This window comes from Ruegeria sp. BG5, assembly GCF_056538425.1.
Map to the genome: position 1 here is coordinate 173,015 of NZ_JBQFTC010000003.1, position 57,671 is coordinate 230,685.

General features: G+C 58.3%; 47 protein-coding genes (2 of these 47 running past the window's edge). 33 read left to right on the forward strand and 14 right to left on the reverse strand.

Annotation, left to right across the window (positions count from 1 at the left end):
* The 14 genes from ACR0KX_RS12925 to ACR0KX_RS12990 form a co-directional block, all read left to right on the forward strand.
* A protein-coding gene (locus ACR0KX_RS12925) for an ABC transporter substrate-binding protein (RefSeq protein WP_170622177.1) crosses the window boundary here: on the forward strand, positions 1-352 show its final stretch. 1,007 nt of this gene lie to the left of the window's left edge; the window shows 352 of its 1,359 coding nt (coding positions 1,008-1,359); its start codon lies beyond the left edge, outside the window; its stop codon occupies positions 350-352.
* 55 nt (positions 353-407) lie between these two features.
* Entirely contained in the window at positions 408-1,415 is a 1,008-nt protein-coding gene (locus ACR0KX_RS12930) for a carbohydrate ABC transporter permease (RefSeq protein WP_170453810.1), read from the forward strand.
* 5 nt (positions 1,416-1,420) lie between these two features.
* Positions 1,421-2,569 carry a carbohydrate ABC transporter permease gene (locus ACR0KX_RS12935; RefSeq protein ID WP_170522762.1) on the forward strand — a complete coding sequence of 383 codons (1,149 nt, stop codon included), beginning with the start codon at positions 1,421-1,423 and terminating at the stop codon, positions 2,567-2,569.
* 9 nt (positions 2,570-2,578) lie between these two features.
* Positions 2,579-4,234 carry an alpha-glucosidase gene (locus tag ACR0KX_RS12940; protein WP_170622176.1) on the forward strand — a complete coding sequence of 552 codons (1,656 nt, stop codon included), beginning with the start codon at positions 2,579-2,581 and terminating at the stop codon, positions 4,232-4,234.
* A gap of 4 nt (positions 4,235-4,238) precedes the next feature.
* On the forward strand, positions 4,239-5,321 hold the full coding sequence (locus tag ACR0KX_RS12945; protein WP_170622175.1) for a sn-glycerol-3-phosphate ABC transporter ATP-binding protein UgpC: 1,083 nt from the start codon (positions 4,239-4,241) through the stop codon (positions 5,319-5,321).
* A gap of 81 nt (positions 5,322-5,402) precedes the next feature.
* Positions 5,403-6,149 carry a sugar phosphate isomerase/epimerase family protein gene (locus ACR0KX_RS12950; RefSeq protein WP_170453806.1) on the forward strand — a complete coding sequence of 249 codons (747 nt, stop codon included), beginning with the start codon at positions 5,403-5,405 and terminating at the stop codon, positions 6,147-6,149.
* A complete protein-coding gene (locus ACR0KX_RS12955) occupies positions 6,149-7,195 on the forward strand; it encodes a LacI family DNA-binding transcriptional regulator (protein WP_170622174.1) in 1,047 nt (348 codons plus the stop codon). The genes ACR0KX_RS12950 and ACR0KX_RS12955 overlap by 1 nt, the downstream gene beginning before the upstream one ends.
* A gap of 22 nt (positions 7,196-7,217) precedes the next feature.
* Positions 7,218-7,967, forward strand: coding sequence for a basic amino acid ABC transporter substrate-binding protein (locus tag ACR0KX_RS12960; protein WP_170453804.1), 750 nt, complete (start codon positions 7,218-7,220; stop codon positions 7,965-7,967).
* Between the two features lie 65 nt (positions 7,968-8,032).
* Positions 8,033-9,679, forward strand: coding sequence for an amino acid ABC transporter permease (locus tag ACR0KX_RS12965; RefSeq protein ID WP_170622173.1), 1,647 nt, complete (start codon positions 8,033-8,035; stop codon positions 9,677-9,679).
* The gene (locus ACR0KX_RS12970; RefSeq protein WP_480708485.1) at positions 9,676-11,640 is read left to right on the forward strand and encodes a beta-galactosidase; all 1,965 of its coding nucleotides are present in this window, start codon (positions 9,676-9,678) and stop codon (positions 11,638-11,640) included. The genes ACR0KX_RS12965 and ACR0KX_RS12970 overlap by 4 nt, the downstream gene beginning before the upstream one ends.
* Positions 11,641-11,785: 145 nt before the next feature.
* Complete coding sequence (locus ACR0KX_RS12975; protein ID WP_170523054.1) at positions 11,786-12,910, forward strand: extracellular solute-binding protein; 1,125 nt, start codon at positions 11,786-11,788, stop codon at positions 12,908-12,910.
* Positions 12,911-13,024: 114 nt separating this feature from the next.
* A complete protein-coding gene (locus ACR0KX_RS12980) occupies positions 13,025-14,137 on the forward strand; it encodes an ABC transporter ATP-binding protein (protein WP_170453800.1) in 1,113 nt (370 codons plus the stop codon).
* Between the two features lie 12 nt (positions 14,138-14,149).
* On the forward strand, positions 14,150-15,070 hold the full coding sequence (locus ACR0KX_RS12985) for an ABC transporter permease (RefSeq protein ID WP_170453799.1): 921 nt from the start codon (positions 14,150-14,152) through the stop codon (positions 15,068-15,070).
* The gene (locus tag ACR0KX_RS12990; RefSeq protein WP_170622171.1) at positions 15,067-16,329 is read left to right on the forward strand and encodes an ABC transporter permease subunit; all 1,263 of its coding nucleotides are present in this window, start codon (positions 15,067-15,069) and stop codon (positions 16,327-16,329) included. The genes ACR0KX_RS12985 and ACR0KX_RS12990 overlap by 4 nt, the downstream gene beginning before the upstream one ends.
* Positions 16,330-16,367: 38 nt before the next feature.
* Here ACR0KX_RS12990 and ACR0KX_RS12995 read toward each other — a convergent pair whose 3' ends face one another.
* The 10 genes from ACR0KX_RS12995 to ACR0KX_RS13040 all read right to left on the reverse strand — a co-directional run bounded on the left by ACR0KX_RS12995 (position 16,368) and on the right by ACR0KX_RS13040 (position 27,628).
* The gene (locus ACR0KX_RS12995) at positions 16,368-18,284 is read right to left on the reverse strand and encodes a beta-galactosidase (RefSeq protein WP_170622170.1); all 1,917 of its coding nucleotides are present in this window, start codon (positions 18,282-18,284) and stop codon (positions 16,368-16,370) included.
* Entirely contained in the window at positions 18,281-19,141 is an 861-nt protein-coding gene (locus ACR0KX_RS13000; protein WP_170622169.1) for an SMP-30/gluconolactonase/LRE family protein, read from the reverse strand. The genes ACR0KX_RS12995 and ACR0KX_RS13000 overlap by 4 nt, the downstream gene beginning before the upstream one ends.
* Entirely contained in the window at positions 19,138-19,743 is a 606-nt protein-coding gene (locus ACR0KX_RS13005) for a 2-dehydro-3-deoxy-6-phosphogalactonate aldolase (RefSeq protein ID WP_170522801.1), read from the reverse strand. The genes ACR0KX_RS13000 and ACR0KX_RS13005 overlap by 4 nt, the downstream gene beginning before the upstream one ends.
* Positions 19,740-20,633, reverse strand: a complete 894-nt coding sequence (locus ACR0KX_RS13010; protein ID WP_170622168.1) for a 2-dehydro-3-deoxygalactonokinase — start codon at positions 20,631-20,633, stop codon at positions 19,740-19,742. Before ACR0KX_RS13010 ends, ACR0KX_RS13005 begins: the two co-directional genes overlap by 4 nt.
* A 4-nt stretch (positions 20,634-20,637) precedes the next feature.
* Positions 20,638-21,405 carry an SDR family oxidoreductase gene (locus ACR0KX_RS13015; RefSeq protein ID WP_170622167.1) on the reverse strand — a complete coding sequence of 256 codons (768 nt, stop codon included), beginning with the start codon at positions 21,403-21,405 and terminating at the stop codon, positions 20,638-20,640.
* A complete protein-coding gene (locus ACR0KX_RS13020; protein WP_170453792.1) occupies positions 21,405-23,114 on the reverse strand; it encodes an IlvD/Edd family dehydratase in 1,710 nt (569 codons plus the stop codon). Before ACR0KX_RS13020 ends, ACR0KX_RS13015 begins: the two co-directional genes overlap by 1 nt.
* Before the next feature lie 25 nt (positions 23,115-23,139).
* Positions 23,140-24,480, reverse strand: coding sequence for an alpha-glucosidase/alpha-galactosidase (gene melA / locus ACR0KX_RS13025; protein WP_170622166.1), 1,341 nt, complete (start codon positions 24,478-24,480; stop codon positions 23,140-23,142).
* 22 nt (positions 24,481-24,502) lie between these two features.
* Positions 24,503-25,351 (reverse strand): carbohydrate ABC transporter permease, encoded by an 849-nt coding sequence (locus tag ACR0KX_RS13030; RefSeq protein WP_480708486.1) that lies wholly within the window; start codon positions 25,349-25,351, stop codon positions 24,503-24,505.
* A gap of 1 nt (position 25,352) precedes the next feature.
* The gene (locus tag ACR0KX_RS13035) at positions 25,353-26,279 is read right to left on the reverse strand and encodes a carbohydrate ABC transporter permease (protein ID WP_170522817.1); all 927 of its coding nucleotides are present in this window, start codon (positions 26,277-26,279) and stop codon (positions 25,353-25,355) included.
* A gap of 89 nt (positions 26,280-26,368) precedes the next feature.
* A complete protein-coding gene (locus tag ACR0KX_RS13040) occupies positions 26,369-27,628 on the reverse strand; it encodes an ABC transporter substrate-binding protein (protein WP_170453788.1) in 1,260 nt (419 codons plus the stop codon).
* 142 nt (positions 27,629-27,770) lie between these two features.
* Here ACR0KX_RS13040 and ACR0KX_RS13045 point away from each other — a divergent pair, with 142 nt between their 5' ends.
* The 12 genes from ACR0KX_RS13045 (at position 27,771) to ACR0KX_RS13100 (ending at position 44,429) form a co-directional block, all read left to right on the forward strand.
* Positions 27,771-28,577 (forward strand): IclR family transcriptional regulator, encoded by an 807-nt coding sequence (locus ACR0KX_RS13045; RefSeq protein WP_170453787.1) that lies wholly within the window; start codon positions 27,771-27,773, stop codon positions 28,575-28,577.
* Positions 28,574-29,632, forward strand: coding sequence for a sn-glycerol-3-phosphate ABC transporter ATP-binding protein UgpC (locus ACR0KX_RS13050; protein ID WP_170622163.1), 1,059 nt, complete (start codon positions 28,574-28,576; stop codon positions 29,630-29,632). The genes ACR0KX_RS13045 and ACR0KX_RS13050 overlap by 4 nt, the downstream gene beginning before the upstream one ends.
* 231 nt (positions 29,633-29,863) lie before the next feature.
* The gene (locus ACR0KX_RS13055) at positions 29,864-32,077 is read left to right on the forward strand and encodes an NADP-dependent isocitrate dehydrogenase (protein WP_170622162.1); all 2,214 of its coding nucleotides are present in this window, start codon (positions 29,864-29,866) and stop codon (positions 32,075-32,077) included.
* 201 nt (positions 32,078-32,278) lie between these two features.
* Positions 32,279-33,688 carry an SGNH/GDSL hydrolase family protein gene (locus ACR0KX_RS13060; protein WP_480708487.1) on the forward strand — a complete coding sequence of 470 codons (1,410 nt, stop codon included), beginning with the start codon at positions 32,279-32,281 and terminating at the stop codon, positions 33,686-33,688.
* Positions 33,689-33,954: 266 nt separating this feature from the next.
* Positions 33,955-35,121 carry a glycosyltransferase gene (locus tag ACR0KX_RS13065; RefSeq protein WP_480626700.1) on the forward strand — a complete coding sequence of 389 codons (1,167 nt, stop codon included), beginning with the start codon at positions 33,955-33,957 and terminating at the stop codon, positions 35,119-35,121.
* 200 nt (positions 35,122-35,321) lie between these two features.
* Positions 35,322-37,094, forward strand: a complete 1,773-nt coding sequence (locus ACR0KX_RS13070) for an exopolysaccharide transport family protein (RefSeq protein ID WP_480708488.1) — start codon at positions 35,322-35,324, stop codon at positions 37,092-37,094.
* Complete coding sequence (locus tag ACR0KX_RS13075; protein ID WP_170622158.1) at positions 37,045-38,475, forward strand: polysaccharide lyase domain-containing protein; 1,431 nt, start codon at positions 37,045-37,047, stop codon at positions 38,473-38,475. The genes ACR0KX_RS13070 and ACR0KX_RS13075 overlap by 50 nt, the downstream gene beginning before the upstream one ends.
* Positions 38,472-39,815, forward strand: coding sequence for a lipopolysaccharide biosynthesis protein (locus ACR0KX_RS13080; protein WP_480708489.1), 1,344 nt, complete (start codon positions 38,472-38,474; stop codon positions 39,813-39,815). Before ACR0KX_RS13075 ends, ACR0KX_RS13080 begins: the two co-directional genes overlap by 4 nt.
* Positions 39,805-41,136 (forward strand): O-antigen ligase family protein, encoded by a 1,332-nt coding sequence (locus tag ACR0KX_RS13085; protein WP_480708490.1) that lies wholly within the window; start codon positions 39,805-39,807, stop codon positions 41,134-41,136. The genes ACR0KX_RS13080 and ACR0KX_RS13085 overlap by 11 nt, the downstream gene beginning before the upstream one ends.
* A gap of 32 nt (positions 41,137-41,168) precedes the next feature.
* On the forward strand, positions 41,169-42,347 hold the full coding sequence (locus ACR0KX_RS13090; RefSeq protein WP_480708491.1) for a polysaccharide biosynthesis/export family protein: 1,179 nt from the start codon (positions 41,169-41,171) through the stop codon (positions 42,345-42,347).
* A gap of 14 nt (positions 42,348-42,361) precedes the next feature.
* Positions 42,362-43,552 carry a glycosyltransferase family 4 protein gene (locus ACR0KX_RS13095; RefSeq protein ID WP_170453777.1) on the forward strand — a complete coding sequence of 397 codons (1,191 nt, stop codon included), beginning with the start codon at positions 42,362-42,364 and terminating at the stop codon, positions 43,550-43,552.
* A gap of 7 nt (positions 43,553-43,559) precedes the next feature.
* Positions 43,560-44,429 carry a sulfotransferase family protein gene (locus tag ACR0KX_RS13100; protein ID WP_480708492.1) on the forward strand — a complete coding sequence of 290 codons (870 nt, stop codon included), beginning with the start codon at positions 43,560-43,562 and terminating at the stop codon, positions 44,427-44,429.
* 6 nt (positions 44,430-44,435) lie between these two features.
* On the opposite strand, the gene ACR0KX_RS13105 is transcribed toward ACR0KX_RS13100, so the two are convergent.
* The gene (locus tag ACR0KX_RS13105; RefSeq protein ID WP_480708493.1) at positions 44,436-45,608 is read right to left on the reverse strand and encodes a glycosyltransferase family 4 protein; all 1,173 of its coding nucleotides are present in this window, start codon (positions 45,606-45,608) and stop codon (positions 44,436-44,438) included.
* 560 nt (positions 45,609-46,168) lie between these two features.
* On the opposite strand from ACR0KX_RS13105, the gene ACR0KX_RS13110 reads away from it, so the two are divergent.
* Positions 46,169-47,350: a DegT/DnrJ/EryC1/StrS family aminotransferase gene (locus ACR0KX_RS13110; protein ID WP_170622154.1), complete on the forward strand. Its 1,182-nt coding sequence runs from the start codon at positions 46,169-46,171 to the stop codon at positions 47,348-47,350.
* On the opposite strand, the gene ACR0KX_RS13115 is transcribed toward ACR0KX_RS13110, so the two are convergent.
* The 3 genes from ACR0KX_RS13115 to ACR0KX_RS13125 are packed head-to-tail and all read right to left on the reverse strand — an operon-like array spanning position 47,347 to position 49,570.
* On the reverse strand, positions 47,347-48,042 hold the full coding sequence (locus ACR0KX_RS13115; RefSeq protein ID WP_170622153.1) for a PIG-L deacetylase family protein: 696 nt from the start codon (positions 48,040-48,042) through the stop codon (positions 47,347-47,349). The genes ACR0KX_RS13110 and ACR0KX_RS13115 overlap by 4 nt on opposite strands.
* Positions 48,039-48,953 carry a formyltransferase family protein gene (locus ACR0KX_RS13120; protein WP_170622152.1) on the reverse strand — a complete coding sequence of 305 codons (915 nt, stop codon included), beginning with the start codon at positions 48,951-48,953 and terminating at the stop codon, positions 48,039-48,041. The genes ACR0KX_RS13115 and ACR0KX_RS13120 overlap by 4 nt, the downstream gene beginning before the upstream one ends.
* Positions 48,950-49,570: a sugar transferase gene (locus tag ACR0KX_RS13125; RefSeq protein WP_480708494.1), complete on the reverse strand. Its 621-nt coding sequence runs from the start codon at positions 49,568-49,570 to the stop codon at positions 48,950-48,952. Before ACR0KX_RS13125 ends, ACR0KX_RS13120 begins: the two co-directional genes overlap by 4 nt.
* 901 nt (positions 49,571-50,471) lie before the next feature.
* Here ACR0KX_RS13125 and ACR0KX_RS13130 point away from each other — a divergent pair.
* The 6 genes from ACR0KX_RS13130 to ACR0KX_RS13155 form a co-directional block, all read left to right on the forward strand.
* Positions 50,472-52,514, forward strand: a complete 2,043-nt coding sequence (locus tag ACR0KX_RS13130; RefSeq protein ID WP_480708495.1) for a polysaccharide biosynthesis protein — start codon at positions 50,472-50,474, stop codon at positions 52,512-52,514.
* 128 nt (positions 52,515-52,642) lie between these two features.
* Positions 52,643-53,023, forward strand: a complete 381-nt coding sequence (locus ACR0KX_RS13135; protein WP_480708496.1) for a GtrA family protein — start codon at positions 52,643-52,645, stop codon at positions 53,021-53,023.
* The gene (locus ACR0KX_RS13140) at positions 53,020-54,657 is read left to right on the forward strand and encodes a hypothetical protein (RefSeq protein ID WP_480708497.1); all 1,638 of its coding nucleotides are present in this window, start codon (positions 53,020-53,022) and stop codon (positions 54,655-54,657) included. The genes ACR0KX_RS13135 and ACR0KX_RS13140 overlap by 4 nt, the downstream gene beginning before the upstream one ends.
* A gap of 112 nt (positions 54,658-54,769) precedes the next feature.
* Complete coding sequence (rfbF, locus tag ACR0KX_RS13145) at positions 54,770-55,579, forward strand: glucose-1-phosphate cytidylyltransferase (RefSeq protein ID WP_170622148.1); 810 nt, start codon at positions 54,770-54,772, stop codon at positions 55,577-55,579.
* Between the two features lie 9 nt (positions 55,580-55,588).
* Positions 55,589-56,713 carry a CDP-glucose 4,6-dehydratase gene (rfbG, locus tag ACR0KX_RS13150; RefSeq protein WP_170622147.1) on the forward strand — a complete coding sequence of 375 codons (1,125 nt, stop codon included), beginning with the start codon at positions 55,589-55,591 and terminating at the stop codon, positions 56,711-56,713.
* A gap of 24 nt (positions 56,714-56,737) precedes the next feature.
* Positions 56,738-57,671, forward strand: partial view of a DegT/DnrJ/EryC1/StrS family aminotransferase gene (locus tag ACR0KX_RS13155; RefSeq protein WP_170453766.1) — the 5' portion only. Its footprint extends 275 nt past the window's final position; 934 of the gene's 1,209 nt are visible here — the first part of the coding sequence; the start codon lies at positions 56,738-56,740; the stop codon falls past the right edge of the window.

A 57,671-nucleotide genomic window follows, 5' to 3' on the forward strand; every position in this document is an offset into this window, starting at 1 on the left:
CCCGGTTCTGGGTGCGGGCACGCTGTTCACCATCACCAACCCGAACCCGGCGGCCGAGGCATTCATGGAATTCCTCAAAACCCCCTTCGCGCATGAGATCATGATGTCGCAGGACGGGTTCCTGACCCCGCATCTGGGCGCAAACCCCGAAAATTACGCCAATGACACGCAGCGCGGACAGGGTGAGATTCTGACAAACGCCACCACCTTCCGCTTTGACGGCTCGGACCTGATGCCCGGTGCGGTCGGCGCGGGGACCTTCTGGACCGGTATGGTCGACTATTCGTCGGGCGCGAAAGATGCCGCCACAGTCACCGGCGAAATCCAGTCCTCGTGGGATGCCGCGAAGTAACTGATGTTATGGGGCGGCCCACCGGCTGCCCCGTTTCCAAACACATGAGGGCGTCATGACACCGGCACTTCAGGGCCTGCTGACCATCATCATCGGTGTGTCGGGTTGCGTGGGCTACTTCTACCTCTCGAACCAGTTTCTGGACAAAGTCCTGTTCCCGCCGCGCGGGCCGAATGCGGGACGCAACATCAACCGCGCGAACATGATCCGGCCCTGGCTGTTTCTGTTTCCCGCGCTGGCCGCACTTGGCCTGTATCTGGCCTATCCGGTGGTTGAAACCTTGCGTCTGTCCCTCACGGAACGCGTGCCCGGCGGCGGGTACAGATGGGTCGGGCTGGAAAACTACGGCCAGATGGCCGCCGAGCCGAAATTCTGGGAGGCCATGCGCAACAACATGCTGTGGCTGATCGTGGTGCCTGCGATGTCCACGGCCTTTGGTCTGCTGGTCGCGCAACTGACCGACCGCATCCGCTGGGGCAATCTTGCCAAATCGCTGATCTTCATGCCGATGGCGATTTCCTTCGTCGGTGCATCGGTCATCTGGAAGCTGGTCTATGACGCCCGGCCAGCCGAGCAAGACCAGATCGGCATCCTGAACGCGCTTTATATCTTCTTTGGCGGGACCGAGCCGCAGACATGGCTGACGGTGCCGTTCTGGAACAGTTTCTTCCTGATGATCGTCCTGATCTGGATCCAAACCGGCTTTGCGATGGTGATCCTGTCAGCGGCCCTGCGCGGTATTCCCGAAGAAACGATCGAGGCCGCTATTCTGGACGGGGCCAACCCGTTTCAGATTTTCTTCAAGATCAAGGTGCCGCAGATCAAGACAACCATTCTCGTCGTCTGGACGACGATCACGATCACGGTGCTGAAGGTCTTTGACATCGTCTTTGCCATGACCAACGGGCAATGGGAGACGCAGGTCCTGGCCAATTACATGTATGACAAGCTGTTCCGGGGCGATGACTGGGGGGTCGGTTCGGCCTCGGCCATGGTCATCATGCTGCTGGTAACCCCGATCCTTGTCTGGAACGTGCGCAATGCGCGCAAGGAAATGGAGTAGCGGGTATGAGCGATATTGCAGGAACCAAACCCGCCCTCAGGTGGGTGGTTCATGGCTCGGTCATCTTTCTGGTCGTGCTGTGGCTGGTGCCGACACTGGGGCTGTTGATTTCTTCGTTCCGCACGGCGGATCAGATTTCCAGCAGCGGCTGGTGGCGCGCCATGTTCCCGTCGGAACAGAACCTGACGATCCGCGCCGCCGCGCCCGAAACTCAGGTGCAACAGGGTGATCTGTATGTGATCGAGGGCAACCTGTTCGACGAAGCGCAGCAGGCGACGATTTCAAAATGGGGGATCAGCGCGCGTGAGATCGATGCCTTCGCACCCGGCGATGTGGCCGAACTGCGCAGGGGCGGTACAATCACCGTGGACGCAGAGGGCAACTACCGAATGGAGAACTCCGAGGCGTTCACCGGCAATCGTGGCGCGCGTGTCTTTGTCACCGCCAAAGTACCGTCGGAATTCACGATGGAGAATTACGGCACCGTATTGCTGAGCAACAGCGGTGACGACAATATGGCCAAAGCGTTCTTCAATACGCTGACGGTGACGATCCCGGCGACGATCATCCCGATCCTTGTGGCGGCTTTTGCAGCCTATGCGCTGGCATGGATGGATTTTCCGGGCCGTGCGCTGCTGATCGCGGCGGTGGTCGGCCTTCTGGTGGTGCCGCTGCAGCTGGCCTTGATCCCGTTGCTGAAATTCCACCTGAATATCGGCATCGGCAAAGGCTATCTGGGTGTCTGGCTGGCCCATACGGGCTTTGGGATGCCGTTGGCGATTTACCTGCTGCGCAACTACATGGCCGGATTGCCACGTGATCTGATCGAAAACGCGCGCGTCGATGGCGCGACCGAGTTCCAGATCTTCACCAAGCTGATCCTGCCGCTCAGCTTCCCGGCGCTGGCTTCATTCGCGATCTTCCAGTTCCTGTGGACATGGAACGACCTGCTGGTCGCCAAGGTTTTCCTGATCGATGCAACCGGTCAGACCACCGTAATGACCAACCGGATTGTCGAGCTTTTGGGAACCCGAGGCGGCAATTGGGAAATCCTTGCGACAGCGGCCTTTGTGTCGATCTTCGTGCCGCTGGTCGTGTTCTTCGCAATGCAAAAATATCTGGTCCGGGGCCTGTTGGCCGGATCTGTCAAATAGAGGCGTCTGATGAACGTGCAAAACATCGTGGACATTACCAAATCGACCAAAGCGACATCCGAGTGGTGGCGCGGCGGTGTGATCTATCAGATCTATCCGCGCAGCTTTCAGGACAGCAATGGCGACGGGATTGGGGATTTGAAAGGCATCACCCAACGGCTCGATTACATCGCGTCGCTTGGCGTGGATGCGATCTGGATTTCGCCTTTCTTCAAATCTCCGATGAAGGATTTCGGTTACGATGTCAGCGACTATCGGGACGTGGACCCAATGTTCGGCACGCTGGCGGATTTTCAGGACCTGCTGGCCAAGGCCCATGCCAAGGGCTTGAAGGTGATGATCGATCTGGTGCTGTCGCACACCTCGGACCAGCATCCGTGGTTCAGCGAAAGCCGGGCCAGCCGAGACAACCCGAAATCCGATTGGTTTGTCTGGGCCGACCCCAAGCCGGACGGCACACCACCTAACAACTGGCTGTCGATTTTTGGCGGCTCGGCCTGGCAATGGGATTCCCGCCGTCTGCAATATTACCTGCACAACTTTCTGACCTCGCAGCCCGACCTGAATTTTCACTGCGTTGAAGTACAGGGCGCGCTGCTGGACGTTGCGCGATTCTGGCTGGATATGGGCGTTGACGGGTTCCGCCTGGATACCATCAACTTCTACTTCCACGACAAAGCGCTTCGGGACAATCCGGCGCTGCCCGAGGATCAGCGCAATGCCTCGATCGCGCCTGCGGTGAATCCGTATAACCATCAGGATCACCTGTTCTCAAAAAGCCAGCCGGAAAACATCGCGTTTCTGGAACGTCTTCGCGCATTGACCGACGAATATGAAGGCCGCGCCTGTCTGGGCGAGATCGGGGATGCCCAACGCGGGCTTGAGATCATGGGCGAATACACCACCGGCGATAAGCGAATGCATATGTGCTACGCGTTCGAGTTTTTGGAAAAGCGCGCGCTGACGGCCGACTACGCCAAGCAGGTCTTTGATCAGTTGGAAACGAAAGCAGGCGACGCCTGGCCCTGCTGGGCGTTTTCGAACCACGATGTCGCCCGCCATGCCTCGCGCTGGAACCTGACCGAGGCTGCCGCCCGGCAACATGCTGTGTTGATGATGTGCCTGCGCGGTTCAGCCTGTCTGTATCAGGGCGAAGAGCTGGGTCTGCACGAAGCGGATGTGCCCTTTGAAAAACTGCAAGACCCTTACGGCATCGAGTTCTGGCCCGAATACAAGGGACGCGACGGTTGCCGGACGCCGATGGTCTGGGCCGCACAGGATGAGCATTCCGGTTTCAGCGCGGCTGAGCCATGGCTGCCGGTCAGCATGGCGCAGGCTGAACAGGCGGTGGATCGGTTGGAAAATGATCCGATGTCGATGCTGAACCACTATCGCCGTGCCATTGCCTTGCGTCAGTCGCATTCCGCGTTGGCCTCGGGCACGCAGACGCGGATGGAGCAGACCGGACCGATCCTGACTTTCCTACGTGAAGATGAAACCGAACAGGTGTTCTGCGCCTTCAATCTGGGCTCGGACAGCGCCGATCTGCGTCTGCCAGAAGGTGACTGGCGGCCAATTGGTCAGGACCTTGGCGCGGTGGATGGCACCGGGCAAGTCACACTGAACGAAGCACAATTCTGCCTGATGATCAGGGAAAAGGGGTAAAGCCATGTCTGAACTCAAGCTGACGGACGTTGCCAAGTCCTATGGTCCTGTTGATGTCCTGAAACATATCGATCTGGACATCGAACAGGGTGAGTTGATTGTCTTCGTCGGCCCCTCGGGCTGCGGTAAATCCACCTTGCTGCGGATGATCGCAGGGTTGGAGAAGATCTCTGGTGGCACGCTAGAGATCGAAGGGCAGGTCATGAACGAAGTCCCGCCTGCGCAGCGCGGCATCGCCATGGTGTTCCAATCCTACGCGCTCTATCCGCATATGACCGTGCGTGAGAACATGGCCTTTGCCCTGAAGATCGCCAAGATGCCAGCCTCCGAGATCGACGCCTCGGTCGAGCGTGCCGCCAAAATCCTTCAGCTCGAACCGTTTCTGGATCGTTTGCCCAAAGCGCTGTCAGGCGGTCAGCGGCAACGGGTGGCTATCGGGCGCGCGATTGTACGTGATCCGAAGGTGTATCTGTTCGATGAACCGCTTTCGAACCTCGATGCCGCCCTGCGCGTGGCCACAAGGATCGAGATTGCGCGTCTGAAAGAGGCGATGCCTGACAGCACGATGATCTATGTGACCCACGATCAGGTCGAGGCCATGACGCTGGCCAGCCGGATCGTGGTTCTGGCCAACAAAGGGATTGCGCAGGTCGGAACTCCTTTGGAGCTTTATGAAACGCCGGACAATGAGTTTGTGGCGCAGTTCATCGGCTCACCCTCGATGAACCTGTTGCCGGGCACGATCACGGGCACCGGGCAGATGACCACTGTTTCGCTGGCCTCTGGTGGCACGGCGGTTTCGACAATCCCGACCGAGGCTGGGGACGAAGGCAAACAGGTCAATATTGGCGTTCGGCCCGAAGATTTTGTCCTGACCGACAGCGATCCGATCCTGTCCGGCACCGTCGATTTCACCGAAGCCTTGGGCGAGGTCACACTGCTTTATTTCGAGAAATCCGAAGGGGCAGAATCGGTCCTCGCCAAACTGCCCGGCGTGCAACGAAACCTGCGGGGCCAGACCGCGTCGGTGACCGCCGCCCCGGACAAGGTGCATTTGTTCCACAACGGAATGTCGATGCGAAAATAACCGAAAACAAGGGCCGTGCGGGGTGCTTGACAAGCGCGCCCCTCGTATTCCACCATATTTGAAACGTTTCAATGGTGGGATATGCGTATTTCCGCGCAACTTTACACAGTCCGGCATTGCGGGGGTCTGGCCGATCAGCTGGACATGGCGGCGACCTGCGGTTTTGCGGATGTCGAAACGACGGGCTTACACGAACTGACGCCGTCCCAGATGGCAGAGATCGTTCAACGCTCGGGCCTGCGGGTGCGGTCTGCCCATTTTGACTGGGAAGAGTTCGAAGACCGGTTTGATGAGGTCTCAGCGGTTCTGAACCTGTTGGATTGCCCGGTGGCGATCATGCCCTGGCTGTCACCAGAGATGCGCCCCAAGTCTCGTGAAGGCTGGTCCAAGGTGGCGCATCAGCTATCAGAGTGGGCCACCCGTTTGGCCGCGCAGGGCGTCAGGCTGGGGTATCACAACCACGATTTCGATCTGCAGGGCGAGGCAGGTGACACCCCGCTGGATTTGATCCTGTCGCAAGGCAACATCTACTGGCAGCCCGATATTGGCTGGGTTGTGGCGGTGGGTCTGGATCCTGTGGACATGGTTCAGCGCCACGCGGGTTCGATCCTGTCCATCCATGCCAAGGATATCGATCCGACCGAGCAAGGCGATGATCGCTGGCGCGATCTGGGGCAGGGCGTTGTTGACTGGGGGCCTTTATTGGCGGCCCTTGCACGCACAGGCTGCGCGGATTTGTTTGTCGAACATGACGAAAGCCCCGACCTCAAGACCACACTGGAAACCGGGCGCAGGTTTCTGGAACAACAGCTGAGGACAGCCGCGTAATGGCGCGGGCGACGATCAAATCGATTGCGCGGCAGACGGGCTATTCGGTCGGAACCGTCTCGAACGCTTTGCGCGATGACGCATCTGTCAGGCGCGAAACGCGCGAGGCGATCCAGAAGGTTGCGCAAGAGCAAGGATACCGGGTCAATCTGGACGGCCTGAAATTGCGTACCAACAAATCCTATCGCATTGCGGTTCTGGTTGGCGTCTCGGCTGATGAGTCTGAGGAGTGGGAAGGCGTTGAATTCACACGCATTCTGTCCGGCATATCGGGCGCCTTGCAGGGCTCACGCTATCAGCTGAGCGTATTCAGCGTCTCGAACTTGAACGGCGCCATGACCACTTTGCGCAATATCGTGCAAGAGGGTCTGGCCGATGGGGTGATCTTTTCGGGTACGCTCAGGAACGATCCGCGCATTGCGTATTTGCAAGCACAGAACTTTCCCTTCGTGACATATGGGATGAGCGATGCCACCCAACCCCACCCCTATGTTGATTTCGACAGTCAGGCGGCAGCATTTGATGCGACCCGGCGACTGATCCGTTTGGGGCACCGCAGGATCGCGCTGGTCAATCCACCGTCCGAGTTGATCTATGCGTCGCAGCGGGAAGAGGGGTATGTGCAGGCCCTCACCGCTGCGCAGATCGGATTTGCCGAAGACCTTGTATTCAACGGGCCGACCACCGCGTTGTCAGGTGAAATGGCTTTCCAGAAATTTGCGCGGCTTTCAAACCCACCCACAGCAATCATCTGCGCCAATGAGGCGATGACGCTGGGCGTTTTGTCCTCGGCTGCCAAATCCGGCGTGCAGGTCGGGCGGGATGTGGTGGTAATATCGACCGACGATCTGCAACTCAGCCAGTATTTCGTGCCGCCGCCCAGCACCTACTACCTGCCGATCGGCGAAACCAGCCGTCTGCTGGGCGAGTTCATGCTGAAATCCCTGGACGGGGCCGACCCGTCAGAAATTCAAAAAAAGATCAGGCCCACCTTAATCGAGCGGCAACCTGACACCCCCGCGCCGGAACTGGCGCAATCCAACTGATCCAACAAAGGAGAAACCGAACATGTTCAAACATCTATTTGCCGCAGCGGCCCTTGCCGCGATGACCGCGCCCGCAACTTTTGCCGCTGATCTTGAAGGCCGCGTGCTGAAGATCGGGACGGATGCCACTTATCCGCCGATGGAAACCGTGGATGAAACAACGGGTGAGATCGTGGGCTTCGACGTAGACGTGATGAATGCGATCTGCGCCAAGGTCAATTGCGTGCCCAACTTCGTCAACACCGCCTGGGACGGCATCTTTGCCGCGCTTCAGCAGGGTGAGTTCGATCTGGTGATCTCGGGTGTGTCGATCACCGATGAACGCGAAGAGACCATGGATTTTTCCGAACCCTACATCATCGTCAGCCAGGCCATCCTGCTGCAGGTGGACAATGGCGACATGACGCTGGATGACTTCAAGGCCGGGGGTCAGAAACTGGCCGCGCAGACCGGCACCACCAACGCACAACTGGCCGAAGAACTGGTCGGGCGCGAGAATGTCAGCCTGTATGACAACTTCTCGGCCGCCATTCTGGCGCTGCAAAACGCCGATGTGCAGGGAGTGATCATCGACGGCACCTCGGCTTCGGCTTACGAGCAGGAGTTCGCCGGAGAGCTGACCGTGGGCATCACCGGCCTGCAATCCGACCCGCTGGGCATCGTGTTTCAGGAAGGCGACCCGACCGTGGATGCGATCAACACCGGGCTGGCCGCCATTCAGGAAGACGGCACTTTGGACGAACTGAAAGCGAAATACTGGGGCACCAACTAATCCCATAAGACACGAACAGCCCCGGCGGACCCAATCGCCGGGGCTTTGACTTAGCGGAGAACCCCATGTCGCGCCTCAGCTCGATCCGCCCGAGCAACCTTGTGTTGCTCGCCGCCGCGCCGTTTATCATTTACCTGTTCGCCACGTCGTCGAAATACCTGCGGTCCCTGGTGGCCATTCTGGGGATCGGCAACAATGCGGGGCCGATCTTTGTGGGCTTTCTGCTGGTCCTGACGGCCGCAATCCTTGGATACCTCTGCGCCCGGCACACCCGGTTCCAATCGAAAGCCCCCCTTTGGTTGCGCCTCGCCGCGCTGGCCGCGTTTCCGGTGGCGGTTGGCTTGTCGATACTGGCCTTTGTCGCTCCGCAAATGCTGATGCCTTTCGCCGAATCCGTGTTCTTTCATGCCCTCAGCGAAAACACCTCGACCCTGATTGACCGGTCCAACCAAACCTGGGTGCTGTTCCCCGAGGTGGTGGCGCAGGTGCAGACGGGTTTGCAGGTTCTGCTGGCGGCTTATGCGGTGATCATTGCGCTGTGTTTGGTCTCGGGCCGTTTGCCCAATCCGATGCGCGGGTATGTGCAGTTGGGGTTTGAGGTCCTGACCGGGACCGCATTGTTCTATCTGATGTTCATGGCCCATTGGCAGTTTGCCACCGGCGTCGCCATCACATTCCGCGCGGCGATCTTTGCTTATATCTTCGCTGCCATCCTTGGGCTGATCTGGGTCGGACTGCAGTCGTTCAAGGCCAGGGCGCGTACGACGATGATCTATGGGGCGATCAGCCTGGCCTTATTGGCCATTTCGACGTTTTTCTTCATGCAGCCAAAGGTGAGCTATATCCTCGTCGGCAGCACCGAGGCGCGGATCGCCATCGTGCGCGGCACGCCGCAAGCGCAGGCCGATATCATCCGGTTTGGCGAATTCGACGGCGGAGGAGATCAACAATATCGCATCCGCAGCGCAACCGATACGGCGAGCGCGTTGGAGCAGATCGAAACCGTCGACAGCGTCTCGGGTGCGTTTGTGCCGGTCGAGGCGCATACACAAGGCTATCCGGTGTTGTGGCAGACCAGCTTTCTACCGGACAAGTTCCGCAATCCGGCGCTGGCCTTTGCGGTGTTCGGCTTCCTGCTACTGACCCTGACTATTGGTGGCGCGCAACACAAACTGCATCCGCTTGCGGTTGGGGCTGAGTTCTTTGTGGACACGATCCGGGGCATTCCGATGCTGGTGATCATCCTCTATATCGGTCTGCCTCTGGCCGGGGCCGTGAAAGATGCGACCGGCGGCGGTATCGACATGACCAACATGACGCGGGGGATTATCGCCATTTCGGTCGGATATTCCGCTTACATGGCCGAGATTTTCCGGTCCGGGATCGAAGCCATCCCCAAGGGACAGTTGGAGGCAGGCAGTTCCTTGGGCCTGTCCCGCTGGCAAACCGCGCGGCTGATTGTGCTACCGCAGGCGCTGCGGATCGTGACACCGCCCTTAGGCAACGAATTCATTGCGATGATCAAGGACACCTCGCTGCTGTCGATCCTGTCGGTGCGTGACATGACCCAACGGATGCGAGAGTTTCAAGCCGCCAGCTTCCTGCCCTTTGCGCCCTTCAACACGGCGGCGATCCTGTATGTCGTGATCACGCTGGGCTGCGCCAGCTTCCTGAAATGGATCGAACGCCGCACCGCGAAGGACACCAGATGAACCGGTTGGAACTTGGTGTTTGCTACTACCCCGAACAATGGGACCCGTCCCAATGGCGTGACGATGCGACGCGGATGGTCGAAATGGGGCTGGATTGGGTGCGCATTGCCGAATTCACCTGGGGGCTGATCGAGCCCAAGCGCGGTCAGTTCGAATGGGGCTGGCTGGATGAGGTGATCGGTATTCTGGGCGATACGGGCCTGCGTGTGATGATGTCGACGCCGACAGCCTCGCCGCCAAAATGGCTGATCGACGAACACCCCGAGATTCTGCCCGTCGGCCTTGACGGTCGCGTGCGCGGGTTCGGTTCGCGCAGGCATTATTGTTTTTCCAGCGAAGTTTATTTGGAAGAAGCCCGACGTATCGCGACCGAATACGCGCGGCGGTACGGCCAGAACCCGCATGTTCATGCCTGGCAAATCGACAATGAGTATAATGACCACGACACGGTGCTGAGCTACTCGGACGCCGCCCGCGACGGGTTCCGCCGTTGGTTGCGGGACCGTTACGGCTCGATTGAGGCGTTGAACGAAAGATGGGGTACGGTGTTCTGGGGAATGCTCTATTCCAGCTTTGACCAGATCGAATTGCCCAACGGGCTGGTTGCGACGCCGAACCCGACCCATGCGCTGGATTTCGCGCGCTATTCTTCGGATCGGGTCCGGATTTTCAACAAGGCGCAGGCGGATATTCTAAGGGAACATGCGCCGGGCCGGGACATCACCCACAACTTCATGGCAGGTAGTTTCGAGTTCGATCACCACGCCGTTGCCAAGGATCTGGATATTGTCGGGTTTGACAGTTACCCGCTGGGCAACCTGTTGGGATCGACCCTGTCGGACGCGGACAAGCACCGCTATCTCCGTAGCGGCGCGCCGGATTATCAGGGGTTTCACTGCGACCTCTATCGCTCGCAAGGGCGGGGGCGCATGTGGGTGCTGGAACAGCAGCCCGGCCCGGTGGACTGGGCCGAGAAGAACCCCTCGCCTGCGGATGGCATGATCCGGCTTTGGACATGGGCCGCATATGCCCATGGTGCGCAGGCGGTGATGTTCTTTCGCTGGCGGCAGGCCCGCTTCGCGCAAGAGCAATATCACACCGCGCTGCTGCGGTCTGATGGCAGCGCAGATCAGGCGGCAATTGAACTTGAACAGGTCGCGGCCGAGCGCGATGCGCTGCCTCCGGTAAAGCGGCAAAAGGCGCAGGTGGCGATATTGCTGGATTATACCTCAATCTGGGCCGCCGATATTCTGCCCCATGATGACGCCTTTCCAAACGCCCATATCCTGCGGGAATGGTATGCCGGATTGCGCGCGCAGGGGGTTGATCTGGATTTTATAGGGCCAGATGACGACCTGTCCGGGTATCGCCTGATCGTGATTCCTCAGGCCATGATCGTCTCGCCTGCACTGGCGGAAAAGCTTCAGGCCAGCAAGGCCAAACTGCTGATCGGCGCGCGCGCTGGCAGCAAGACCCATGACATGCACACGCCATCAAATCTGGCGCCTGGCGTGTTGTCCGATCTGGCGGGTGTCCGGGTTCTGCGGGTGGAATCGCTTCCCGATCTGGTACAGGAATCCGTCCGGATGCCCGATGGATCGGCGTATCCCTTCACGGGCTGGCGCGAGGTCATCGAGACCGGCGATCAGGTACTTGGCTGTTTTTCAAGCGCTTACCGGGATGGAAGCCCGGCGATTGTGCGGTCGGACCGGGCGACTTATCTGGCCATGATCCCGCGCGGCGACCTGTTAATGGCTGTTTTGGTAGACGTTCTGGACTGGGCCGGACTACGGAAAACGGACTGCGGGCCTGATCTGCGGATCACCCGCCGGGGTGATCTGGGCTTTGCCTTTAACTTCGGCCCCGATGAACAGGTTCTTAAATTCGACGATTCACGCCAGTACGTTATTGGTAGTTCGAGAATCCCGCCCTATGGTATCGCTGTCTGGCACGAGTCGTGACACCCTCACGGAAAACACCGGACGTGGCTGCAAACTGGACTCATGGAAACTGGCAACTGTCACTTTTGGACAAAAAGCTCTGCCGCAACATTCTGGCCTGCAATCACATAACAAAAACAAACGTCCAACTATGGGAGACATCAAAATGGTAGAACGGAAATCCCTTTCCAGACGCACGGTGCTAAAAGGCGCAGGCGCGGCTGCATTGGCCGCACCGCTTTACAGCAAAAGCGCGCTGGCGTCGTCGGGTGAGATCAATATCCTGATGTGGTCGGACTACCTGCCGCCCAGCTTCATTGAGGAATTCGAGACGCTGACCGGCATCAAGGTGAACTACACCGGTATCGGGTCGAACGAAGAAATCATCAACAAGATGAAGGCCACCAAGGGCCAGGGTTTTGACATCGTCTCGCCCACCAACAACCGCTCGCTTCAGTGGGAACCGCTGGAACTGCTGCAACCGTTCGACATGAACAAGGTTCCGGTTGATCTGGTGAACCCGGCAATGGCCAAAATCGGCACCGACGCGTGGAACTTTGGTGACAGCGGCGCACACTGGCTGCCGCATATCTGGGGCACCGAAGGCATCGCCTATCGCACCGACCTGTGGCTGCCGGAAGGCGACGCGCCGTCCTATGGCGACGTCTGGTCGGAAGAGAACGCGGGCAAGACCATGGGCCGTGCACATTCGATGATGCTGGGCGCGGGTCTCTACATGGAACGCTCGGGCGAGATGGAGCCGGGTTCGGTCTGGGCCGCTTATGGTGACGAAGACACCATGCGCAAGGTCTGGGGTCAGATCACCGACTGGTGCGTGGCGCGCAAGGATCGGATCAAGCTGATCTGGAACGACGCGGATACGCAGAAAAACGGCCTACTGAACGAAGGCGTTGTGGTCGGCCAGACCTGGGACGGCCCGCCGCTGGCCCTGAAATCGGCCGGTGAGCCTGTGCACTATCAGGCACCGGTCGAAGGTGCGATGGCTTGGGTCGACGGTATCTCGATGCCAACGGGTGCTGCCAATATCGATCAGGTCTATGCCTTCATCGATTTTGCCTATCAGGCGAAGCCGGCCGGTGTTGCGATTGATAGCCACGGGTACAACTCGCCCGTTCTTGGTGCCGACCAGTATTCGGGCGACACCTACAAGAAGAACTTTGCCGAGGCCTATCCGGGCGACTCGCTGGCCAACCTCAACCCGTGGCCTGCCGAAGCGCCCTGGTATGCGGAAACCCGCACCGAGTTCGTCAACAAGTTCAAAAGCGCCTAAGCGTTTCGAACCCCGGCCCCTTGCATATGCGGGGGGCTGATCCCTGCGCGCCCTTGTGGCGCGACAGGCCTATCAGGGTGCGAAAGTCATGTGCCCCAGACGGAGATATCTAAAATGAGTGCAGGGGTCGGAGTAGATCTGGAAAACCTGTGGATCCGTTTCGGCGATTTCGTCGCCGTGCGCGATGCCAATGTGAACATCAACGGGGGCGATTTCTTTTCGTTTCTTGGCCCCTCGGGCTGTGGCAAGACAACGATCCTGCGCGCGGTTTCGGGGTTTCTTGATCCCAGCGAAGGCAAGGTGCTGATCGGTGGCAATGACATGCGCGGGATCGGACCCAACAAACGCCCGACCGCATTGATCTTCCAGAACCTCGCGTTGTTCCCGCTGATGAAAGTGTGGGAGAACATCACCTTCTCGATGGAGATCAAGGGGGCCAGCGCCGCGCAACGCCGCAAACGCGCGGACGAGTTGCTGGACATGATCGCGCTGCCGGGGCAGGGCGACAAACTGCCCAGCGAGCTTTCGGGCGGTCAGCGTCAGCGCGTCGCCATTGCCCGCGCGCTGTGCGCCGAACCCGACGTGTTGCTGCTGGACGAACCGCTTTCGGCGCTGGACCTGAAACTGCGCCAGCACATGCGCACCGAGCTGCGTGAAATTCAACAGCGTGTCGGCATCACCTTCATCTACATCACCCACGATCAGGGTGAAGCGCTGACCATGTCGGACAATATCGCCGTCATGCGCGCCGGGGTGATCGACCAGATCGCGGACGGCAAAACCATCTATAACGATCCCAACACGGCCTTTGCGGCCTCATTCGTGGGCGAAAACAACGTGTTCCGTGGCAAGATCAAACAGGTGATGGGCAACGAGGCGCTGATCGCGACGAACCGCTCGGGCGATCTGGTGGCGCGGATTTCGTCCGCCAATCAGGGCAAGATGAAAGAGGGCGATGACGCGATGATGTTCATCCGCCCCGAAGCCTTTGCCATTGCCCCGGATGGCGCAACCGGAGACCATTTCGTCACCGCCCGCGTCAATCACGAAGAATTCGAGGGCAACGTCTTCAACATCTTCACCGAAGGCGACGGCGGGAAAGAGATCAAGGTATCTCTGCCAAACCTGGGGCAATCCTTCGAAGATCACACCGGCCAGACCATCACGCTGGAATACGAGGCCCGCAATGCGGTTCTGGTTCCCGCGGGTGAACTGGCGGCAGAGTAAGGGGTTCAACAGATGCCCCGATTTCTGAAAGACTTCTTCAACCGCAATGGCACCGGCATGGGGTTGATGATCCTTGGTCTGGTCCTGTTCTGGACCATCGGCCTGATCATCCTGCCGCAATTGTCGATGCTGGACTTCTCGTTCCGTCCCAACCTGCCGCCGCCTGAAATTGGTGGCCCGAAGGACGTTTACACGCTGGAGAACTACAAATACCTGATCTACGGCCCCGAAGGCGGCAGTCAGGCTTACAACGCAGTCGATCTGCGCGTGTTCTTCCGCACGTTGCTGGCGGCGGTCTGTGTGACGATCTTCAACCTGATCCTGTGCTACCCGATTGCCTATTACCTGGGTCAGTCCAAGGGCAATCATATCCGCATTTTCGCGATCATGCTGATCATCCCCTATTGGATCAACGAGATCCTGCGCGCCTTTGCCCTGCGGATCATCTTTGGTGAGACCGGGGTTCTGAACACCCTGTTCATGGGTCTGGGCATCTGGGACACGCCGTTTGATTTCATCCGCAACGACATCGCGCTCTATGCCGGTTTGGGCTACGCCTACATCCTGCTGATGATCTTCCCGATGTATAACGTGATCGAAAGTCTGGACGGCAATCAGATTGAGGCCGCGCGCGATCTGGGTGCCCCATGGTGGCGCATTCACTGGCGGGTCGTGATCCCTTATGCCAAGCCGGGCATCAGTTCGGGCTGTACCATGGTGTTCATGCTGTCCGCCGGTGCGCTGGCCGCGCCGCAAATTCTTGGCGGGCCGTCCAGCCTGTGGTTCACGCAGCTGATCTATCAGCAGTTCAACGACAACAATGACTGGCCACAAGGGGCCGCCTACGCCATCGTGCTGCTGGTGACCTGTATCCTGTTCGTGCTGGCCGTGATGCGCCTGTTCAAGGTGAACATGGGGGATATCGGGAAATGAATAATTCCTTCCTCCGCATAAGTATCTGGGTCTATCTGACGATCTTCTTCCTGTATCTGCTGGGACCGCTGGTGATCATGTCGATCACCGCCTTCAACTCGCCCAGCTTCCCAAGGATGAGCCCGTGGGAATGCCTGACCTTCCAGTGGTTCGGAGAGCTGTTTCAGGATCAACGCATCCTGAACGGCATCAAGAACTCGCTGATCATCGGGGCCGGGACCGTTGTACTGTCGGTGGCGATGGGTTTGGCCGGGGCGCTGCTGCTGACGCAGATCTGGCCCAAACTGCGCGCGACCTACTACACGATCATTATCGCACCGATCCTGATCCCGGGCGTGGTTCTGGGTATCTCGACGCTGGTGTTCTGGGACCGGATCAACCGGATGCTGGGGCTGGGTGCGGACAGTGTGTTGTCGAACGGGATTTTCCTGACGGTGATCGGCCAATCCACCTTTATCGCCAGCTACTGCATGCTGGTTCTGGTGGCGCGTCTGCAACGCTATGACGTGGCCCTGACCGAGGCGGCGCTGGACCTGGGTGCAACCCACGCGCAGGCGTTTCGTAAAATCCTGCTGCCTTTCATGCGCCCGGCGATTGCGTCGGCGGCGGTGCTGGCGTTCCTCGCCTCGTTCGAGAACTACAACACCACAACCTTCACCTTTGGCGAATACCCGACGCTGACCATCGAACTGGCGCAGAAGGTGCGTTATGGCATCACGCCTTCGATCTCCGCTCTGGCCTTTATCATCGTGGTTCTGACGGTGTTCTTTGCCCTGCTGAACGAGGCCAAGCTGAAGCGTCAGGAACTGGTGACCGCAGCGCGGAAAAACGCCACTGTCGAGGAACTGGCAGACAAGATCAAACTGCCCAGCTTCTTCGCGGGCAACATGGCCGCAGTTCTGCTGGTGGTCTTTGCGGTTGCGACGATCACGGTCGTGGGCACGGCTACGGCCTACAACCCCGGCCAGTGCATTGCCGACGTGCGCGAGCAAAAGCAGCTGGAGGCCGAACAGCGCATTCAGGAACTGCGCAAGCAGCGCGAGGAGCGCCGCAAACAGCGCGAGGCGGAAGAGGCCGAACAAGGCACAACGCAAACCGCACCGAAACCGTCGAACAACAGCGGATTCGGGAATGTGTTTGCCCCCAATGCGCTGGGTGGCGGAGAGGCCGAAGACGATGAGTCAGAGACCGAAGAGCAGCCATCCAATAATGGCGGCTTTGGCGGGGCCTTTGACCCCAACAGTCTGCAAAGCGACTAGTCGCAAGCTCTGAAAAACAGCCTCGGCCCGGACGGAAACTAGATCCGTTCGGGCCGTGCGCGTTTCAGGATCAGGACATCGCAACCCGCAATGCGGTGACCGTTCCACTCAACCGGGTCAGCGTTGTAGTTGATCAGGAAAACCTGCTGGGCCGTTTCACGCTTTCGCAACCCGTCGGGCAGGGGGTGCAGGGTCAGCCCTGTTGTTTCCGCAGCCATCGCAATGACGCGGTCCCACAGCGCCTCATCCGGGAACCCGGCCAGATACCACAATCCGCCGTCCCCTTTCAGGGCAGGGGTTCCATCCTCAAAGCTCAGCAGGTCGGGGGCAGCACCGGATACCCGGTCGATCCAGTGCTGTGCCGATCCGCCGCCTGCCACATGGCGCTGGATATTCGGTGGCAGCGTCTCGACCAGATCGACGTCGCAGTCCAAACCGTTCAAACCGGGGCGGCCCGTCGTGGGGATTTGGAAGTCGCCGGTGATGGCCCCGGCTCGCGGGCCGAGAATGGCCAGATCGCAGGCGTCTGACAGACGCTGTTCCAGACCCTCATCCATCGTTGCCAACCCCGGTGCAAGGATCATCGCGTAGCCGTCGGGAACGGCGTTCACCGGGACAAAATCCACCGACAACCCGGCCCGCCGCAGCGCGCGATAGGCCGAGAATACCAGCCGAAAATAGTCAAACCCGGCACCCTGAGGCTGCGTTTTCCACGCCCAATCCGAGGCATAGTCGAACAGGATCGCCACGCGGGCCTGTTCCTGCTGAACCGCGCCCAAGGTGGCCAGATCATCGGCTGTCTGGCGCGCCTCAGCCAAAGCTTGGGCAGGGCGATTGCCCGGCGTCAGTAATCCTGCATGCATCTGTTCCTGCGCAAAGGGCGCTTGCCGCCAGCGGAAGTAACTGACCACTTCGGCCCCATGCGCCACGGCCTCAAGCGACCACAGGCGGACCATGCCGGGCAGGGGGGCTGGATTGTACGGGGCCCAGTTCACCGGGCCGGGTTGCTGTTCCATCACCCACCAGCGACCCCGCCCGACAGCGCGATACAGGTCATGATGGAAGGCCTGCATATCCGGATCGCCCTGTTGCAGGTATTTGGTTTTGTGCTCCGCACCGTCCTCCAGCCGATCCGACAGGAACCCAAGCGGATAGCTGTCCCAGGTGGCGATATCCAGATCCGCCCCCACATCGAAATGGTCGAACTCAAGCACGCGACCCATATAGTTATGCAGCAGGGGCGCATCGGTCAGATCCCGCAGCACCTCCACCTGCGCCTTGTTGAACGCCACCACCTGATCCGAGCTAAATCGGCGGAAGGCCAGAACATGGGCCGGATTGGGTTCCGTCACGGTCAGGTTGGGCAGGTCGATCTGGTCGAAACTGCTGTATTCCATCGACCAGAACACATTCCCCCATGCTTCGTTCAGCGCCTGGACCGAGCCATAGCGATCCGCCAACCAGCGCCGAAACGCGATCAGGGCAGGGGGGCTGTAGCTGAGTGTCGTGTCGTGACAGCCATATTCATTGTCGATCTGCCAGGCAGCGATATGCGGATTGCGGCCATAGCGTTCGCCCATGATCCGGGTGATCCGCGCACAGTCCTCAATGTATCCACGATGGCTGAAACAGTAATGCCGCCGCGAGCCGAACTTGCGAACCTGACCCTGAGCATCGACGGCCAACATATCCGGGTGCTTGTCCAGCATCCAGCGCGGGGGCGTGGCTGTTGGCGTACCAAGAACAACCTTAAGCCCTGCCGCGCCCAGCGTATCGATAGCCCGATCCAGCCAGTCGAATTGCAGATCGCCCGGAGATGGCTCCATCCGGCTCCACGCGAACTCACCGATCCGCACCCAGCGCAAGCCCGCCTCAATCATGCGCGCAGCGTCTTCGGCCCAAACAGCCTCGGGCCAGTGTTCGGGGTAATAACAAACGCCAAGTTCTGGCTTCATAAGAGGACTCTGTGTTCTGCCTGACCCTGACCGGCATTCGGCGCGTTAAAGGTCATTCCGTTGGAAGGTTGGGTTTGGATCGCCTCGGCGCTCAGCCCTTCGCGGGCTGTGGTGCAAAAAAGCGTTGTCAGTTCATCGCCGCCAAAGGCCGGGCACGAGGTATGGGCCGCATCGAAACGCACCGAATGCAGGTATTTGCCCGAGCGGTCATAGGCGGCAACCCGGTGGTCGCCCCATTGCGCGATCCAGATATTGCCCGCCGCATCGACCACAGCGCCATCCGGGTTCAGCCTGTCGGTCCACAGGTCCAGAAACACCGACGCCTCGCCTTCGGGCCATCCGGTTTCGGCGTTCAAAGGCCAGCGCATGACCTGCCGCGTCTTGGTGTCGGCATAGTAGGCGCATGATCGATCCGGCGCGAAACAGATCGCGTTCGAGATGGTCACATCGGGAACAAGGCGGCGCAACTCACCCTGCCAAAAGCGGTAAATCGAGCCGGCACCCGGCTCGGCCCGCTTGCCCATGGTGCCGATCCAGAACCCACCCCACGGGTCCGCGCGCCCGTCATTCGACCGGGTGATCGGGTTGTCGGCCTCCAGCGCCGCCACCAGATCCTTGCGCCCCGTGGTCAGGGAAAACCGCCACAGCCCGGTTTCGGACGCGATCAGCAACGTATCGTGATCCACCCAACCCGCGGCCGAGATATGTTCGGAAAAGTCCCAGCTTTTCTGTTCGCCTGCTTCCTGGGTCATCAGACGCTTGTTCAGGATATCAAACCAGAAAAGCTGTTGCCGCTCGGGATGCCACAACGGGCCTTCGCCCAATTCGCAGGGGCGGTTGTCGAATATGGCGCTCATCCCACAGCCTCGTCATAGGCTGCAACAATCCGGATGGCCCGTTCCGAGATTTCGGCGATGTCCATACCCGGCTTGAACAGGGCCGACCCAATGCCGAACCCGTCTGCGCCTGCGGCGAGCCACTGATCGAAATTCTCGGGCCCTGCACCGCCGACGGCAAAAACCAGTGTCCCTTGCGGCAGAACCGGGCGCAGCGCGGCCAGACCGGATGGTCCGGCGGTGACACCCGGAAACAGCTTCAACCCCGTGGCCCCGGCCTTTAAGGCAGCAAAAGCTTCGGTCGGCGTGTATACACCCGGCCAGCTTTGCAGGTTCAGCGCAATCGTGCGCGCAATCACCTCGGCGTCGAAATTCGGTGACACAATCAGTTTCCCACCGGCCTGTGCGACATCCTCTACCTGTTGAACGGTCAGCACCGTCCCCGCACCTATTAACGCCTGCTCTCCGAAGGCAGAGGCCAATCGGGCGATGCTGTCCAGCGGGTCGGGTGAGTTCAGCGGCACCTCGATCCGGTCGATGCCCGCCTCGATAATGACACGGCCGACGGTTTCAGCCTCCGATGGCTTCAATCCGCGAAGAATGGCGATGATCGGGCGGCTCATGCGGTTTCCTTCGTCAGCGTGCGGGCCAGTGCCAGACCGGCCAGAGTGGAGAGCGTGGCATCCGCCGTCTCGACGAATGCGCCCTGTTGCTGCAGGGCCTGCGCATAGATCTTCGAAACCTCGTCCGCGCCGATTATGGCCAGTTGCTGGCCCAGCCAATAAGGCCGGGTCGCCGCAAGTTCGGCCCCGATCAACAGGCCGGACAGACGCGCCCGGGCGATGGCCTTGTCCTGCCCTTGCAACAGGTCCGCTGCGCGCAGCCCAAACAAACGTCCAGCCAGATTTTCCGGTTTTGACAAAGTGTCTGCAACAGCCTCGGCAAAGGCCGCATCATCCCAACCTTCGCCGACCGAATGTTTCAGCACCGATTGCCCGCACAGCAGGTCAAACATCTCGCCCGTCATAAAGGTGCGGAAGCTGATCACTTCGCCCGCGCTGACCTGCACCCATTTGGTATGGGTGCCGGGCAGACACAGCACGCCATCCCAGTTCTGGTGCCCGGCCAGAAATCCGGCGATCTGGGTTTCTTCGCCCCGCATCACATCCGGCGGCGTCGCTTGTTTCAGACCCGGCACGATAAAGGCCCGTATACGCGGATCGGTGCATGGAACACGAACCGGCGCATTGGGCACGGGGGCCGAGGGGACAGCGGCATAAGGCGCTTCGGCCCAGCCTTGCCGCGCGCCGACCATGCCGCAGGCGATAACATCAACGGGCGCATCGCCCAGCCAATCTTGCACCAGTGACAGCAGCGCAGATTGAAACGCGCCCGGCGCAACTCGGGCCATACCCAGATCACTCTGCGCCTGATCCAGCACCGTATCGCCCTGCATGGCCCAGGCCCGTAAGTGAGAGGTTCCCCAATCGACAGCAATCCATTCGGTCTTCATCGCGTCACCCCGATACCACTACGCCGCCGTCAACGGCCATGCACTGCCCGGTCATGGCGCGGCTGGCCTGAGACGCCAGAAACAGGGTCGGTGCGATCATGTCCTCGGGCGTCAGGTGTTCTTTCAGGCATTGGCGATCCATATGGGCGGCCAGATCTTCGGGCGTGGCCCACATATCCAGTTGTTTCTGCGTCAGCACCCAGCCCGGGGCCAAGGCGTTCACGCGGATGTTCTGCGGCCCCAATTCGCGCGCCAGCGAGCGGGTCATGCCTGTGATTCCAGCATTCGAGGTCGTGTAGATCGGATAGCCCGCATTGCCCATCATGTAACTGATCGAGCTGAAATTGACGATGGCACCGCCCTTATCCTGCATTTGTCGCGCGGCTTCCTGACAGGCGAAGTAATAGGCCTTGAGGTTGACCTCGATCATCCAGTCCCAGAACTCGGTTGTGGTTTCTTCCAGCGCGTGGCGTTTGTCATTGGCCGCGTTGTTGATCAGCACATTCAGGGGTCCATGCGCCTCGGCGGCTTTTTGCATGGTGGTGTGCAGCAATTCGGTGTCGGTCATGTCGCCCTGCATGAACAGCGGGGCGCGACCGTGTTTGTCGCGCATCTCTTCGACAAAAGCGCTGGCGTCCGAGCGGCCGATAAAGGCAACGTTTGCCCCTTGCGCCAGGAACCCATCCGTTAGGGCTGCACCGACGCCCGAGCCGCCGCCGGTGATATAGACAGACGCCCCGTTCAGGTCATGGAATGTGGCGGATTGGGTCATCAATGGCTCTCTCTGGTCACAAGGCGGGTATCTTTGCCGACAAGGAAATCAAGATCTGCGCCCTGATCGGCTTGCAGCACGTGGTCGATATAGAGTTTCGCATAGCCGCGCGTGTAGTGCGGGTCGTCCGGTTGCCATGCCGCGCGGCGGGCGTCCAGTTCCTTTTCATCGACCAGAAGTTCCAACTCACCCTTACTGGCCGAAACGCGGATGCGGTCGCCGGTTTTGACCAACGCCAGAGTACCGCCCGCCTGCGCCTCGGGGCTGACATGCAGAATGACAGTGCCATAGGCGGTCCCCGACATGCGCGCGTCGGAAATGCGGATCATGTCGCGCACGCCTTCTTTCACCAGCTTGGCAGGGATCGGCATATTGCCGACCTCGGGCATGCCCGGATAACCCTTGGGGCCGCAGCCTTTGAGCACCAGAATGGTCTCAGACGTCACCGGCAGGTCATCACGGTCGATATTGGCTTTGAGGTCTTCGATATTCTCAAAAACGTAAGCCTCGGCTTCGGTTTCCAGCAAGGCATCTGTGGCCGCCGAAGGCTTCACGATGGCCCCGTTCGGTGCCAGATTGCCCCGCAGCACGCGTAGGCCAGCGGCGGGTTTCACCGGACCATTGAAGGGTCGGATCACGTCATTGTTGAAACATTCAGCCCCTTCGTAATGGGCCGAGATATCCTTGTTCAGCACCGTTTTTGCCGGGCGCAGGAAGGGCTTGAGTTCGTTCAGAACCACCGGCACGCCGCCTGCATAACAGAAATCCTCCATCAGGTACTTGCCCGAAGGCATACAATTGACCAGCAGGGGGATTTCGGAACCGATCTCAAAGTCTTTCAACGTCAGGTCCACGCCAACCCGACCCGCCAACGCGAGAAGGTGAACCACCGCGTTGGTCGACCCACCTACGGCGGCGTTGGCGAGGATGGCATTCTCAAACGCCTCTTTGCTCAGAATGTCGGATGGTTTGAGGTCTTCATCCACCATCTCGACAATCCGCTTGCCGGTCAGATGCGCCAGCGCCATGCGGCGGGCGTCAACGGCAGGCAGGGCGGCATTGGTGGGCAGGGACATGCCCATCGCCTCGACCAGAGAGGCCATGGTGCTAGCCGTGCCCATGGTCATGCAAACCCCTGCGCTGCGCGACATACCAGATTCGGCGTTCATGAAGTCCTGCAGCGTCATCTCTCCGGCGCGCACGGCCTCGGAGAATTTCCAAACGTCGGTGCCCGAACCGATATCCTGCCCGCGATACTTGCCGTTTAGCATTGGGCCGGAACTGACCACGATCGACGGCAGATCGACTGACGCAGCGCCCATCAACTGCCCCGGCGTGGTCTTGTCACACCCGCCCAGCAGCACGACGCCGTCGATGCCATAGGCACGGATCGATTCCTCGACATCCATGGCCAGCAGGTTGCGGAACAGCATGGCGGTGGGTTTCATTTGGGTTTCGCCCAGCGACATGACGGGGAATTCCACCGGAAACCCTCCGGCCTCCCACACGCCGCGTTTGACGCCCTCGGCCAGATCGCGCAGGCCTGAGTTGCAGGGGGTAAGTTCGGACCAGGTGTTGCAGATGCCGATGATGGGCCGCCCGTCAAAGGCGTGATCGGGGAAGCCCTGGTTCTTCATCCAGGACCTGTGGATGAACCCATCCTTGTCGAGCTTTCCGTACCAATGCGCTGAGCGGCGTTTCTTTGTCATTCTTGTCAGCCTTCTACTCTTGGGGTCAGGCGGCCTTGGCGGGTTTGCACCAGTCCGGCAGCCAGTCGGTATGCGCAATCAGCAGATCGTCAACTAAGTTTCGGATCTGGCGCAGGTCCAACTCGGCAGCGGTGTGGGGGTCCATCATGGCAGCATGATAGATATATTCCGGGTTCTGCTCGACCAAAGCGCGCACCGTTAGTTCCTGCACATTGATCTGCGTCCGCATCAGCGCGATCAGTTGGGGTGGGATATCGGTCACGACCGAAGGCTGCACCCCGTTGCTGTCCACCAGACAGGGGGTCTCGACCGCAGCGCCAAGGGGCAGTTGCGGGATTTGGCCAGTGTTGGGCAGGTTGCCATAAGCCACATAGGGCGTGTCGGTGACGATAGCGTTCATGAGATCGGCGGCGAATTCATGGCTGCGGGTGACAGTGATGTCACGGCCATCGGTCAGCGTCTTGGCCTGCTCTTTCCAGTTGGCGACCTGTTCAATGCAGCGGGTGGGGTATTCGTCCAGCGGGATCGAGAATTGCTCGATCAGATCCGAGCGCCCGTCCTTGATGAACCACGGAACGTATTCGGCCAGATGTTCCGAGCTTTCGGTGCAGAAATAGCCAAGATGGTCCATAACCTCATAACGCACCTTGTTGGGACAACGCGGCATCAGCAATGGCGGTTTGGGCAGGCGACCGCTGGCATAGCCTTGCCGCAGCGCGGGGTAAAGGTCGCGGCCTTGATGTTCCAGTTTCAGGAAAAAAGCGACGTGATTGACGCCCGCAACCTTGTAGCGGAATTCGTCCTTAGGCAGGTCCAGATCATGGGACAGTTCCTCGACCGTGTTCTGGACCGAGTGGCACAGGCCCACCTGTTTCAGCGCCGAGAATTGTTCCGCCAGCGCCCATGTGTTGATCGCCATCGGATTGACGTATTGCAGCAGCGTCGCGTTGGGGCAAAGCTGCATCATATCTCGCGCCACGTCCCACAGAACCGGAACCGTGCGGAGCCCGCGCATGATGCCACCGACTCCCAGCGTGTCGGCAATGGTCTGGCGCAGGCCGTATTGTTTAGGAATCTCGAAATCGGTGACCGTGCAGGGCTCATACCCGCCGATCTGGAAGGCGGTTATGACAAAGTCGGCCCCGTCCAGCGCGGCGCGGCGGTCAATATGCGTTGAAACGGTTGCGCCCGAACCGACCGAGCGGATCATGGCGCGGGCCACCGCTTCGCTTTCTGCCAGACGTTCGGGATTGATATCCATCAGCGCAAAGTGGCTGTCGGCCAGCGCAGGGGTCAGCAGCGCGTCGCCCACGATGTTCTGCATGAAGATCGTTGAGCCCGCTCCGACAAAGGCGATTTTGGTCATTTTGCAAACCTTTGGTTTGACGTTATTTTACGGCACCGAGGGTCAGGCCCGCGATGAAGTGTTTCTGCATCAGGAAGAACATGGCCACCGGCGGCAGGGCCGCGACGATGGAACCGGCACTCATCAATTGATAGGCGGCGCGGAATTGCGCGTTGAAACTGGTGATGCCTGCGGTGACAGGCTGGCTTTCCGCGCCTTGGGTCAGGACCACGGCCCAAAAATAGTCGTTCCAGATAAAGGTGAAGATCAACACGCTGAGCGCCGCGATCGCAGGCTTCATCAGCGGCAGAACCACGTACCAGAAGATACGCCATTCGCTGATACCCTCGACCCGTGCCGCCTCGATCAGTTCGAAAGGAAGCGCGCGGATGAAATTGCGCATGAACAGGGTACAGAAACCGGTCTGGAAGGCGATGTGGAACAAGACCAGCCCGGTTTTGGTGTTGTAGAGACCTAATTCCAGCGTCAGGTCGCGTACGGGAACCATCAGAATCTGGAACGGCACGAAATTGCCCGCGACAAACATGAAGAAGATCCAGAGGTTCGATTTGAACTTGTATATCCCCAGCGCGAACCCGGTCATGCAGCTAAGCGCGACACATCCGATCACCGTTGGGACGGTGATCAGGAAGGAATTCATCAGATAGCGGGGCATGTCCGAGTTGAAGAAGACCTGCCCGTAGTTGAACGCGCCCTCAAAGCTGGACGGCATGCCCCAGTAGTTCGCATTGGTAAAATCCGCAGCGGGTTTGACCGAGAACAAGGCGACCGCCAGAAGCGGCCCCAGCCACAGCAGCAGAGCGACAGGCAGCAGTGCCTGATAGGTGATCTGCGCCGCGCGGGGTTGTTTTTCGATGGGTTTGGGAAACATCTCAGTGCCCCCTTTCTTCGCGATACATCGACCACAGGAAGTAGGCGATGAAGCAGAGCATGATCAGGAACAGGATCACCGCGATGGCAGCGCCGTATCCCATGCGGAAGCCGTATTCGGACAGCGCGACCTCAAACATATAATAGGCCAGCACGCGGGACGACCCGAACGGCCCCCCTTGGGTCATGATCGAAATCAGGTCGAACGACCGCAGTGCGCCGATGATGGTGACGACGAAGGCGATAAAGGTGGCCGGGCGCAGTTGCGGCAGGATGATGTGCCACAGCATCCGCCCGCCCTTTGCGCCGTCCAGACGTCCGGCCTCGATCTGTTCGGGGTCCACGGCGTTCAGGCCGGTCAGGTACAGGATCATGCAATATGCAGTCTGCGGCCAAAGGCCAGCGAAGATGATGCCGTAGGTGACGAACCTCTCATCGCCCAGCACGTTGAGCGGGCCCATGCCAAAGAAGCCAAGGAACTCGTTCAGCAGGCCAAAGGTCGGATCATAGAACCATGTGAAAACGAGGCCGACGACGACCTGAGAAATCACAAACGGAAAGAAGAACAGCGATTTATACAGGCGGATGCCCCAGACCGTCTGGTTCAGGAACAGCGCAATGAACAGGCCCGCCGGGATGGCCAGCAAGTAAAGGAGCAGCCAGATCAGGTTGTTTTTCAGCGAAATATAGAACGCATCCCGATCAACCCATTCCCAGTAAAGGTCCTCGTAGTTGCGGAAGCCCACATATTCCGCAGCCCCCAGCCCGTCCCATTCATAAAGCGACAGGTTGAAGGACTGGAAAACCGGGATGATCACATAGACCATAAAGAACAGCAGACCCGGGGCCAGAAACAGCCACGGCGCGATGCGCTGTTGGTTGCGGTGGAACCAGCTTTCCTGTTCTGGAGCGTCTGCGGCAATGGTCATGGCGGCATTCCGGCTGAGGGGTGGCGGGCTGAAGCCCGCCCTAGATTTGCAGTTTGGCGTAGGCCGGGCTTCAGCCCGGCCCTGTCCGTTTAGTTGTCGTAGATGCGCTGACGTGCGCGCTCCAGCTTGGCCAGGATACGATCAGCATTGTCCGGCTTGACCATGAATTCCTGGAAGCCTTCCATCGACACCTTTGCCATTTCGGCAGGCGCGTCACGATCCCAGAACTGGGCGACACCGCCCGGGCTGTTCGACGACAGCATGGTAAAGCCCTGCTGCAGGAACTTGTCATCATCCACAGCAGACTGTGCGTTCACCGGCAGCTGCCCGAGGTTTGCACCGTTGTTGATCTCGGTCTGCTCATCCGCAGAAACCGCAAAGCGCAGGAATTCGCGCGCGGCTTCCTTGTTCGAGGCATTGGCAGGGATGTGGAACGTGTCGGTCGGCGCGTCTTCGGCCAGCTCTACATCGGGGTTGATGGCGACGAACTGGTAGAAGTCCAGCTGGTCATCGGTCAGGCCAGCCTCGCGCAGCGGGGCGACAGCAAAGTTGCCCATCAGATAGGCCGTGGCCTCGCCATTGACCATGAAGGGCAGGGCTTCCTGCCAGCTATAGGTCTGGTGGTTGTCGATGAACGCGCCCATATCGATCAGCTGCTTCCAGTTGGCGAAGGTCTGTTTGACCCGGTCGTCCTCCCAGCTGATTTCGCCATTGGCGAGCTGGTTGTGGAAGTCGAAGCCATTAGTGCGCATGTTCAGGTAGTCGAACCAGCCACCGGCGGTCCACAGGAACTTGGTGCCGATGGTATAGCAGGCACGACCGGAATCGACGATCTTCTGGCAGTTGGCCAGTTCTTCTTCCCAGGTGGTCGGCTCGGTCAGGCCCAGTTCGTCAAAGATGTCTTTGCGATAGTAAACGCCCCACTGGTAGTAGGTATAGGGCACGCCCCATTGCTTGCCGTCGATGGTCATCGCACCCTTGGTCGAGGCCAGATTATCAGCAATCTCAGGCTCGGCCCACAGGTCGGACACATCTTCGAAAAGCCCCGCCTCGACATAAGGCTTCATCCGGTTGGCCGCGTACCAGGTGGCCACATCCGGCGTATCCGCCGTCAGGAAGTTGCGGATCTGGGTCTTGTAGGCTTCGCGGTCGATCACGGTGGTCTCGATCTCCAGCCCCGGGTGCTGCTCTCCGAACCGCTCGATCATCGCTTCCATCGTCGCGCGCGGCGCCGGGTTCGATGTATCGAGGAAGATTCGCAGTTCACCGGTCAACTCGGCCGCAACAGGCGCGGCAAGTGCCACACTGGCCGCCAAAGCAGCCGCAGTGCGCTTGAACATGGAATGCATGGTTTCCTCCCTTAAGCTTCCATTTTGTAGTTCCAAATATTGAAACCTAGTTTTATATATTGAAAACTACACATCGACTCGGCTAGTCTTGTCAAGACCCTGATGAGGATGGCGGCGGTCAATCGGAGGAGAACAGGCACCCGTGGCAGGTGACGGAACAATAGGCAAAGCATGTGATGTGCTGGATCAGGTGGCGTCGTTCGGACGCCCCGTGCGGTTTGCGGAATTGCTGGACCGCAGCACCTTTCCCAAGGCGACACTGTATCGGTTTCTGCAAACCCTGACCAATCAGGGCATGCTGTCGTATGAGCCCGAACGACAGACATATACCCCCGGTTTGCGGCTGGTGCGGTTGGCACATGCGGCCTGGACCCAAAGCTCTCTGGCCCCGATTGCGCGGCCGTTTCTGGATGCGCTCAGCCAGGAAACGGGCGAGACGGTGCATCTGGCGCAGCTTGATTCCAGTCAGGTCCTGTATGTCGACAAGCGCAACGCGGCGCAGCCGGTCGAGATGTATTCGCAAGCCGGCAAGGTCGGCCCGGCCTATTGCACGGGCGTCGGCAAGGCGATGATGGCCTTTCTGGATGAAGACGCTTTGAACAAGGCGGTGTCGCAGCAAAGCTACCACCGTTTCACGGACAAAACGCTTGCGTCCGAGCAGGCGCTGCGGGCCGATCTAGACCTGATCCGCCAGCGCGGTTTCGCCGTGGATGACGAAGAACACGAGCCCGGCATTATCTGTATCGCTTGCCCGATTCTGACCTCGGGCGGGCGAATGCTGGGTGCGATTTCCGTGACCGGTTCAACAGATCGAATGAATTTTGAGCAATTGGAAGCCTGGGTTCCCCGGGTTCGGCGCGTGGCCGAACAGATCGGGGCCGAGGCGCAGGCGTGGCGGTTCCCCGAAACCCGCCGGGATGCCTATAGCGATAGGATGCAAGGGACATGACAGGTGTAACTCTGAACCAGGCGATCAAACGGTATGGCCAGACTCAGGTCATTCACGGCATTGATCTGCAGATCGAAGATGGCGAATTCTGCGTGTTCGTCGGCCCCTCGGGCTGTGGCAAGTCCACGCTGCTGCGAATGATCGCTGGGCTTGAGGAAACATCCGAAGGCCAAATCCATATCGGCGCGCGCGAAGTGACCCATATGGACCCAGCCAAGCGCGGCGTGGCAATGGTGTTTCAGACCTACGCGCTCTATCCGCATATGACAGTGGCCGAGAATATGGGCTTTGGGCTGCGCATGAACGGCGTGGCCAAGGGTGAGATCGACAAGAAGGTTCAAGACGCCTCGAACATCCTGAAGCTGGATCAATACCTGAAACGCAAGCCCAAGGCCCTGTCCGGCGGGCAGCGTCAGCGCGTTGCCATCGGTCGTGCAATCGTGCGCGGCCCCGAGGTGTTTCTGTTTGACGAACCGCTGTCGAACCTCGACGCCGAATTGCGGGTCGAAATGCGGGTCGAAATCGCCCGTCTGCATCAGGAAATCGGCGCGACGATGATCTACGTAACCCACGATCAGGTCGAGGCGATGACCATGGCGGACAAGATCGTCGTTCTGCGCGATGGCCGGATTGAGCAGGTGGGTGCCCCCATGGACCTGTACCGCGATCCTGATAACCGCTTTGTTGCCGGTTTCATCGGCTCGCCCGCAATGAATTTCCTGGACTGCGACTATGCCGACGGCCATGTCACGCACCCGGCCCTCAGCCAGCCTTTGCCGGTTTCCGCCTCGGTTCCTACCGGTCTGACCAAGGTAACCTTGGGCATGCGCCCCGAACACATCCAGATCGATCGCTCTGCCGAAACGTGCACGGTTGATCTGACCGAAGCACTGGGTGGGGTGTCGTACTCCTATCTGCTGACACCCAATGGCGACAAACTGATCGTCGAGGAACGCGACGACCAGCGCAGCACAACGGGCGAGCGCATCGGCATCTCGGTCCAGCCCGAGCGTGCGATGGTGTTTGATCCCGAGACAGGTCAGCGGTTTCGGTAAGCGGCGGGCCCGTCGCTTGCATCCGACATCCTTCGCGACCTGATCCTGCCACCCGTGGCAAAACGCGCGTCCGTGGGTGATTGATTCCAATCCAAACCTCATTTATGGGAGGCCCTGTCAAAACAGAGTCACCCAGGGGCGATAGCATTGGTCTGCCCCTACCGCGCCACGCTGATGTGGCCCCAACTCTTGGATCGCACGCCCCGAAAGGCTTAAAAAAGGTAAAAGAATATGGCAGATAAATCGAACTTCGACATATTGTATACCATTGTAGACGAAGCGCCCGAATTGGCCAGCGCGTCGTTTCTGCCCATCATTCGCAAGTTCGCCTCGGCGGCGGGTGTCAGTGTTGGCACCAAGGACATTTCGCTGGCAGGCCGTATTCTGGCAACCTTCCCGGAAAACCTGACAGACGCGCAGCGCATCACCGATGATTTGGCCGCTCTGGGTGAGTTGGTGAAGACACCGGATGCCAATGTGATCAAACTGCCGAACATCTCGGCCTCGGTGCCCCAGCTTGTGGCGGCCATCGAAGAGCTGCAATCGCAGGGCTATGACATTCCGAACTACCCCGAAGAACCCTCGACCGACGAGGAAAAGGCGATCCGCGCGCGCTATGACGCGATCAAGGGCTCGGCCGTGAACCCGGTTCTGCGCGAAGGCAACAGCGACCGCCGCGCGGCGCGGGCGGTGAAGAACTATGCCCAGAAGAACCCGCATTCGATGGGTGAGTGGTCCTCGGACAGCAAAACCAAAGTGTCGTCCATGCCAGGCAACGACTTTTACGCAAACGAGAAGTCGGCCACCATCAAGGCGGCTCAGGCCGGCGATGCGAAGATCGAATTTGTCGGCAAGGATGGCAGCGTGACCGTTCTGAAAGACGGCTGGCCGCTGGCTGAGGGCACCGTGGCCGATGCGACCTTCATGTCGGTCAAGGCACTGTCCGCATTCCTGACGGACGCGATCGAGGACACCAAGACAGACGGCACTATGTTCTCGCTGCATATGAAGGCCACGATGATGAAGGTCAGCGACCCGATCATCTTCGGTTATGCCGTCAAGGCGTGGCTGGCCCCGGTGTTCAAAAAATTTGGTGCCGAGCTGGACGCGTTGGGCGTGAACCCCAACTCAGGCCTTGGTGATCTGCTGGAGCGTGTTCAGGGCAACGCCGACATCATGGCCGCCATTGACGCGATCAAGGGCGACCGCCCGTCCATGTATATGGTCGACAGCGACAAAGGCATCACCAACTTGCACGTCCCGTCGGACGTGATCATCGACGCCTCGATGCCCGCCGTGATCCGCGCGGGCGGCAAGGGCTGGGACGAGACCGGTGCCAAGGGCGACACCAACTGCGTGATCCCCGACCGCTGCTATGCGCCGGTTTATGATGAATCCATCAAGTTCTTCAAAGCCAATGGTGCGTTGAACCCAGCAACTGCCGGAGCCGTGGCCAACGTGGGCCTGATGGCGCAGAAGGCCGAAGAATATGGCTCGCACCCGACCACATTCCAGGCCCCTGCTGATGGCACCATCCGCATCGTTCTGGCAAATGGCGAGACGCTGCATTCGCACGAGGTGGAACAGGGTGACATCTGGCGGTCCTGCACCGTCAAAAAGGCCCCCATCGAGAACTGGATTCAACTGGCGATGGATCGTCAGCGCCTGACGGGGTCCGAGGCGATTTTTTGGCTCGACGCAAACCGCGCCCACGATGCCGAGCTGATTAAATACGTGACACCAGTGCTGGAAGCTGCAGGCGTAGCGGACAAGTTCCAGATCATGGCCCCGCGCGAGGCGACCCGCCAGTCGCTGGAAACCATTACAGCGGGCAATGACTCGATTGCCATCACCGGCAACGTGCTGCGCGACTACCTGACCGACCTGTTCCCGATCCTGGAACTGGGCACCTCGGCCAAGATGCTGTCCATCGTCAAGCTGATGAATGGCGGCGGTCTGTTCGAAACCGGCGCGGGGGGTTCGGCCCCGAAACACGTGCAGCAGCTGGTTGAGGAAAACCACCTGCGCTGGGATTCGATGGGTGAGTTCTGCGCGCTGGGTGAATCCCTGAACTTCCTGGCCGACAACAAGGGCAACGCCAAGGCAGGTGTACTGGGTGCCGCAGCCGAGGCCGCGACGCAGGGCATTCTGGACAATAACCGCTCGCCCAGCCGCAAGGTTGGCCAGCCGGACAACCGTGACAGCCACTATTGGTTCGCGCGCTACTGGGCCGAAGCACTGTCCGCGCAGTCGGATGATGCGGAATTGGCGGCAGAGTTCGCACCCGTCGCGGCTGATCTGGCCGCGAAGGAGGAGCAAATCCTTAGCGAATTGGCCAGCGCGCAAGGTGCAGCGGCTGACCTGGGCGGTTACTACCATACCGATCCGACAAAAACCGCTGCGGTGATGCGCCCCAGCGCAACACTCAACGCGATCATAGGCTAAACCAAAGCCGACCGGATAACCGTGCTTCGGCCCGGTCACTGATCGAGCAAAACCAAAAAGGGCGGGCCTTTATCGGCCTGCCCTTTGTTTTTCGTTTCCAAATTAATTAAGGTTTAAGGAAAAAGCACAACTCAAGGTTCAGTTTGGCAACACTCACGCAGCCGTTGAAAAAGCTTGAACGACTTGTCTTGCATTTCAGGAATGCGTGCAGATTATCAGAGACTTAACGCCCATGCGCCTCGGTCGCTGGGCCAAGGGCAGAGTTTCTACATGAACGGGAGCGATCATTTGGACAGCGTTGGGCGTGGCGAACGGTTAGGCCGGATTCTGTGTCTGATCCCGGCTTTGTACTTTTTTGCCACGGCGGCTTACGCGCTGGTCAACTTCGCCGAATACGCCGCCGGCACCGCGCGGTTGCTGCGCTATGTTCTGGTTCCGGCTGCATTGGGCCTGATTTTGGTGCTTGCTGCAGTGTTCACACGACGCGACACACGGCTGATGGTCGGGATTTGCATGTCCACCTTGTTGGCGACGCTATTTCTGTTCGAAGGTTATATCAGCGTCAAATCTCTACAAGGCGAGTTGGGATCGGTCGGCATTGTGAAGGACGATGTCGATCTGGCACCGTATCTGCAAAACCTGCCGCCCGCTGCAACGTTGAAAAGCGTCAATAACGCGGTGGAACTGAAACAGTTGAGCAAGGCGGTTTTGGCACCGCAGCCCAAGAACCAGATGTTTCTGTGTTCGCTGGATGGCCAGCCGGTCACGTATGAGCCCGACAGGTTAGGGTTCCGAAATCCCGACTCTGTCTATGATGGCGACATTGAGGTGTTGGTGCTGGGGGACTCGTTTGTTGAGGGGTTCTGTCTGCAAGATGGTGAACACCTTGCGGACCAGCTGCGCGCCTATTCCCCCAACTTGTTGAATCTGGGGCACCGCAGCGCCGGGCCCTTGTTCGAACTGGCGGTTTTGGGGCGCTATGGCCCGGCCTTTGAGCCGGACTTGACGATAATGGTGTTCTTTGCAGGCAATGACTGGCGAAACCTGAACCGCGAACTGACAATGCCGTGGCTTGCACAAGCTCTGGAAGACGGGGTGGATTTCGGGCCTGTCGCCAAATCGGATCAACAGATTGCAACGCTGACAGATCAGATTGATCAACAGTGGGGAAGCATGGACTTGTCCCTGAGCCACTATTTCCAATCCAGACGTGTTGTTCGAAATTTCCTTGCCTTGCAAAAAACGGCCAAGCTGTTGGGGCTTCACTACCCGCAGGCGGTCGCGCCACAACCCGAGTACAAGGATATTCTCAGCCGCGCTGAGGACATAGTGGCGCAATGGGGGGGCGAGCTTGTTATCGTCTTCGTGCCCCCGGTCGACCGTTTTAGTGGTTTGATATCGCAAGACTTCCTGCACGACCCGCTCAGAGACTTGGTTCAAAGCGCCGCCGACGAGGTTGGGCTGGCGGTGATCGACCTGACGGATCAGTTTGAAGCGCATCCCAGGCCCAAGGATTTGTACGCATCAGACGCGCATTTCAGCCCGGCCGGGGCGTCGCTGGCGGCCGGGGCCATCGCAGAAGGATTGCAGCAAAGGGGGTTTATGAACTGAGTCATTGGTGACGGTGCTGCTTATGGAAGCGCGCATACGATGTAAGGATTTGTAATTATTTTTAAATTTCTAGTCGATGTAAGTTCAAATAGATGAAGCTGACGATCAAAGTAGATTCGAAATGATTGAAGCTATTCCTTCAACAATAATCTGGAAACCGCACTTTCCGTCACAAACCAGTGGCAATCCAAGACTTCCCAGGCTCATTCTTTAGATTTGTGAACTACATCATTGTTCCGTTGTTTGATTTGTAGCAGGTATTTTTAATGAAAGTTGTTCATGTGATTACGGGCACCAATGTTGGGGGTGCCCAAATTATGTTGCAAAGATATTTAGCGGCGTTGGGATCTGACGCCCGCGATCATTCGGTGGTCTCGTTGATGGGTGACGGCGTTATTGCAGAGCCGATCCGCTCTTTGGGGGTCAATGTCACTTCGCTGAATTTGCGGGAAGGGCAGGTGACGCCGGGCTCGCTGGTGAACCTGCGGCGCGCAGTCAAGGAACACGCTCCGGACGTCGTGCATGGATGGATGTATCACGGATGCATGGCAGCCTGGGCGGCAATTGCCGGGCGCATCACTTCGAAACCCGGCCTTGTCTGGGCGGTGCACCATTCCTTGCAGGACATTCAGAACGAGAAACGCTCAAACCGCATTCTGATACGCGCGCTGGCCAAACTGTCAGGCTTTGCCGGGCAGATTACCTATTGTTCGGACGTATCGCGCAAACAGCACGAGGCTATTGGGTTCTCGGGCGCGAATTCGGCGCTTATCCCCAATGCGATCGACACCAATGTGTTTCGCCCGGACGATGCGGCGCGCAAGCGGCTTGAGGATCTGTGCGGCGTAAACGACGACCGGTTTTTTGTCGGCAATTTTGCCCGCAGCCATCCGATGAAGGATCATGTTTCGATGGTCAGGGCAACGGCAAAGCTGCTTGAATCGGGCTACGATGTGCATGCGGTAATCTTTGGGCAGGGCACCACGACAAGCCCTGCGGTGGCCGAGGCCAGTGCTTTGGGCATTAGCGACAGGGTCAGCGCATTCGAAGGCCGACCCGATGTGGAAAAACTGGTGCCGGGCCTCGATATTTTTCTGCTGTCTTCAGCCTGGGGCGAAGCCTTCCCACTGGCGGTGGCCGAGGCAATGGCATGCCAGGTTCCCTGCGTCGTAACGGATGTGGGTGACAGCGGCTTTCTTGTCGGCAACTCCGGGCTTGTCGTTCCACCGGCTGATCCGGACGCTCAGTCCGGGGCCGTGGCGCAACTTCTGGATGCGGGGCCGGGCAAGCGCGCGGAATTGGGCCAACTGGCCCGTGAAAGAATAAAGTCGGAATTTTCTGCCGAGAGGTATATACAGTTGCACGAGGATGCCTATCTTAAGGCGATGTATGTTAAGGCGTCGAGCAATAGTGGTTTGTCGAAGTCTGCCTAGGTTTGTGTGAACTCAGGCTGGCGGGCTCGGTTATTCGGCAAATGCACGTTCGAGCCCCGGAAGTTTTAAGAGTGAGTGTACCGCTATTGCGGTAAAAGGGTTTGAATATGACGGTTCAAGAGAGAATTGAACATACAGTTGTGTCGCAAAGTGAAGGTCGCGTCGGATTAGATGGCGTTTCGCACATTGTGCGAAGACATATGCCAATGATGCTGGCCATTGTTGCGGTGGTCGTCGGGATTACATTCCTGGCGGTTCGCCTGCTCGAGCCACGCTACCGCACAGTTTCAACCGTTGTCATGACGATGCTCGAGACCCGGGTCAGCGCGACCGAGGTTGAACTGGAAACCTTTGAACTGACCCGCGCAGTTATCGAAACCGAGATGGATATTCTGCGGTCCCGCGAGTTTGCGGCAGATGTGGCCGAAGCAATGTCATTGTTCAATGATCCGACCTTTGTGCCATATGCGGATCCTGGAACGCCCGGCTCAACAGCAGATCGCAGAGAAAAGGTCATCGACAAAACGCTGGGGTCGTACAAGGTGGTTCGCCGGGGCGAAAGCCTGGCCATCGAGATTATCGCAACATCCAACGACCCGCTTCTGGCCGCCAAGTTTTCGAACACCGTTGCCGAGACCTATATCCTGCGCTCAAAGCTGAAGCGGACCGAGTTGATTTCGGACTCCATCACCTTTCTGCGGACGCGGGTCAGTGAATTGGGCGAAGAACTCTCGCAATCCGAACTGCAACTGGCGGCGTTCATTCGGCAAAACAAACTGGATGATTTGACCCTGCCTGACAGGTTGCGGGCTGAAAACGACCGCCTGTCTTCGATCTATGATGCCGTCAAGGACGACGAGGCGCTGAAAGACGAATCCGACCGTGTTGCGAAGGAACTGGCCGAGATTCAGGTCGCACTGCATGAGCGCACACGCTCGGAACTGGCCTTGATGCGGATGGAGCGGTCGATTGAACTGCTGCGCCTCAGGTATCAGAACTCAATCGAAAAGCTGAATGAGCTTGAGACACAGTTGGAGTTTGCCGGTCAAGGCGCGCGTCAGGTCTCATTCGCGCGCATTCCTGTTGAGCCATATTGGCCAAACCCGCGTGTTGCGGTTGCGGTCAGCGGTGTTGCCGGTCTGGCCTTGGCCTTTATTGCAGCGCTGTTGCTGGAAGGTCTGAACTACCGTCTTTGGAGCGAACGCCAGACCGCCCGGATTTCCGGCCTTGCAAATTTCGGGTTCCTGCCAAGCATCAAGGAACGCACATTTTTCGGACGCGAGAATTCGTCGTCCTGGTTCCTCGAGGGCGACGCGACCCCGTCCTTCTTTCAGGCGCTGCGCGGGTTCCTGACGCTTTGGTTCAATCTGGTCACGGATGGCAAGATCGTCATGATCACATCCGGCCTTCCCGGCGAAGGAAAATCCACCGTCGCCGTTTCCATCGCTGCGGCCGCTGCAAAAGAGCAGATGAAAGTTCTGGTGCTTGATCTGGACAACCACAAAAGAGGCGCGACCAAGCTTGTTGGGTCGGATGCCAAACCCGCAAGCGCCGCGGATGTTTTGGCAGATAAAGTTGTACCTCAGCCGGTTGTCGTCAACGGCGAGACTGCGTTCCACCTTCTGTCGCTGCACATGCTGGACGATCAGTCGCCGGCCAATGCAAAAAGCACGCTCAAGCGCCTGAACACCAAGCTGCGCAAGCATTTCGATCTGGTAATCGTGGACACTCCGCCAACTCTGATCGTGCATGATGCGTGCCGGCTGGGCGACCTTGTCGACAAAACCCTGATCGTTGTGCGTTGGGGCAATACCAGCGAGGCCGTCCTGCGCGACACCGTGGACAAGCTGGAGCGTAACGGAATTGACGTCACGGGAACAATTATCAACGACGTGAACACCCGCAAGCACAGGAGATATGGTTATGGCGGTGGCGCCGACTATTATTCCTACAATAAGTCAGGCTACTACTAAGCTGATTGCGCGCGCGTCGACCGTCATTGCCCTGAGCGTTGCTTTGTTTTTGGCGCAAGATGTCGCGGCAGAGTCTGCCTTTCCGGGTGCCGTAGGCTATGGCGCTGGTGCTGTCGGCTGGAAGGGCGGCAGTGTTCTGACTGTGACCAACCTAAACGACAGTGGTCCGGGGTCGCTTCGGGAATGTGCCGAAGGCAACGGCCCCCCGCGCGTATGTGTCTTTGCGGTTAGCGGGACTATCGACCTGACGAACGCGATTTGGGTTGGACCAAACACCTATATCGCCGGACAGACTGCGCCCGGGGATGGCATACAGCTGCGGATTGTCGAAGGGAAAGTCGGCACGCTGATATTGAAGAACGTGAACGATGTCGTGGTGCGCTTTCTGAAGGCGCGTCCCGGGGTGACGGATGAACAGTCATCGGTTGTGGATGCGGTAACGGTAGAAAACGGTCAGCGCGTCTATCTTGGCAACCTGTCCCTGGCGTTCGCCTCGGACGAGACGGTCAACGTTCACGTCTCGAACGCGACCGCGCAGGACATAACACTGGCGGACAGTATTGTTGCGCTTAGCCTGGATCGTTCGAACCATCCCAAAGGGCGCCATTCAAAAGGGGCGCTGATCTGCTCGGACGAAGGTCCCACGAATGCGTGCGGGCGGATTTCATTGATCCGAAATCTGTTTGCGCATCACCGCGACCGGCAGCCGGACATCAAGGCAACTGATATTGGCCCGGTCGAGGTCATCAACAACGTTTTCTACAATCCAATCAGCCAGTTTGGCGAGTTCTACGACCTGCTGGGCGACGCTTCTATCGCCTATATCGGGAACGTCGCCCTGACCGGCCCCGATACCATCCGCAAAACGCCCGAAGCCGTTCAGGTGTTCGAGTGGGAGGATGACTATGCCGTTGCTCTTTGGGCCGAGGGCAACATTGCAGACACGCCCGACGGCTGCCGCGCGCGCCGGTTCGAGGTTTTGGACGTGACCGCCATACAGCAACAGGTTCCTCCCGGAAGCTGGCCGTTGACGACAGATCCCCTCCCGGCCGCCGAAGCGCTTGAAACGGTGCTGAGCCGGTCAGGGGACCGGATCGAAGGGCACCGCGAACCGGACAGTTTGGATGCGGCTATTATCGGGGATGTTCAAAACTGCACCGGTCAGATCATCGACGAGGTCGAGCAAGTTGGCGGCTGGCCCGATATTACGTCTGACAATCCGGTCGCCGACAGCGATCTGGACGGTTTGCCCGATGCTTGGGAAGAAACCCGCGATGGGCTGGATCCCAACCGCATTGATGATCCGTGGGCTTTGGATCCGCAAACGGGGTTGAGCCATGTTGAAACATGGCTTGCCATCATGGCCGGAGACCTGTCTTGACTGCGCGCCTGTCATCCGGGCTTCGCGATGAGCCGTTGAAAAAGCGCCTTCTGCGCAATCTCAAGTGGATTTTCTCGGCACAGGTTGCGGTTGCTCTGCTTGGAATGGTCTATCTTGCCTTTGGCGCGCGCGCATTGGGTGCGGCGGGGCTGGGGCTGATTGCTGTTCTGGAGGCCTACAGCCGAATTATGGCCAGATTGCTGCATCTGGAGCCGTGGCAGGCCGTCATTCGACATGCCAGTACGGCGCTGGAAAACGATGAGGTGGATCGCTTCGGACGGTTGATCGGCCTGTCCGTGCTCGTGGACTTGGCTGGCGGAGTGCTAGCGGCCACCGTGGCATTTCTTCTCGCGCCCATTTTGGCACCATTGCTTGGACTGGAAGACACCTATTTCTGGCTGTTGCCGGTCGGGGCGGCAGCCTGTGTCCTGTCGCTGCGGGCGACAGGTATTTCACTGCTTCGCATCTATGACCGCTTTGACATTCTGGCCAAACTGGACAGTGCAACAGCGGCGTTTCGGGCGTTTCTGGCGATCATGGCCTGGGCTTTCGACCTTGGTCTGGTTGGGTTTGCCGCGATTTTCGTTCTCATAAGTCTGCTGGACGGCACATTGGCCTATCTGGTGGGCCTGACTCAGATGCGGAAACGCGGACATCGGTTGCAGTTTGGCGGTATCCGGGAAACGCTGTCCGAGAATCCGGGATTCCTGCGGTTCATGTGGAACAGCAACCTCTCGGTCATTCTACGCCAAACCTCGCAACGGTTGGACGTCATTATTCTTGCCGCAATGGTTCCGGCAACTGCGGTTGGCTACTACCATATCGCGCGGCGCTGCGGAGATGCGGCACTGCGACTGGGTCGCCCGCTCAGCCAAACGATCTACCCGGAATTCACGCGGCTTTCGGCACGCGGACAAGTCGCGAAGCTGGGGAAAATCCTGCGCAACATAAGCGCCGGATTTGCGGTGGTGCTGGTGCTGGTGCTGACACCGGTCATCTGGCAGCTGGATAAGATCATTCTGGCGTTCTTCGGGCCGGAATTCGGCCCTGCAGTTCCTGTTGTTGCAATTCAGGCTGTGGCCGTTGGGTTCTATCTGTTTGGCTGCATCGTCAACCCCGCGCTGCTGAGCCTGGAACAGGACCGCGCGATGGTCAGGATCGGTGCCCTAATTACCGGGCTGTTTTTTGTCCTGATCTACCCGATGGTCACAACTTTCGGAGTAGCCGGGGCTGCGGCGTCGCACTTGATTTGTAACGCCATTTGGTTGGTTTTGTGTAGTATCGTGTTGAAACGGGCTGTCAGTGCAGCCGTCAACAAGGGGGTGCCTCGTGAAAGCTGACGCTTTGCACCAACCCGTCAAACCGGCTCAACACGGCAGTTTTCAGGTGCCGGATGTCTTCGGTTTCAGACGCGCCGGGTTGACCGGGCTGGAAGGGTTCTTTCTGTTCCTTGTGGTTGCTTTGGCACCCATCAATTACCTGCGCTTGCAAGCGGTCTATTTCACAGCCTCTGACGCCTGCGCGGTGATCGCCGTTATTGTTCTGGTGTCTCAGCAACGTCTGCCTCTCAACTACTTTGGCCGCGCCAGTGGCATGTGGTATCTGTCCTTTTTCCTTTTCGCCGGGGGGCTGACCATAAGCTCGCTGGTAAATGGCAATCCGGTCGAACTGGTGACCGTGGTATCGCAGTATTTCTTTTCGCTGATGCTGCTGCCCTTGTTGCTGGGGGCACGAAGCTACCCGCAGGTGATCGCATTGCTGCGGGTGTTGATCGTGTCCATCACCTTTGTGATGGTATTCGGCGCCTATATCGTTCACTTCGTCGAAGACGCGGGGCCGCGGCTGCTGTCTTACAACGGCAGGATGCGATCACTGATCGAGCGTGAAAACGAATGTGCCACTCTGGCCGCGATCGCGATCATCCTTACGTTGGGCTTGTACTATCTGAAAGAAATCAAGGCCATCTGGTTGGTCATATGTCTGCCCGCGCTCTATTACGGGGTCATCCTGACCGGATCGAACAGTGGCCTGTTGATCAGTACGCTTGGCACCATCATCATCGTTTTCCTGTGCGGAACGCGGCGCAGCATTGTGATTACCCTGGTCGGGTTCTTGATCGCCCTGTTCTCGATGCTTGAATTTGGCCAGTATTTCCTGCCCGAAGTGTTTCAGGACCGGGTCCTTGGCGCGTTGGTTGATGGCGACATCAGCGAAGCCGGCACATTCGATGGCCGGTATTTCTTGATCCAAGAGGCATTGCATGTCGCGCAGGATACTCTGTTCCTGGGGCTGGGTGCCGAACAATACCGTACCGTCAGCGACCATGGCGCACCGGTTCACAGCATGTATCTTCTTGCGTTGACCGAGGGTGGGTTGATCTCGCTCCTCGGGCTTGTCGGCTTTATCCTGACAGGTATCTATCTTGCATGGCTGGCATTTGCATCCAACGGGTCCCGCAAGGTACCCGCGATCACACTGACCATCCTGATGGTCTACAGCGTCATGCTGAACATGTTTCCGGCCTTTTATCCCCGGTTCTGGAATGTTCCTCTGATCCTTGCACTATCGCTAAGCGCATCGTGCATGGCCGAGTTCAGAACCGGTCTGGCCAATCACCAAAACAATACTGCAACACCGCGTACCGGGAGGATCACACATTGAAATTCATAAGACTTATTTTGTGCTGCGCCCTGATGTCGATGGGCTACGTCCCGGCAGTTGCGCATGCTGAAAGCTATGAGCTTCTTGAACATGACCGCCTGTTGCTGCGCGCGATGCGCTGGGATCCTGTTGTGTCGTCATTTGTTCAATGGGACGGGGTCTCGGGCGAATACAAAATCGGCCCGGACGGAACCCTGATGGTGCCCCTGGCGGGACAGATTCAAGCCACCGGGAATACGCTGGAGTCCCTCTCAAAGCTGATAGAAACGCGTTTGCGGCGGCAGGTGGGTCTTGCTGAACCGCCACATGTCGCGATTGAGGTAATCGACCATCTGCCGGTCTATGTTCTGGGCGATGTCACGGCCCCCGGCGCCTATCCGTTCCGGCCCGGTCTGACGGCACAGCAGGCTTTGGCCCTGGCTGGTGGCCCCTTGCGACCGCCATTGCAGCTGGGGTCCGGGAATGACTTCCAGACTCTCAGCCTGGGCGGCGAAATCCGTTTGCTGACCACGCAAATCGCAGCTTTGGAAAACGAGCACGAGCGTCTTACGACTGATCTTGATGCCCTGTCTTCCGAGGATCAGGATGCAACCGCCGAGATTGGCGGGCTGGAAGGGCAAATCCTTGCAGCGACCCAGACGGCCCGCAGCGGGCAGGGGGTCAGCCTTCGCGAATTGCAAGAGGTTCAGGAGCAGCAGATCAAAAGCCTGGAAGAACAGCTGAAGCTGCGCGAAGAACAGATCGAGTTTACGCGGGCGGATCTGAAAAACGTGAATGAGTTGAAGGAAAAGGGGTTAGCGGTCAACGCCCGAGTAACAGCATTGAACAATACGCTTAACACCTACATATCCGAGCGGCTCAATCTGGAGATTGCGCTGCTGAATGCCAAGCAACAGCTCAATCGCGCGCAACGGGACGAATTGGCTCTGGTAGATACGGCCAGATCGCAGGCCCTGACCCGCCTCAATCAGGTTGAACAAGAATTGCTCACATTGCGCACGCGGCTTGCGACGGCACAGACCTTACATAATGAGGTGGTCGCGGCGGGTCTTGCAACTGATGCCGAGCCGGTGGGTGAAACCGTTATTGAATACAGTGTCACCAGAGAATCCAAGCTGTTGTCCGACGCGTTTGATGCTGTTGGCGCATTGCTTCCCGGCGACACATTGGTCGTTAGCCGGACCGTTATTTTATCACCAAACACTGAATAGTCAGGAATATTGTTATGCCAAATCCCATCCGGGTGTTTTTCCCCTATGTCGGCGGGGATCAGATCGGGGGCAGTCATATCTCATCGCTGAGCCTTGTGGCGGCCCTTGATCGCGCGCGGTTTGAGCCCATCATTGCCTTGCATCGCGAAGCCGGTGATCTGGGGGAATATATCTCGTCCCTTGGGCTGGATTATCAGTTGATCACCGAGCCCGGCATTATTGCACCGTCTTACAGCCGCTCGGACAGTGACGCCTCGCTGCCGAAATATCTAACCCGCTCGGTGCCCCGCTTTGTTCGAATTCTGAAACAGCTTAACATTGACATCGTCACCACAAATGACGGGCGCATGCATGCCAACTGGGCGCTTCCGGCGCGTTTGGCGGGGACCCGGTTTGTTTGGTATCACCGACAGGGCCCTGATGCCTCGGGCATCAACAAGATTGCGCCGATCTTTGCCAACAAGATCCTCTCGGTTTCCGAATTTGCCCGTCCCATTAAACCGATCCGGCCAATAGATGACCGGTTCGAAGTTGTGCGCAGCCCGTTCGATTTTTCCAGCGATCCGCCCGAACATTCGACCTGTCACGCAGCCTTGTGCACGGAATTGGGCCTGCCCGAGAATGCGGTCTTGCTGGGGTATTTTGGCCTGCTCAACACAAGAAAACGGCCAGATCACTTCGTCCGCGCAGTGGCAGAGATTTCTGCCGCCATTCCGGACCGCCCCGTGCACGGGGTGGTGTTTGGTCAGGAAGAGACAGCCGATATAGGTTTGGCAGACACATGCCGGGATTTGGCGCGCACGTTGGGCATTACCGAACAAATCCACCTGATGGGTCACAGGTCGCCCATTGCTGAGGCCATGGCAGGTGTCGACGCGCTGTTGGTCACGGCACTGGACGAACCCTTTGGCCGCACATTGATCGAAGCCATGCATCTGGGAACACCAGTTGTGGCGACCAACCATGGCGGCAATCCCGAGGCGATCGAAAACGGTCGCAGCGGGTTTTTGGTGGATCCCTATGACCCGTCCGCATTTGTTGACCCCGTACGACAGCTTCTGGAGTCGCCGGACCTGAAAAAGTCAGTGACGGCGGCGGCACGAGATAACGTGCACCAAAGCATGAGCCGCGATGTGCATGTCGCTCGGGTCAGTTCAATTTATGAAAGCATTGTGAAGCGAAGGGGCCTGATTAATGCCGCTTGAAAGACAAATGGATTTTCTGATCATCGGTGCCGCAAAATGCGCGACGACCTGGTTGCAGATGTCGCTGATGGAGACGCAGGAAATTTTCATGCCGGATCCGGAACTGCACTATTTTTCTCGTGAATATGAACGCGGGCCTGACTGGTACAGCAGCTATTTTGAGGCCGCTGGCGGAGCTCAGCTGGTTGGTGAGAAATCGAACTCTTATATGACGGCACCCAAGGCGGCCGAGCGGATCAAACGCGATTGTCCGGGTGTGCGGCTGATCGTTCAGATGCGCGATCCTGTGCAACGTGCCTATTCGGACTATTGCATGCTGTTTCGCCGGGGTGAGGTGAATGACGACATCTACGCTCATCTGGACCCGGACCGCGCCGCCGATCAACGGTTTTTGAATGACGGGCTATATGCCTTCCACCTGCGGCGCTTTTACGATCTGTTTCCGGCAGATCACGTTTTGCTGCTGGCTTACGAAGACGTCCGGACCGCTGCGCAAGAGCAGTTGGCCAAGGTCAGCGGCCATATCGGATTTGCGGGCACGCTGAACCCTCCGCTGCAGACGCGCGTGAAGGACAAGGAAATCCCGTTGGTTCCGCGCGAGTTGCGCCGGGTGCTTGGCCCAATAAGGCCGTTGCTGGATCCTGTCCGAAATACCTGGCCGGTGCAGGCCGTGCGCAATGCTGTGGCGCGGAAAGTGGAATACCCCCCATTGCCGGCCGATCTGTCCCGGAAAATGGCAGAGTTTTTTGCCAAAGACGCGGATGAGCTGAATGGATATATGCCGGGAATATCGCGGCAATGGACCAGCCTGCAGGAGTTTGTGAAAAGCGACGAGCCAGCGGTTCGCTCCGGTTCCCCTGACCCTTCGGTTGCTTAACAGGCTCTACGCCTCGTTTGCTGCCATTTGGATCGACAGTCCTGATGGCGGCAAACTTTCGTGTTCGCTCATCAGCCCCATTTTTTGCAACAGGATCGTGTTGACCCGCGCGACATCGAACTCATTTTCCGCCCGATGACGCGCCTCACGACCCATAGTCGCAATCAGGCTCTGGTCTTCGACAAAGCGCTGCATCGCGTCAGCAAGTTTCTGAGAGTACCGCATCGGAACAATGAAGCCCGTTTGCCCGTCAGACACCGCATCTTCGCAACCCGGCGCATCGGTAGTTATGACCGCGCGCCCGGTTGACATCGCCTCGAGGATCGAACGCGGAATGCCTTCGCGATACGCCGTCGGCAGCACAAAAACCGAGCAATCCCGCAGATAGGGGCGTACGTCATCCGTTTCCCCCAGATATTCGATATCGCCGTCCTTTTGCCATTGGGACAATTGCTCGGCACTGACCGAATTGGGGTTGTCGTCCAGCGGGCCCAAAAGCTGACACCGCGCATTCGGGTATTTCTGCCGCAGCATCCGGGCGGCCTCGACATATTCGAACACGCCTTTGTACCGCAGCAGGCGCGCAACCATTAGAAAGACGGGCGGGCCGCTGGGTGGTTCAGAATGCTGGTAATGTTCCAGATTGACGCCCGAGCCGGGAATCTGAAGCATGGGCACGTCAGCCGCGATCAGGCGTCGGGATCGAAACTCTGCCGCGTCGACAGAGTTGTAGACAAAAACCTCATCCACGTCTTTCAGTGAAATGCGGTACAGGGCGACGGACAGTTTGCGCAACAGATTTCGGAAGAACGATTGATCGTCTTCCGAGAACACATATCCAAGCCCGGTACACATCGCATAGTTTTGCGGCACACCGGTCAGCCGCGCGGCAAGCCCGCTAAAGATCATCGGTTTCATGGTGTACGAGACCACCATGTCCGGCCGTTCGTCCCGGCAGATCCGGATCAGGGACCGAAGCGACGACAGATCCTGAAACGGGTTCAACCCGGCTCGCGACAAAGGAAATTGTCGGAACTCAATTCCCAAATCGGCCAAGGTAGCTTCGGTCTTGGGGTGCCGTTCCGGGCCGCAGGCAATAACATCTGCGCGTTGGGACAGTTCCTTGAGAATGTCATAGCGGAAGTTGGTCAGCGACGTCGTCAGGCTGCCGACGAACACGATTTTGGGTTTTCTTGTATGTGAATGCGGGCCCGCTGACGGATCACAACCCGAACCGGGCGAGAGGTTAGAAAAGTCACTCATCAACAAATGTTCACACTAAGATCTGACGTTAATTTAATGCTGGTTTAGGCTGTCTTTCATGTCAAGCGAACCAAGTATAGGGCCGAGTTCACAGTTAGGCGAACATCGCGAAAAAAGGCAGCGCACGAACAGATCGCAGCCCGCATCAAGCTTTTGGATCGCGTCGATTTCTTGTTCAAAAACAGAGCGATGGGAATATGACCCGAGCAGTCGAAAATCAGCTGAACTTGGATCAGTATCGATTTGACGGTTCACGCGATTGTTAAGTCTTCGGAGACAGCGCCGCGCCTTCTTCGGATTGTTGAAACGGTGCCGCCCGATTTGCGAACATTGTCCTGCTATTCCCACTTGGATGATTTAAGACTTGGCGTTTATGCTGCACGCAGGCAATTCTATTAGCCGTTGTGTAACGTATAGCGTTTGAAGTTGGGAAAGCCTTCGGTCGTCCCGGGTCTTTCAGTTTCATAGGAAGAGTAATGAGTCAGATTTGGCCAGTTTTTGATGAAGAACAGATCTCTGCGGTTGAACGGGTTCTGCGGTCCGGGCGCGTCAATGCGTGGACGGGACCGGATGTAAACGCCTTCGAGCAAGAGTATCGCGCCTACACCGGTTCAGCCCATGCGATTGCCATGGCGAATGGCACCGTGACGTTGGACGCAGCCTTGCAGGTGCTTGACTTGCAGCCGGGCGACGAAGTCATTGTGACACCCCGCAGCTTTATCGCCTCGGTCAGCACCGTGCTGATGGCCGGGGCCACACCGGTTTTTGCGGATGTGGACCGCGACACTCAGAACCTCTCGCGCGAGACGATTGCAGCGGTGCTGACGGAAAAGACACGCGGCATCATATTGGTCCACCTTGCTGGTTGGCCTGCGGATATGCCCGAAATCATGGCGCTTGCGAAAGCCCACAACCTGTGGGTCATCGAGGATTGCGCGCAGGCGCATGGCGCGATGATCGGGGACCGTCACGTCGGAACATTCGGCACGTTTGGGTCTTTTTCCTTCTGTCAGGACAAGATCATTTCGACCGGGGGCGAAGGCGGTCTGCTGGTCACGGATGACGATGATCTGTGGTCCCGCGCCTGGAGCTATAAGGACCACGGCAAAAGCTATGATCAGGTCCATCGCAAGGACCATCCCCCCGGCTTCCGTTGGCTGCACAGTGCCGAACCGGGGACAAATTTGCGGATGACCGGAATGTCGGCGGCAATAGGTCGGGTGCAGTTGAAAAGGTTGGACGGCTGGCGCCAGCACAGGACGGAAAACGCAACGATTCTGGCAAACGCTTTGATGGCCTGTCCGGCGTTTCGTGTGCCGATGCCCCCGGAGGACCTGACGCATGCCTACTATCGGTTTTACGCGTTTGTCGAACCTCAGGCCCTGAGCGCCAGCTGGAGCCGCGACAGAATAATCGCAGAAGTGTCAGAGGCCGGGTTCCCCATATTCAGCGGAAGCTGTTCAGAGATTTACCGGGAAGGCGTTTTCGAAAGATACAACTTGACGCCTGACAAACCGCTACCGGTGGCGCAGGAACTGGGACAGACCAGTCTGGCGTTTCTGGTGGACCCGACCTGGTCGGCGGATCGAACCCACCAATTGGCGGAAACCGTGGTGAAAATCGGCAATGCGGCGTTACGGCAAAGCGTGAACGCTTAGGTCACGGACCGAACCAGAACAAACCCCTCGGCGGCGTGGCGATGTACGGTCGCGCCGCGCAAGGTCGCCAATGCTCTCAAACTGGCCACGGAACGCTCATGCGGCGGCTCTTTGACCTGACTGGCAAAGCACTGGAATGCATCAAGCTTGCGCTCCAGCGTGTCCGATATGTCTACAAAAACGTTGGGAACAAAGGGTGGTGTCAGGTAGGGCGCGTTCCAGTTGGTTTCGGATAGCGTCTCATATGCTGCAATGGTCGCCGGATACGCCGACTGATACGGGCGGCTTGCAACCAGGGTCGACAGGAATGTCAGTTGGTGGTCCAAGTGAATGTCACCCGGATGCGGAGCCAGAACAAGTGAGGGGTCGAGATTGCGAATGAGCTCTCCCAGCCCCGCATTCAATCCACCATGCGGATGCTCGGCCAGTTCTGCTGCGGGGAAGTCCATCCAGTGGGTCTGGGTCACGCCCAGCACATTATGGGCGGCGCGCGCCTCGGCCCGCACGCCTGCTATTTGGTCTTCGCTAAAGCGGGGGGGTTGGCCCTTGGTGACGATGGCAACATGAACGGCGCGGCCTTCATCGGCCAGCCGAGCAATGGTACCGCCCGCGCCCAGCACCTCGTCATCCGGGTGGGGGGCGACGACCAGAGCGGGCCCTTGGTCTGCGGTTGAAAATCCGGGGAAACTCATACTTTAAATCCAAGTTTTGAATGAAGGGCAGGGGGTGTCTCGGCACCCGACCAGCCGGTTATGTCAAGACACTGACCATCGCCGCAATAGACGGTAAAAACATGCCCGTCGACAGCCTGAACCTGCCCGGGCAGACCGATATAATACCCTTTGGGGGGTGAAAACCGGGCCTCGGTAATGACCAGTTCAGTATCGTCCGAGCCATGCGTGAACGCCCCCGGATAGGGGGGACCAACGGCCCGAATCAAACGATGGATTTCTGCGGCGGGTTGGGTCCAGTCGATCCGGCCATCTTCAGGGCGGCGACGGGCGCAGATACTGATCCCTGTTTCGGGTTGAGGGGCTGCCGGAACATCCCCTTCCTCTATTTGAGCCAACAACTTTGGCAGCAATTCTGTCAGGGCTTGCAGGGCGCGGTCATAAAGCTCGCGCGCGGTGACCGTGTCCGGGTCCACGGCATACCGGGCCTGGGCTGCAATCGGGCCATCATCGGCCCCTTCGCCCAACCAGAACAGCGAGGCACCAACATCGCGTTCCCCCAGCAAGACCGTCCACGGAATGACACCCCGTCCCCGCAAACGCGGCAGGGCGGAGGGGTGAAAGCCCACGCACCCAATCTTGGCCAAAGCGCGAAATTCCGGCCCACAGAGCTGCGACCAGCCGATAACCAGAATCAAATCGGGGTTCACCGCGCGGATTGCGTTCAGGGTTCCGGCAGAATCGCTTTTGGCGGTGTAGTGAACCGGAATGTCATAGCGCTCGGCCACCGGGGTCAGGTCCGCGAAATCGGAATGCCGATGCGCCAGTTCGCGCGGCAGTGTCACCACCATTTCCGGCACAAAGCCGGTTGCGCAAATTGCTGACAAGGCGACGTGGGATCCTTCGACCGCACCAACAAAAACAGTTTTCATGCGGTCGTCTCCTTCAATTCAAAGGACGTACTGGCGTTGACCCAGGATTCGGCAGCCTGAATTCGGTCAGGGCGGCGATGTTCGCCCCGGATCGCCACACGGATTGTTTCGGCCATGATCTGAAGGTCCAACGCAAAAGATCGGTGGGCGACATACCACAAATCAAGCTGCAGTTTTTCCTGATTGGACAGTGTTGTATTGCCGCTTACCTGCGCCCATCCGGTCAGCCCCGGTCTTTGGGTGCACCGCATCTGCCCGGCTTCGCCAAAGGCTTGGATCGTTTCCGGCAGCAACGGGCGCGGGCCCACAAGGGCCATATCGCCGCGCAGGATCATCAACAGCTGCGGCGCCTCATCCAGCCGCAAGCGCCGCAACATGGCCGTCGCACGGGTTTGCCGCTCGCTGTCGGGCAGCAGATTACCTGCCGAGTCGCGCTCGTCTGTCATTGTCCTGAGTTTGTGGATGCTAAAAACCCCGCCCGACTTACCGGCGCGTGTTTGCTTGAAAAACAAGGGAAAGCCCAGATTCATCATAACGATCAGGCAGGCAATGACGAAGAACGGTGCAGCCAGCAAAGCAGCCAGAATGCAAACGAAGACTTCGAAAACTCTATTCACGACCAAGCTCACTGTTTCACTACGGCGGAACGCCTAAATAACTAGCACACGGATCAATTTAATTTAAACGTCGACCTTCACAGCGGTTTCGTCCAACAAAGTGACTCGAACTGCGTGTTACCTTGTCCGCAAAATAGAAGGCCTTGCAAGGTTCTCGTGAATTCAAGGCGTGGAAATTTTCAGTCTGACCAGCGCAGCGTGAAAGACACTGAGTTCGCCCGAGGAAATTACATCTTTCGCAAGAGACAATTAAGTTGTTGACACGATTAAACAAAATTACCGTCACCGCAGCGAGAGATTCCCGTAAACCTTTGGCTGCCGAGTCGCCCAGTGGCCTAATAAAGTGACACATGGCACCCCTGTTTCCGGAAAGGAAACGGACCCGGCCAAGCATCAAAACTGTTCTCGGCTTTTTTGAGCAAATCATATTCAAAAAACGCTCTTTGAATGACCAAAAATCAGACATAAAAATGTTCTTTACCAGTGTTTTACATCAAATTTTCGGGGTCAGACCCCCTCACGGGTCCTTGTGTGAAAAAATTACTTTTTGTTCCGCCTTGCCCTGTGGTAACGTCAGGGCATAGTTAGAACCAGAGATGGTTGTTTGTAAGCCGATTGTCGGCAGCTGCGAGTGAGATGGTTAATCAAGCCTGGGCGAGGTTTTTAAGGCGCACAGGTGGAGGGGGTAAGACAGTACGATTCATAAAATCGACCAGCTGGCGTTTAGTCGGTTGTTTTTTTTGAGTTCTATGTCTGCGGTGCGAAAATTGCGCCAATACCAATATCCGTCAAGCCAGCAGTAAGAGGTGTGTAGCAGCGCGGGAGCGTTCGTATGAGTGACTTCGATTATGTTTCTTCCGGGGCTGGGTCTCAGGGAAATAAATTTAAGGAAAGTGGGGGATTGCTGTCGGGGTTCCAGTCTTGGCAGTCTCAAATCTTCAACGAGCTAAGAGCAAATCACCGGCTTGTCATCGGTGACCTTGTCGCGTCCGCATTTGCGGTGATTGTCGCGCTGAACCTGGCCGGTGGCGGGTCCATCGCTGAAAATCTGGTTCCGGCAACCGGACCGTTGGCCATTCTGTCATGTATTATTGGCTTGGTGGTTTTCCCCTTGGCCGGTGTCTACCGTCGTCATGCGCGCTCGACCTCGCTTCGGGATATTGTGTTGATCATGCGTGGCGCGGGGCTGGCAGCGTGCTGTCTTGCGGCGATCGGGTCGATCCTGACCGTCACAGCAAGTGTTCCGTTTGCGGTGTATGTCATTCAGTTTGGTGTCATGATCCTGTGTTTCAGCGCATTGCGGGTTGTCGCGCGCAGCCGCGAGCTGACACGGCAAAACGCCAGCCTGATGGCCCATTGCCAGGCGCAGACGAAAGTGCCGGTTCTTCTGGTCGGAACGGGCGCTGCGTGCGACTTGTTTGTTCGGTCCCTGCGCAACACCGACTCCAAATTCCAGCCGGTTGGCATTATCGATGACGCCCGCAACACACAGGGCCTGTATTTCCACGATGTGCAGATCATTGGCACCTTGCTGGACTCTGAGAGAGTCATCGAGAAACTCGAATCCTGGAACAATCTGCCCCGTCGCCTGTTTCTGACCGAGCCCGTGACGCATTTCGAAAGCGACGGCATTCGCCGGATCACACGTTGGTGCGAAGCCAACGGGATTTCCGTTTCGCGCGTTCCCGGTTTGGAAGATCACGACACCGGCAAGGGTCAGGATGTTGACCCCGAAGAAATCCTGGATCGTCCGCAAAAAGAAGTCGAACGGTCGATGCTGCGCGAGATGTTCAAGGGCCGCCGCGTTCTGGTGACGGGCGCAGGGGGATCGATTGGCAGCGAACTCAGCCGTCAGATCGCTTCGTTTGATCCGGCAGAGCTGGTCATGATCGATAACTGCGAATTCAACGCCTACTCGATCGACATGGATCTGTCGCAGAATTTCGCCGACGTTCCGCGCCGGATGTATGTCGCCAGCATTCGCGACAAAACCCGTGTGAACGCAATCTTCGAACGGCACCGCCCGGAACTGGTGTTCAACGCCGCGGCGCTGAAACATGTGCCGATGGTCGAGTTGAACCCCTGCGAAGGTGTTCTGACGAACGTGATCGGCACGCGCAACGTGGCCGACGCAGCCCGCAATGTTGGCGCAATTGCCATGGTTCAGGTCTCGACCGACAAGGCGGTCAACACGACCAATGTCATGGGCGCGACGAAACGGGTGGCTGAATTCTATGTTCAGGCGCAGGACAGAATTACCAATGAGACGGAAGAACAATCCCGGTTCTTCTCGGTCCGGTTTGGCAACGTTCTGGGGTCGTCCGGCTCGCTCATCCCGCTGTTCCAGCGGCAAATCTCGAACGGTGGACCGCTGACGGTCACGGACAAGCGCATGGAGAGATACTTCATGACCATCCGCGAAGCCGTGCAGTTGACTCTGGTCGCGGCTGCCAGTGGCCTGAAACAAGACACAAGCCATGGCGAGATCTTTGTTCTGGATATGGGTCGCCCGGTGAAAATCGTTGATCTGGCCGAGCGGATGATCCGTTTGGCAGGCCTGAAACCGTATGAGGACATCGACATCAAGTTCATCGGTGCCCGTCCGGGTGAAAAACTGTTCGAAGAACTGTTTGACGCATCCGAACAGCGCCATGACAGCGGTATTCCCGGTGTCGGTTCCGCGCGCCCGGAAGGTGTTCCGGCTGCGAGACTGCGGGCCATGATCCGCAAGCTGGAAGCGGCGGCAATCGAATGTGACGAGCTGACCGCCAAGCGGCTTCTGAAAGAGCTTGTGCCGGGTTATGGCGTGAACGGGCTGCGCCCGATTGACGTCTCGGACCTGAAAAACAAGCCGGCGCGTGTGACTGTTGCACCTGCTGTTGCTGGCCTGAAAGGGAAGGCGCCTCTGCCTCAAACTGGGGAATTTGCTACTACGGGCAGCTGATTGGCTGCCCGGTTTTTTGTTCTCGTCATAGTTTTGACGAATATTGGTTAAATGGTTTGAATACGTTGTTTAGTGATCGTAGCAAAACTGCAGGATCCTATCTGAGTCCAGTGGAGTCACCGCCGGAAATGCGATCCAGGCTCATACGGTTCTTGGGAAGCGGTGTGGTAAACACAGCGTTCGGGTACCTTGTGTTCGCCGCGCTGGTTGTTCTGAACGTCCCGGCCCAGCTTGCGCTATTGCTTCAGTTTACCCTTTGCGTCTTGTGGAATTTCCGTATTCACCAACGCTATGTCTTTGGTGTGCAGGGATATGGACGTCTTCCCTATTATGCCTCTTCTTATGTTCTGATATACTTTGTGAACGCAGTGTTGCTGCACTGGCTGATGCAAGCGGGACTTGACGCCTATCTGGCTCAGGCAATCGCATTGGGTCCGATTGTGGTGATGTCCTACCTCTTGATCTCATGGGCGCTGCAGGTCCGAGCTTTCGGAGAAGACCCGTCATGAGCGATCTTCAATACGAGACCTCAGGTGCAAGGGTTGCCCCTTCACGGCTGAACGTTTGGCGTCTGCTGCTGAATCTGGTGACGATCTCGAGCTTGGTGTTTCTGCTGGTCTCAGTGTTTGGTCGTTTGATGAGCTACGGGCTGCGCCGGGACGAGCTGATGTTTGTCCCGCCAAGCAGCCTGATGCAGGATCAAAGCCTGTATTCCGATTTTTTCTACAACCATGTGCCGTACTCAGCCTGGTATTTTCTTGGGTTCAACACCCTGTTCGAAGGGTTTGGCCTTTTGGGTTCGGCTCGGTTCGGGGTGTTTGCCGCGTGGCTGTTGCTGTTGATCGGCACGGGATGGCTGACCTACCGTTTGACCAGATCAGGATTTCTGGCGACGTTTTCACTGGTTGCTCTGCTCACAAGTGAATCGTTCCTGACCGAGGCCGGGATGGCCGCAACCAACAACCTTCTGCCATTGCCCTTTGCGGTCTTGGGTATTGGGCTTTTTGTCTGCGAGACGCTGGAATCCGAACTCAGACCCTGGCGCTTGGTGTTGGCTGGTGTCCTGTTGTCGATTGCCGCAGGCATGAAGGTCAGTGCGGTGATGTTCATTCCGCCGATCGCAATCGCCGCGTTCTTCCTACCCGCAGGATTCACGTTCAGCGAACGTCTGAAACGCGTTGTTCTGCCGTTGTTGGTTGGCGGATTGCTGGGGGCTGTGCCGTTGTTTTGGTACCTGCTGTCCGATCCTCAACTGTTCATCGCGCATGTCCTGAAGTTTCACACAGGCCCCCATATCGCGTATTGGGAGGCCAACGCCGCGTCCGAGCCGGAACTGGCGCTTGGGTTGGCAAGCAAGCTTCAACTTGCCTATTCCGCCTGGCTGTCGGGGTCATCCCTTGTCCTGACAATGGCGCTGCTAACCTTGGTATTGATGGTGGCAAGCCTGAGGGTGTCCTCGGGGGCGCTGGCAAATTCCGGGATTGGACAGGCCATTGTTGTTCTGGCCATCATGTGCCTTACGGCGGTGTTTGCATTTGTGCCGACGCCGGGCTTTCCGCAATATTATGTCCAGCCGATCGTGTGCATTCCGATCCTGTTGGCGCTGATTTACCGCCTTTTGCCCGCCGCCAGCCGTCAGCAAGTCGTTCCAATGATCGGGGCGGGCATCCTTGTGATGCTGGTGCTGGGATTGCCGCGTCTTGGGTTGGGGATGCTCGCGGCCACAAACCCAAGCAAATTTACACCCCAGAAATTCGTCGAAGGCGGAGCCGCCCTGCAACAAGCCATCGCGCAAAGCGGTCAACCCGAAGGGCCTGTGGCAACATTGGTGCCGCTATACCCGCTGGAAGCGGATCTGCCTGTCTATCCTGAATTCGCGACCGGTCCATTTGCGTATCGTATCGCGCAATTTACGCCGACCGAGTTGGCGCAGCACTACCAGATTGTTGGTGACGACCAGATTGAAGATTTGTTCAACGAAACCCCGCCTGCCGCTTTCGTTTTAGGATACGATTCAACGCTGGAAGCATCATTGTTGCAGTACGCGTTGACGAATGGGTACCAAAAGGCCGAAATCGCGGGTCTTGATAATCGCTACGGCCAAGGTGTGGTATACTTGAAGCCGAAGGAGGCGGGTCAATGAGCGCGAAAGGCTCGATTCGTTTCCCACGAAGTGACGATGTAACCGACGCGTCGGGCATTCTTCTGGGTGGTTCTCGATTTTTTGAGTTGATTTTAACAAGGAAGGAAAAACGATGAAAACGGTGCTTCTGGCTGGTGGACTGGGCTCACGTCTGGCCGAAGAGACGGTTTCGATCCCGAAACCCATGGTCGAGGTAGGCGGTCGTCCTATCATCGCGCGGGTCATGGATATTTACAGTCATTTCGGCCACAAGGATTTTGTGGTTGCAGCGGGCTACAAAGCGTTGCTGCTGAAACAGTTTTTCGCAAATTACCATCTTATCGCAAACAACATCTCGGTCGCTCTGGATACCGGAGAGCTCAAGCTTGTGCCCTCGGCCCCCGGCGGCTGGAACGTGTCGGTTGTCGACACGGGTGCGCACACAATGACAAGCGGTCGAATTCGCCGACTGAAAGAGTGGCTGGACCCGAATGAGCCGTTCATGTGCACCTATTCCGACGGGCTGGGCAATATCGACATCAATGCGCTGATCAATTTCCACAAAAGCCACGGGAAACTGGCGACTGTGACGGCCGTTCAACCTCCGGCGCGTTTTGGCAACATCGAAATCAAAGGCGACCGGGTCGAGGCGTTCACCGAAAAGGTGCGCAAGCGCGATACCTGGATCAATGGCGGCTACTTTGTCTTCGAACCCGGCGTTCTGGACTACATGGTCGACGACAATGAACCGCTGGAAATGACGCCGCTGACCCAGATGGCCCGCGACGGAGAGTTGATGGCCTTCCGCCATGACGGGTTCTGGCACCCGATGGACACCATTCGCGACCGAAACACGCTGAACGCCTTGTGCGACGATGAACTGCCGCCCTGGATGAACTTCAGCGACGAGGGCGACGAAAGCTATCCTGCACTGGCGATTTGAGATCGGAACATGACGGACCAAGTCGATCCTCAGTTTGACGCCGCTTTTGCCGGGCGGCGGGTTCTTGTAACCGGGCATTCCGGTTTCAAGGGCGGGTGGATTTGTGCCTGGCTCAGAAAGCTGGGGGCAGACGTCGTCGGACTTTCCCTGCCGCCTGAGCCGGGGCCGGGGTTCTTTGACCTGTGCAAGGTCGACGGTTTCACCGACAGTCGGTTTGCCGACATTCGCGATGCGGCAGCGGTTGACAAGGCGCTTGCGGATGTGGATGCCGATCTGGTCATTCACATGGCCGCGCAACCTTTGGTTCGCCGATCTTACCGAAGCCCGGCGGAAACATTTGCCACCAACGTCTCGGGCACGGCGCATGTTCTGGACGCCGCGCTGCGGATGAAATCCTTGCAGGCGGTTGTCGTTGTCACCAGTGACAAATGCTATGACAACAAGGAATGGGTCTGGGGGTATCGCGAAAACGATCCCATGGGCGGCAAAGACCCGTATAGCGCCTCCAAGGGCTGTACCGAGCTGTTGGCGCAGTCCTACGCGCATTCCTTCTTTGCCGACCCAGACGGCCCGCGTCTGGCCACCGTACGGGCGGGCAATGTGTTTGGCGGCGGGGACTGGAGCGAGGATCGTTTGATCCCCGACATCATCCGCGCCGCGGCAGAGAACACGCCGGTTCATATTCGCAACCCCAACAGCATCAGGCCCTGGCAACATGTGCTTGAGCCGTTGTCAGGCTATCTGGCCCTGGCGGCACGGCTGCTGGGGTCCGGTCAGGATTTTGCGGGCGCGTGGAACTTCGGGCCGGATGTATCCGGAACAGTGAATGTCCGTAGCCTGTCGCAGATAATGACCGAGACCTGGGGGGACGGCGCGCCCAAGTTTACCTTTGGCACCCCGCCGGATGATTTGCACGAAGCCGGGCTGCTTCGGCTGGACAGCACCAAGGCCCAGTCACAGTTGGGCTGGCGGCCGCAACTGGACCTGTCCGAAGCCATTCGAATGACGGTTGAATGGTACAAGGCTCAGCTTTCGGGCGAGGATATGGCGCGTCTGACCGATGCGCAGATCGATCACTACAGCAATTTGATGTCGTCGCAGCGGTACGCGCAACCGCCGCTTGCGGCCCAGTAGCAGTTTTCTAAGGAGACGACTTTAATGAGAGTGAATTACGGGCAAACAGTGCATGGCCAGGAAGAGATCGATGCCGTGGTCGAGGTGCTGAAAACATCCACGCAAATGGGCCCCAAAGTGCGCGAGATGCAGCAGCAGGTCTCGGCCCTGTTTGCCAAGCGCCATGGTGTGATGGTCAATTCCGGATCATCGGCCAACTACCTCGCCGTGGAAATCCTTGACCTGCCGAAAGGCAGTGAGGTCATTACGCCTGCGCTGACATTTGCGACAACCGTGGCCCCATTGGTCCGACAGGGCCTGATCCCCGCATTTGTCGATGCGGCCCCAGGGACTTACAATATCGATGTGGATGCCATCGAACGGATGATCACGCCGAAAACTTCGGCCATGATGATCCCATCGTTGATTGGCAACCTGCCCGATTGGCGCCGTATCCGCGAACTGGCCGATGCCCATGGTCTGAAAGTGATCGAAGACAGCGCCGATACGCTGGGCGCGACAATTGATGGAACCAGCACGGGTGTCTATTCCGACGTCTCAACCACCAGCTTCTATGGCAGCCATGTCATCAACGGTGCGGGCAATGGCGGCATGCTGTGCGTCAATGATGACGATCTGGGCCGCAAAGCGCTGTTGCTGCGCTCATGGGGGCGTTCGTCGTCCTTGTTTGTGGAATCCGAGGCCATCGAGAACCGCTTCAACGTGATGCTGGACGGTATCGAGTATGATGCGAAATTCCTGTTTGAAGACCTCGGCTACAATCTGGAACCGTCCGAGATCAGCGCCGCCTTTGGCTTGGTTCAACTGGGCAAACTGGACAACAATATTCAGGTTCGCGAAAAGGCATTTGCCGCGCATCGGGCGTTCTTTGCCCAGTATGAAGACTGGTTCATCCTGCCCGAACAACTGCCGGGTTCGCGGACCGGTTGGTTGGCCTTCCCATTGACCCTGCGCGAAG

Excerpts from the sequence above, each read along its gene's own strand:
- ACR0KX_RS13095 (WP_170453777.1), top strand. The coding sequence starts at position 42,362 with ATGCCAAATCCCATCCGGGTGTTTTTCCCCTATGTCGGCGGGGATCAG.
- ACR0KX_RS12940 (WP_170622176.1), top strand. The coding sequence starts at position 2,579 with ATGAACGTGCAAAACATCGTGGACATTACCAAATCGACCAAAGCGACA.
- ACR0KX_RS13115 (WP_170622153.1), bottom strand. The coding sequence starts at position 48,042 with ATGAGTTTCCCCGGATTTTCAACCGCAGACCAAGGGCCCGCTCTGGTC.
- ACR0KX_RS12935 (WP_170522762.1), top strand. The coding sequence starts at position 1,421 with ATGAGCGATATTGCAGGAACCAAACCCGCCCTCAGGTGGGTGGTTCAT.
- ACR0KX_RS12965 (WP_170622173.1), top strand. The coding sequence starts at position 8,033 with ATGTCGCGCCTCAGCTCGATCCGCCCGAGCAACCTTGTGTTGCTCGCC.
- ACR0KX_RS13055 (WP_170622162.1), top strand. The coding sequence starts at position 29,864 with ATGGCAGATAAATCGAACTTCGACATATTGTATACCATTGTAGACGAA.
- melA (WP_170622166.1), bottom strand. The coding sequence starts at position 24,480 with ATGACCAAAATCGCCTTTGTCGGAGCGGGCTCAACGATCTTCATGCAG.
- ACR0KX_RS13060 (WP_480708487.1), top strand. The coding sequence starts at position 32,279 with ATGCGTGCAGATTATCAGAGACTTAACGCCCATGCGCCTCGGTCGCTG.
- ACR0KX_RS13050 (WP_170622163.1), top strand. The coding sequence starts at position 28,574 with ATGACAGGTGTAACTCTGAACCAGGCGATCAAACGGTATGGCCAGACT.
- ACR0KX_RS12930 (WP_170453810.1), top strand. The coding sequence starts at position 408 with ATGACACCGGCACTTCAGGGCCTGCTGACCATCATCATCGGTGTGTCG.
- rfbF (WP_170622148.1), top strand. The coding sequence starts at position 54,770 with ATGAAAACGGTGCTTCTGGCTGGTGGACTGGGCTCACGTCTGGCCGAA.
- ACR0KX_RS13075 (WP_170622158.1), top strand. The coding sequence starts at position 37,045 with ATGGCGGTGGCGCCGACTATTATTCCTACAATAAGTCAGGCTACTACT.
- ACR0KX_RS13140 (WP_480708497.1), top strand. The coding sequence starts at position 53,020 with ATGAGCGATCTTCAATACGAGACCTCAGGTGCAAGGGTTGCCCCTTCA.
- ACR0KX_RS13035 (WP_170522817.1), bottom strand. The coding sequence starts at position 26,279 with ATGACCATTGCCGCAGACGCTCCAGAACAGGAAAGCTGGTTCCACCGC.
- ACR0KX_RS13090 (WP_480708491.1), top strand. The coding sequence starts at position 41,169 with ATGTCGATGGGCTACGTCCCGGCAGTTGCGCATGCTGAAAGCTATGAG.
- ACR0KX_RS13065 (WP_480626700.1), top strand. The coding sequence starts at position 33,955 with ATGAAAGTTGTTCATGTGATTACGGGCACCAATGTTGGGGGTGCCCAA.
- ACR0KX_RS13010 (WP_170622168.1), bottom strand. The coding sequence starts at position 20,633 with ATGAAGACCGAATGGATTGCTGTCGATTGGGGAACCTCTCACTTACGG.
- ACR0KX_RS12970 (WP_480708485.1), top strand. The coding sequence starts at position 9,676 with ATGAACCGGTTGGAACTTGGTGTTTGCTACTACCCCGAACAATGGGAC.
- ACR0KX_RS13000 (WP_170622169.1), bottom strand. The coding sequence starts at position 19,141 with ATGAGCGCCATATTCGACAACCGCCCCTGCGAATTGGGCGAAGGCCCG.
- ACR0KX_RS13135 (WP_480708496.1), top strand. The coding sequence starts at position 52,643 with ATGCGATCCAGGCTCATACGGTTCTTGGGAAGCGGTGTGGTAAACACA.
- ACR0KX_RS12945 (WP_170622175.1), top strand. The coding sequence starts at position 4,239 with ATGTCTGAACTCAAGCTGACGGACGTTGCCAAGTCCTATGGTCCTGTT.
- ACR0KX_RS13040 (WP_170453788.1), bottom strand. The coding sequence starts at position 27,628 with ATGCATTCCATGTTCAAGCGCACTGCGGCTGCTTTGGCGGCCAGTGTG.
- ACR0KX_RS12980 (WP_170453800.1), top strand. The coding sequence starts at position 13,025 with ATGAGTGCAGGGGTCGGAGTAGATCTGGAAAACCTGTGGATCCGTTTC.
- ACR0KX_RS12955 (WP_170622174.1), top strand. The coding sequence starts at position 6,149 with ATGGCGCGGGCGACGATCAAATCGATTGCGCGGCAGACGGGCTATTCG.
- ACR0KX_RS13020 (WP_170453792.1), bottom strand. The coding sequence starts at position 23,114 with ATGACAAAGAAACGCCGCTCAGCGCATTGGTACGGAAAGCTCGACAAG.
- ACR0KX_RS12995 (WP_170622170.1), bottom strand. The coding sequence starts at position 18,284 with ATGAAGCCAGAACTTGGCGTTTGTTATTACCCCGAACACTGGCCCGAG.
- ACR0KX_RS13100 (WP_480708492.1), top strand. The coding sequence starts at position 43,560 with ATGGATTTTCTGATCATCGGTGCCGCAAAATGCGCGACGACCTGGTTG.
- ACR0KX_RS12960 (WP_170453804.1), top strand. The coding sequence starts at position 7,218 with ATGTTCAAACATCTATTTGCCGCAGCGGCCCTTGCCGCGATGACCGCG.
- ACR0KX_RS12975 (WP_170523054.1), top strand. The coding sequence starts at position 11,786 with ATGGTAGAACGGAAATCCCTTTCCAGACGCACGGTGCTAAAAGGCGCA.
- ACR0KX_RS13015 (WP_170622167.1), bottom strand. The coding sequence starts at position 21,405 with ATGACCCAATCCGCCACATTCCATGACCTGAACGGGGCGTCTGTCTAT.
- ACR0KX_RS13120 (WP_170622152.1), bottom strand. The coding sequence starts at position 48,953 with ATGAAAACTGTTTTTGTTGGTGCGGTCGAAGGATCCCACGTCGCCTTG.
- ACR0KX_RS13110 (WP_170622154.1), top strand. The coding sequence starts at position 46,169 with ATGAGTCAGATTTGGCCAGTTTTTGATGAAGAACAGATCTCTGCGGTT.
- ACR0KX_RS13005 (WP_170522801.1), bottom strand. The coding sequence starts at position 19,743 with ATGAGCCGCCCGATCATCGCCATTCTTCGCGGATTGAAGCCATCGGAG.
- ACR0KX_RS13070 (WP_480708488.1), top strand. The coding sequence starts at position 35,322 with ATGCCAATGATGCTGGCCATTGTTGCGGTGGTCGTCGGGATTACATTC.
- ACR0KX_RS12985 (WP_170453799.1), top strand. The coding sequence starts at position 14,150 with ATGCCCCGATTTCTGAAAGACTTCTTCAACCGCAATGGCACCGGCATG.
- ACR0KX_RS12950 (WP_170453806.1), top strand. The coding sequence starts at position 5,403 with ATGCGTATTTCCGCGCAACTTTACACAGTCCGGCATTGCGGGGGTCTG.
- rfbG (WP_170622147.1), top strand. The coding sequence starts at position 55,589 with ATGACGGACCAAGTCGATCCTCAGTTTGACGCCGCTTTTGCCGGGCGG.
- ACR0KX_RS12990 (WP_170622171.1), top strand. The coding sequence starts at position 15,067 with ATGAATAATTCCTTCCTCCGCATAAGTATCTGGGTCTATCTGACGATC.
- ACR0KX_RS13030 (WP_480708486.1), bottom strand. The coding sequence starts at position 25,351 with ATGTTTCCCAAACCCATCGAAAAACAACCCCGCGCGGCGCAGATCACC.